Genomic DNA, 57,671 nt, shown 5'->3' with positions numbered 1-57,671 from the left:
TTTTTGGAAATGGCTTCCTCTACAATATAATTACATAGATGATAGAGCATTTCAGAAATGGTGACAACCTCATCATAAGACAGTTCCGGCAAGGAGCTGTATTCCGGCTCGAGATTCTTGAACTTCCGATTCGCATCCGCATTAGCTGGTCGGGTAACAATTTGTTCGAGCTCCATCGGATTGTCACGCAGCTTGACTTGTCCGGCCATCACTGCTCCCATGTATTGATTATTCACGATAATCGGAATAGCAATATCGACAATATTGAAGTGGCACAAATAGATATACGGCTTATTCAGCCGAACAGCCTCCAGACCGCCGCGTGCATCGCACTTCTGGCAGTATTGCGACAACGATTCATCCTGTCTAATGGCCTTGCAGAAGCTTTGGCAATGACTGTGCGCTGTAACCGGGACGCCCTTATAGTCAGTCGTAATCACGGCCATCTTCGTCACTAAGGATAGCGAGTCTTGCAGCTGCTGCCATTTTTCCATATCGATGATGCTCTCTAAGCTAAAACGGGAACTCACGATGACTCATTCTCCTTTTGTTCGCGTGGCTAAATTATAGCATAATTTTCGGGTTGGATGACAAGATAATACCATTCGGCGTACAAATGATAAGAAAATCCGATAAGATAGCGCTTTATTTCGCAATAATAGTTCAATGATCTAGTTCATTGACGGTTCTATAATAAACATATAAATAGCACAGAGGAGGCATTTAATCATGAGAAAAGCGTTTATCAGCCCAGCCAAATATGTACAAGGTGAAGATGAACTTTATAACCTGGGTTATTTCATTCGAACATTCGGAGATTCTGCTCTTCTGATCGCTCATCCAGATGATGTGCAGCGTGTAAAGCATAAGCTTGAACATACAATGAATAAATACAAAGTTACGTTAGTTGAGAGCGGTTTCACTGGAGAGTGCTCGCGTCAAGAAGTAAAACGACTACAACAGCTTGCGATTGAACATAATTGCTCATGTACAATTGGACTTGGCGGTGGCAAAGCGATTGATACGGCCAAATGTGTGGCAGAAGGGGAAGCGCTCATTATCGTTCCAACTATTGCAGCAACTGATGCGCCAACTAGCCATTCCGCGGTGATGTACACGCCTGAAGGGGAATTTGACGATTATGCTTATTTCAAGCAAAGTCCTAGTGTGGTCATGATTGATACGACTGTCATTGCGAATGCGCCAACGCGCTTCCTCGTAGCAGGCATGGGAGATGCGCTCTCCACTTACTTCGAAGCACGTGCAACAGCAAGCTCTTATTCGAATGTAAATGCAGGACTGCCTTGTGGTGCAATGGGAGGAGTAGCACCTGCCAGAGGTACGAAAGCTGCACTCGCACTTGCGAAGTTGTGCTACGAAACCTTGCTTGAAGACGGTGCGAAGGCGAAGATGGCTTGTGATGCGAACTTGGTAACGCCTGCACTGGAGAACATTGTGGAAACGAATATTCTGTTGTCTGGATTAGGGTTCGAGAGCGGCGGATTGGCCGCAGCTCATGCCATCCACAATGGATTAACTTCACTTGAAGGCACTCACTCTTATATGCATGGCGAGAAGGTAGCCTTTACAACATTGGTGCAGCTTGTCCTTGAGAATGCAAGCGCAGCAGAAATGAACGAGGTATTGGAATTCTGTGTAAGCATTGGTCTTCCGGTATGCTTGGCTGATCTCGGTGTAACAAGTGTTACGAACGAAGAATTACAGGCAGTTGCACAGAAGGCGTGCATCCCTGAAGAATCTATCCACTCCATGCCGTTCCCAGTCACAGAAGAGATGGTCGTATCGGCGATTCGAGTGGCTGATATGATGGGTCAACAATTCAAAGACCAGAAGGACGTGTAAGGAATGAAAAAAATACTGAATCAACCGGAAACTTTGGTTCGGGAAATGTGCAACGGTATGGTGCTTGCACATCCGGAACTGGAGTTCATCAGCAAATACAAGATTGTCAAGAAAAAAATCGTGAATGAGAACAAGGTTACGTTGATCAGTGGCGGAGGAAGCGGTCATGAACCAGCTCACGCTGGATTTGTTGGACAAGGCATGCTCGATGTAGCTGTATGCGGTGATGTATTTGCATCCCCATCACAAATTCAAATTTATCAAGCATTAAAGGCCTCTGCAAGCAAGAAGGGAACGCTGCTCATAATTAAGAACTACAGTGGCGACATTATGAACTTCAAAAATGCGTCGCATCTAGCCACAGAAGACGGAATTCAGGTCGATTATGTCAAAGTGGACGACGATATAGCTGTAGAGGACAGTCTATACACGGTTGGCCGCAGAGGTGTTGCAGGGACAGTGCTCGTTCATAAGATTGCAGGTGCGGCCGCTGAAGAGGGCTTGGAGCTTGCAGAAGTGAAGGCGATTGCCCAGCACGCGATCGACAACACAAGAAGTATTGGATTCGCGCTTACCTCATGCACAGTTCCAGCGAAAGGAACACCAACGTTCCAGTTGAATGACGATGAGATCGAATATGGCGTAGGAATTCATGGGGAGCCTGGCATTCGCCGAGAGAAGATCGCTTCTGCTAACGAACTGGCGAAGAAAATGGTTGCGGATTTGTTCCGTGACATGAAGATTACAGCAGGCTCGGAGCAGGAGCTAGCCGTGCTGATTAACGGATTTGGCGGATCCCCGCTGCAAGAATTGTACTTGCTGGCGAACGCCGTAGTTCGGGAGATTCATGCACAACAAATTACTCTTGTCAAAGTATTCGTAGGCAACTACATGACAAGTATCGATATGGCTGGCGCGTCGGTGTCGGTTATCCGCTTGGATGAACAGCTTAAGCATTACCTCGAAGCAAGCTGCAATACACCGGCGTTGCAGGTGAGTGGTTCATTTGAACCAATCCATCCTGAGGAGATGTCCGAAGCAGGAACTGCGAGCCAAGAGGTATCTTTCACAGTAGAGACGGACGAGTCCTTCTCGAAGGTCGAACATAATGTGTTCACGGTTAATAACCTGATCTATCTAACAGACAAGATGAGTGAAATCATCATTGAAAATGAGGTTCCATTCTGCGATTTGGATTCACATGCAGGTGATGGCGACTTCGGTATGAGTGTGGCGAAGGGCTTTAAGCAATTGAAAAGAGAATGGCATGACATCATTGCACATCATTCAGACAACTTGGGCAACTTCCTCCATGCTTGCTCATTAGTTATTATGGAGCATTGCGGCGGCGCTTCCGGCCCAATCTGGGGTTCAGCATTCCGTGCAGCCAGCAAGTTCGCGGGCGAACGCGTAGAATTGTCCGTTTCTGAATTTGCACAAATGATGCAAGCCGTTGTTAAAGGCATTCAAGACACGGGCGAGCGCTCCTTCGGAAGAGGAGCTGTAGTTGGGGATAAGACACTTGTCGATGCACTGGCACCATTTGCAGATGCGTGGGTGCAAAGTGCGGCTGAGGGCGATGACGTGAAGACTGCTTCTGTGAAAGCGGCAGAGGCTGCTGTTCAAGGTGCAAAGTATACAGAGACAATTGTAGCTCGTATGGGAAGAGCGGGGACGGTTGGCGAACGGAGTCTTGGCTATCCTGATGCTGGTGCCTATGCGCTTGGTGTGATTTTCACAGCGTTGTCCCAAGTGATCAAGTAAGAAGCGAGCGGATTAGGAATAGATCAATTTCCGACCAAATGGAATACTAGAAAAGTAGAACCGGAGTGCAGTCTAGCATACTCCGGTTCTTTTTGTTTGGAAGATATTATAATTAATTACAATATATTTGAAATGATCTCCTGTATTATCCGTGTTAGGATCGGAAACGTACCACAAAACAAGCCGAAGCTCATCAGAGCGCGGGGGAACCGATTCATTGGGGTGAAGTCGTGTAGCGACAGGGGAGTCCACTTTAACCCGAACCCGACAGCTAACCTCGCAGGCTGCAAAGGGAGAGATGTACAGGATGAAGAAGACATTTAAGAAAGTTGTAATTACAAGTGCGATTGCATTGGCACCGGTTATGGCGGTAAACTCTGCTATGGCAGCACCCGTTAGCCCAGTGCAACAGCCGAATCCGATGATGAACTCGAATTGTTCAAACCTGGGTATGAATATGGATCTCAATAGTATCTTCCAAGATAACTCGGAATTGAAGCAAATCTTGTCCAAATGGATGGAAGCCATTCAAAAAGAAATTGGGAACAAGCCAATCGTTCCGCCTCCAGTTCAAAAACCAGAGGTGGACAAGCCGGTAGTAAATAAACCTGAGGTTGAAAAGCCAGAAGCAAACAAACCTGAAGTTGAGAAACCTGAGGTAGAGAAGCCAGAAATCGAGAAACCTGAAGTTGAAAAGCCTGAGGTTAACAAACCAGAAGTAAACAAACCAGAAGTAAACAAACCAGAAGCTGAAAAACCAGTAACACCTGGTGAAAATAAACCAACTGCGCCACAAGACAACAACAATGCGAACAGTGACTTCGCTAGCCAAGTTATCGATTTGGTGAACCAAGAACGTGCGAATGCTGGTTTGCAGCCATTGAAATCCGATGCACAATTGAACAAAGTTGCGATGATCAAGGCGAAAGATATGAATGATAACAACTACTTTGACCATCAATCTCCAACACTTGGCTCCCCATTCGATCTGATGAGAGCACAAGGTGTCAATTTCAATACTGCTGGCGAGAACATTGCCAAAGGCCAACGTAATCCGCAAGAAGTAATGAACGCATGGATGAACAGCGATGGACACCGTAAGAACATCCTGAACTCCAGCTTCACTTCCATCGGTGTTGCATACTACAATGGCGTGTGGGTACAATCATTCACAGGCTAACGAGTTAAGTATGTAGATATCACATCAAGAACCTGCAGGTAAGTGCAGGTTCTTTTTTTTGTATTTAATCAGGCGCTCTACAAGAGAATAACGAGGAAATTAACAGAAATGAAGCTGATCTTATATGTCTCTGTTAAAGACCGGATTCAGTTTCTTTTCAATGTTATACCAATTGTGCCATTCTGTTGTTGGAACGATGAATTCTCTCATTGCTGCACGCATCCATACAGATCGAGCAAAATTTTTAACATTTATGCGTCTACAGCGATGAATCACTTTGTCTTCATTGGGCAGCTCAACCTGCATAAGCCACGCGCAATAGGACGTGAACGACAACTTATTAAGCTCAAGCATTGACACGACGGCTGTCGCCATGCGTTCATCTTCCTCTGTTCGCAAGATATGATTCGCATGAAGAAGCATGTGCTCAATGGCACTGAGAAGCTTCTTGCATTCCTCTGGGCCAATGTGTGGACTGCGTACACAAGCAGCCATGACATCTGCGATGTGAGCTGGAGCATGAGCCCATCCCTTAACTTCTACATAATCGCGATAATCGTTCTCCTGCATGCAATAATCAACAACTCGCTTCGCAATGTGTTCATATAAAGGCTTGCTTATATAAGGCTGTTGTTCATCACGCTTCAGAAGCAGTGCGAGTAAGAGGGCGGAGAATGTACGTTGGAAGACCGAATCGTTCTCAGCAGTCCCAATTCCTTTGAAAAGCATTTGGTCTGATAACGTCTGATGAAGAAGCTCTGTTAGTTGTCCAGCGGTCAGGATTTTTTGTGTAATAAGCCATTCATACAATATCCCGTATGCAAGATCATCCCTCAATTCAGGATCTGTAGAGCCAAGTAGGCTGACTACTTGTTGTACGGCTTCATATTGTTCGATTTCTGTTGGTAGCTCATATTGATGATCCATAATTGAGCGCAGCTGCTGCTTGTCCATGAAATGAATCCCCCCATTAAAGATGTTTAGGTATTTGTATTCGCTAATGAATAATCATAAAAAGAATGAGATGATCATTTTAACATGATAGGAAAGAAATGTATATGTAGACGAATGGTAGAAACGAACGAAATCATGGTTTCTAGCAATACGGTATAGTTAGCAATTAAGGAGGGAATGAATAAGAAACCCCCTGAACATAATCGTTTAGGGGGGAGAGATAACTTTATACCCAACCGAAGGCTCTAGCGAGCTGAGCCGTGGCGAAGGTGACAGCTATAGCGATTCCGAGCGGAATAACGGCAGACAATACTGTCCATTTTGTACTTTTCGTTTCTTTATAAATGTTGAATAATGTCGTTCCGCAAGGGTAGTGGAGCAAGGAGAACAGCATCATGTTTAATGCAGTCAACCATGTCCATCCATGCTGCAGGAAGATATCCTTGATGTTCTCCATTCCATCTGCATCAACCATTGCCCCAGAGGACAAGTAGCCCATAAGCAAGATGGGAAGGACAACTTCGTTCGCAGGCAAGCCGAGCAGGAATGCCATAACGATGAATCCATCTAGGCCAATGGCTTGGGCGAATGGATCGAAGAATGAAGCCATATGATTCAAGACGCTGTCGCCGCCTACAAATACGTTGCCAAGAATCCAAGTCAGAACGCCGGCTGGTGCCGCAATAACGACAGCACGAGTCAATACGTTAAGGGATTTGTCACGCGATGACAATAAAATCGTCTTCCAGACTTGCGGTCTGCGGTACGGTGGAAGTTCTAGTGTATAATGTGTGGGCACACCGCGCAGTGCTGTTTTGGACATGACCCAAGACACGGTCAAGGTGACAACAATACCAATCATAACCATGCCCATCACGATAGCTGCGGTTACGATCGTCTGCATTCCGCTTGCTACACCTGCTGCCATGAACAGAGATGACAACAGAATCAGGGTCGGCCATCTGCCGTTGCATGGTACGAAATTATTCGTTAATATTGCAAGCATACGTTCTCGTGGAGATTCGATAATCCGTGTGGACAAGATCGCTGCTGCATTGCATCCGAAACCCATCGACATCGTCAAGGCTTGCTTTCCGTGGCCGCCTGATTTTTTGAATAGACGATCCATGTTGAAAGCTACCCGTGGCAAATACCCGAAATTCTCAAGTAACGCGAAAATAGGGAAGAAAATAGCCATAGGCGGCAGCATGACACTAATTACCCATGATGTTCCTCGATATAAGCCGAGTACAAGAATGCCATGCAGCCATGCAGGAGCATTCATCGCTTCAAATGCAGTGTTTAAGTACCCTTCAATCACTTCGAAGAAGGAAAATATCATTTCCGACGGAACATTTGCTCCAGCAATCGTCAACCAAAATACAACACCCAAGATGGCGAGCATGATCGGAAAGCCCCAGATCGGAGAGGTTAGAATCTTGTCTAACCGGTATGTGCTTTTTAATTTCTTCTTGTCTTCATAGACAACGGCTGTACTGCATATATCACGCGTCGTACGATAAATATCCGTTACAATTCCGTCCCGAATTGCTTCTCCGCTTGCAAGAGTGCGTGCTCTGGACAATAAGGAGTCCAATGATTCTGAATTAGTGGCAAGCGGTGTGGCCATACGAAACAACTCCCTTCACGGTATCTGCGACCGGCGAGTTCCATCTGGATCTCATCGAATTGATCAAGCTCTCATCACCGTCAAGCAGACGAAGTGCAATCCATCTTGTTGGAAATGATGTGCCAAGCTTCTCCCGAATGATCGGTTCTAGTGCTGCGATTTTCTCTTCTATATCCTCGTTATATTGCACGAGCAGCGGGGCAGGTACAATCTTGCCGGAAGCTACGCCCCTAATTTTCTCCATCATTTGATCAATCCCAGTACGGTGTCGTGCAGAGATCGCAACTGCAGGAACGCCAAGCTTCTTCTCGATCGCATTAATGTCGATCTTAACACCGAGCCGCTTCGCCTCGTCCATCAAGTTAATGCAGACAACAACGCGGTTGGTCATTTCCATCACTTGCAGTGCCAAGTTCAAATTACGCTCCAGTGATGTCGCGTCCAGTACGACGAGTGTCACATCGGGTTTCTCAAAAATAATATAATCCCGAGCGGCTTCCTCGTCGGCTGAATTGGAATAGAGCGAATACGTACCCGGCAAGTCGACCATTTTATAGGAAGTACCTTCATGATTGAAGTGGCCTTCTGCTGTTAGGACGGTTTTTCCCGCCCAGTTTCCCGTATGCTGCCGCATTCCTGTAAGGGAATTGAACAAGGTACTTTTACCGGTATTTGGATTGCCGGCTAAGGCAACCGTATATTGTTCTGTCATTGATCATCACTCCCAACTAATTCACCATACATGAGTGTGCTTTCTTCCTTGCGAAGCGCTATCGTTGTATTATTGACTCGGAATGCGATCGGATCGCCGAGCGGACTGCGCTGCAGCACTTCGATCACATTGCCTGGAACAAAGCCGAGATCAAGTAATCTTCTCCGTAGTACTCCTTGAACCTCGATTCGATTCAACCGTACATGCTGGCCTGTGCCAGCGCTGTATAGCGTTACGACATTTGAATGCATTACATTCACTCTCCTGATTTCACCATGTCCTAAAAAGTTTGCCCAATGCAAGATTTGCCCCAAAAAAAAGCGGAATTGTTCCATTCGTGCTACTTCATTAGTATAGGTCAACTATGTTTGTTGGGCAACAAAAACTTTCCCCGATGCAAAAATATTTATATTTATCATATGCGCGAAGGGTGGAAACGTTGCCATCTTTTCCGTGAAATTATCATTCTAGTTGGATTGATCATTATCGCGTTCTGAATATCGTGAGTGCGCTTCTCGACAGTGATGATGGTACACGGTTTACGCTTATCCGACCAGCAATTCTAAACCCTGCTATGATTCATAGACATTGTACGCACGATGACACTGATGGGAAACACATTATGTCAATGCATCAATTATGCACGGAGTCAGAACAAGTGAAAGTGGTCATTATACAGGAAATTCCATCTCTTTCGTCGAAGGGTAGGAGTGTGGAACGAGGCGATCTCGTACATGTACGAAAATAGCATGATCGATGTTCAAATCCTTGGTGCAGAAGGGAAGATTGAATCGTGAGTGATAGATTGAATAAGACTAATACGATAATCCATCGATTAGGCATCCAATACCCAATTATTCAAGCAGGGATGGCAGGGGGAGCAACCACACCTGAACTTGTAGCGGCTGTATCGAGCGCTGGAGGGCTCGGGACGCTGGGAGCGGGATACATGCAGCCTGAACAGATGCGAAAAGCAATTCGGGCAATCAAACAGCTTACGAGCAAGCCCTTTGCAGTAAATCTATTCATACCAGAACCAGCCGGGATTGATCAGCATATATCGGATGCAGTGATGGAAGATTTGCAGAATATCGATAGACATCTGAATCAGCAAGGTCAAGAAATCAGCGAGGGTAGAAGCAAAGATAGAAGCAAAGTGACATACTGCTTTGATGAGTCAGCTTATCGGCTAACTTTTCATAACCAGATTCAAGTCATTCTTGAAGAGAACGTTCCGATTCTCAGCTTTACATTCGGAATTCTCGATGAGAACTATATTCGTCAATTGAGAGAAGCTGGCATCCTCTTAATAGGAACAGCAACACATGTTGCCGAGGCGAAACAGCTTGAAGCTGCAGGTATCGATATGATCGTGGCTCAAGGCAGTGAGGCAGGCGGGCATCGCGGAACATTTGCAGGAGACCCCTATTCAGCTCTAATCGGCACATTGGCGTTAGTTCCTCTTATTGCTGATCAGGTATCGGTTCCCGTCATTGCTGCCGGCGGTATAATGGATGGACGCGGGATAGCGGCGGTCATGGCCCTTGGAGCACAAGCAGCACAGTTAGGGAGTGCTTTCCTGCTGTGCAAGGAGAGTGGGGCACATCCCGCTTATCAAGCGGCCATTCGCGCATCTGACGAATGCAGTACGGTCATTACGAGGACAATCTCAGGCAAGCCTGCAAGAGGAATACGGAATGATCTCATTCGCAGGCTAGAGACTTATCACGATTCCATACCTGCTTATCCAATTATGAATGAACTTACGAGAGGCGTTAGACAGTCGGCTGCTCGAACCAATAATCCTCAATATATGTCATTATGGGCAGGGCAAGCAGCACGAATGGGGGAAGTTCAAGGGGCACATGACAAGATGGAGCAGTTGATCAAGCAATGGAGAGATGTAGTGAAGACGTTGCAAATGTAAAATTGAGAGCGACCGATGGTGATACAATGATGATTAAACAATGACGAACAATGACGAACGATGATGAAACGATGTCAAATCAATGATTCAGCAACGACTAGACAACGAATAAATCACGATAAATTGATGACGAAATGTTGATGAATCGTTAATGAAAATGATGGAAGAAAATAATCTGAAAAATTTGCGAAAATGAGCCAGATTAAGCTATGTAGGCGATAGTTTAAGGAATTGGCAAATAGCTGCACAATGTTTCGTTAATGCAAGTTTTGCAAAAAATCATAATTTGCTTCATAATGTCTTAGGAGAGCTCGACGTTCAGCGTTGGGCTTCCAAGCATGAATCGCGGAGGAGCAAGACATATGAGTGCTTACATTGGGGAACGTTATCAATTATGCAAGGTAATTTTGCATTTGGCAGATGGAGTTTTATATGAAGCCATAGATTTGTCACTTAAGAGAGATGTATTTATATATTTGGTAGAGAATAAGGGACTGGATAAGGCTGAGCAATGCAAGAAAGCGTTTGGTCAAATCTCGCATTTTTCAAATAATCGATTCTTCCATATGCTGAATGCAGGGACGTCCGGCAGTGATTTCTTCGTGGTGTTCACCTCCTATAACGGAATGCCGCTGGCGAAGTACATACAGCATCACGCGCTGAGTGCCAACAAGACGCTGTCCTTGTTATATGAAGTTGGTAAGGCGATTCAAGATGCGCTGGAATCGAATATTACGAACTTCTCCGTATCTGTCGACAACTTGTGGATTACGGAGGATCATCAAGTTCTTGTGATGAACTATTGGTCAGAGGCACCGACCGAGCGCTGCGGTACATTGGGACTGTGCTACTTGCTGTATCAGCTGAGCACACTGCATTTGAATGTGCCTCAATACTATGAAATGTATGAGTCGCGCTTGGCCGGTGCATTGAAGGAACTGTCTCCAGGTCAGAAGGAAGCGCTGTTGTCTCTCGTACAGAGTGTCTATTTAGGAGAAATCTCGCAGTTTTCCTTCATGCTGACACTCCGCGAGATTATGGATTCGCCGAACATCCCTGTGAAGACAATTGGGGGCATTTATACGCCGCCCGTTCCGAAAGTGGATCCAGAGCTGCTCATCACTGCTGAGGAAGAGGCGGAGGAAGAAGAAGCCGCACCTTATGAAGCGGATAACGCGGAGAATGTGGGTCGCAAGAAAATGATACTCATTCTTGCATGTGCTGCCGTATTTATTTGCGTATTGGGCGGAGCAGTCATGTTGGCAAACTCCTTGTCGAAGGCAAATGATGCAGCAATATCTACTGATGCTCCAGAGTCTAACGATCAGGTTGCAACAGAGAATCCAGCAACAGAGCCGGGAACGGATTCAGATGCAAGCCAACAGGACTCCGGCTCTTCTACAAACGTAACAGAGCCGCCAGCGACGGATAGCAATAATAATTCATCCAATGACAATTCCTCTCAAGAACGCAAGACGGAGAAGAAATCGGATGATGCGGATCGGAAGTCGACAGAGCGTGACCGTGACCGTAATCGGGATTCCAACTCGAACAATACGAGTGTAACCCCGCCTACAACGCCAGAAAAGAAACCTGACGATCATACAACGGATTCTGGTACGACGAATAACGGTGCTCATGATGGTCAGACAGGGACAACGCCAGACACGACAACGCCACCAGACGGTCAGCAGCCTGATGGCCAGCAGCCGGATCCGAACACGAATACAACGACGGAACCGCCGAATTCTGTTGAGATTGCTGTTCCTAACTTAGTGGGCTTGTCGAAGGAAGAAGCGGAGAAGCAGGTTCTTGCAAGCGGCTTAAAATATGAGTATGTTCTCGAGAACTCGGATGAACAGGAAGCAGGGAAAGTATTTAAGCAAGAGGTTCCTGCTGGTGGAGCTGCGAAGAAGGGTGACAAGATTAAATTCTATGTTAGCCGAGCGAAGAAATAATTAAAGCAATCTAAAGTTGTAATACTGAAGGACTGAAGGTAAGTTACATTTCGTCCAATAATGAAATGCCCCGAGTGCCGTAACCGAATTGTCGGTAGGCGCTCGGGGCATTTTGCATGTTGCTGCTTATTACTAATTAATTACAAGCACAGTTCAATACAGGCTTCCGTGCGGCTTGGGTTTCATCCAATCGCTTCACATCCGTATAATGCGGTGCATTCAGCAGCAGTTCAGGTTGTTCCTTCGCTTCCTGTGCGATCTGGATCATTACATCGATGAAGCGATCCAGCGTCTGCTTGCTCTCTGTTTCCGTAGGCTCGATCATCATACATTCCTCGACATTGAGCGGGAAGTAGATGGTTGGCGGATGGAAGCCGAAGTCAAGAAGGCGTTTGGCAACATCCAGCGTCCGCACACCGTACTGCTTCAACCCTTTGCCTGACATCACAAACTCATGCTTGCACACGCCTGGATATGGAATATCGTAATAAGGCGCCAGACGGTGCATCATGTAGTTGGCATTCAGTACCGCGCATTCAGATACACGGCGCAGCCCTTCTGGACCGTAAGTGCGAATATATACATAGGCGCGCAAGAGGATACCGAAGTTACCGTTATAGGCCTTGACTCGTCCAATGGACAGCGGAGAGCCTTGATCGAATTCATATGAACCATCCTCAAGCTTCATCACCGTAGGGGAAGGGAGGAATGGAATCAGCTTGCTCTTCACGCCAACAGGGCCAGCACCAGGGCCACCGCCGCCATGAGGCGTGCTCATCGTCTTGTGCAAATTCAAATGGACAACATCAAAGCCCATATCCCCAGGACGCGTAATACCCATAATGGCATTGGAGTTAGCGCCATCATAATAGAGCAATCCGCCAGCTTCATGAACAATGCTCGCGATCTCGACAATATGCTCTTCGAACAATCCGAGCGTGCTCGGGTTCGTGAGCATCAATGCTGCCGTATCAGATCCAACAGCGGCTCTGAGTGCTTCCAGATCAACGAATCCTTGTTCGTTAGACGGTATTGTAATCGTATCTAAGCCAGCTACAGTTGCACTAGCGGGGTTCGTACCATGAGAGGAATCAGGAACGATTACTTTCGTCCGCTGCTCGCCGCGGCTCTCATGGTAAGCACGGATCATCATCAACCCCGTCCATTCTCCATGCGCGCCTGCCGCAGGCTGAAGCGTGACCTTATCCATACCAGTTAAGGTAGCGAGATCCTCTTGCAGCGTGTACAGCAGCTCTAGAGCCCCTTGCACCGTGCTTGTAGGTTGATAAGGATGGATTGCTGCGAGACCTGTCAGCCTTGCTGCATCCTCGTTAATTTTCGGATTATATTTCATCGTACAAGAGCCGAGTGGGTAGAAACCATTATCTACGCCGAAGTTGCGGCGTGATAAGGCGGTATAATGTCGAATCACATCAACCTCATACACTTCAGGCAGCTCGGCCTCTTGACTGCGCAGCATCGAAGTTGGGATAAGCTCTTGAATCTCGATTTCTGGAACATCACATTCAGGTAAGGAATAGGCAATACGCCCAGGATGACTCAATTCAAATATTAGTGCTTGTTCCGGTTTCATACGCAGCTCACCTCCAGCAGGTCAATAAATTGTTCGATGTCTGATTTGGATTTTTTCTCCGTGACCGCAATGAGCATATGTCCTTCCAGTTCAGGATAGAAGCGGCCAAGATCCAAGCCGCCAATGAATCCGTTGTCCAGGAGCAGAGACTGCAATCGATCCATGTCAGTATCTTGCGGGAGACGAAGTACGAATTCATTGAAATAAGGCGCTTGGAACGCTAATCCAAGATTGGGCTTGTTGTTGATGTAAGCAGCTGCATAATGAGACTTCTGTATATTGAGCTTCGATACCTCTTGCATTCCCATCTTGCCCATGACGGACATATAGACGGAAGCAGCAAGAGCAAGAAGTGCTTGGTTCGAGCAGATGTTGGATGTCGCCTTCTCGCGACGAATATGCTGTTCTCTCGCTTGGAGTGTAAGAACAAATCCACGCTTGCCATCCAGATCCTTGGTCAAGCCGACAATTCTGCCTGGGATGCGGCGCATATAGGGCTCTGCAACGGCAAAGAAACCGCATGTAGGACCGCCGTAAGATGCTGCAATGCCAAGCGGCTGGGCATCTCCAACACATACGTCGACACCTAGTTTGCCAGGGCTCTCCAACATAGCAAGACTCAGTGGATTCGTACTCATGATGAGCAGGCCTTTATTTGCATGTGCAATCGGTTCAATGGCGCGCACATCTTCAATGCATCCGAAGAAGTTCGGGGACTGAATCAGTACGGCAGCAGTCTCGTCCGTGACAGCACGCTCCAGCTGAGCAAGGTCAGTCACGCCGTCTTGATATCCAATCTCGACTACTTCAACATTAAGTCCTCGAGCCATTGTGCGAACAATCTGTCTCGCTTCTGGATGGACAGTGCTCGAGATGACAAGCTGCTTGCGCTTCGTTGCGCCAACCGCCAGTGCTCCAGCTTCTGCAAGTGCAGTAGCGCCATCATACATGCTGGCATTGGCAACAGCCATACCAGTCAACTCGCATATATAGGATTGAAATTCAAAGATTGCTTGCAATTCACCCTGACTGATTTCAGGTTGATAGGGTGTATAGGCTGTATAGAACTCTGATCTAGAGACTAGATGCTGAATGACTACAGGGATATGATGATCGTATATTCCAGCACCAAGGAAGCTGGTATGGCTCTCACTGTTAGCATTGCGGGAGGCCAATTCCTTCATATGCTTCATCATGGCTGCTTCATCTAATGGTTCAGACATTGGCAGTACTCCATTGTAACGAATGGAGGCTGGGATATCGCGGAATAGCTCGTCAATGGAAGAGATGCCGATCTGCTGCAGCATGTCAGCCTGATCTTGTTCCGTCACTGGAATGTAACGATGCTTCATGATGGATTCGCTCCTTTGGCAGGGGTCGGGATTCGTTTATAAAATGGAGTCGAGACGACGCGGGCTTTCAACTGCTTGCCGCGAATTTCGACAAGAATTTCTGTATCCAATTCAGAGAATGCGGATTCAATCAAGGCCAGCCCTAGATTGCGCTTTAATGTCGGCGACTGTGTTCCTGTTGTAACTTCTCCGATCACGCGCCCATCTGCAAGCACTGGATAATGGGAGCGAGGAATGCCTTTGTCGATCATCTCAATGCCAACCAGCTTTCGTGCCGGTCCATCGGTCTTCTGCTTCGTTAATGCTACACGGCCGATGAAGTCGCCCTTATCCAGCTTGACGAATCGTGCTAGTCCTGCCTCAAGCGGCGAGATATCGGCTGTAATTTCTTGTCCATAGAGGGGGAGACGTGCCTCGAAGCGCAAGGTGTCTCTAGCACCAAGCCCTGCTGGGAGCAAGCCGAACGGTTCGCCCGCGCGAATCAGTTCATTCCATACGTGTGCTGCATCCTCTACGGACAAGTAGAGTTCGAAGCCATCTTCACCGGTATAGCCTGAGCGAGACAGCAATGTTGATACGCCGCAGACTTGTGCATCTGATAGGAAATGGAATGGTGCGAGCGAATCAATAGGTGCTTCAGTTACCGCAGCAAGAATAGCTTGGGCATTCGGCCCTTGAAGGGCAAGCAATGCTGTGCGATTCGATACATTGGTCAAGGTAACGCCATGAATCAGGTGTTTCTGCAGCCATGCGTAGTCTTTATCGATGTTGGAGGCATTAACAACGAGCATGTAACGGTCGCTCTTCATCTGATAAATGAGAATATCATCGACAACTCCTCCATCAGGGTAGCACATCAGCGTATATTGTGCTTTGCCATCCTCGAGCCGCGATACATCATTTGTTGTCATCTGTTGAAGAAATGTCAGGGAGGCAGGGCCGCTTACGATAAATTCACCCATATGGGAGACATCGAATAGACCTGCATGTGTACGAACTGCTTCATGCTCTCGCTGAATGCCGATAAATTGAACAGGGAGCTCCCAGCCGCCGAAGTCAATGCAGCGTGCACCCGGATAAGCAGAGTATTGATCAAATATTGGCGTTCTCTTCAATTGACTCATGAATTCACCTCGATACGCGTATTTGGACTAATTATCGGTATACGAACATAAAAAGGACAGCCGAAAGAAAAGTGGATGCATCGCATCCTCTCATTCTCTCGCTCTGTCCTTTGTACCTGAGAGTGTCGCCGATTGTCGCAAACAAATTGTTTGTTTCCGTGTCTACCATCGACTTTCCCCTTGGGTGACTGTATTCGTTTTCATGAATAGCAGTGCTCTCCAGAGGTGCGTCCGGTAAAAGTCCTTTTGCCTGAGAGATTCACCCATTCAGGCTTACTCCTTCGGCGCTGCTATGTCTCAGCAGTCTCTCCCTTTACCATCATTCGCCATTTTCAGCTGTCATCTCTACATTAGTTGAGCTTTCCACACTTTGTCAATTGATATTTTCTTCACAACTGATTTCATAGCTTGTCATATTGACAATCATGCATATCTTGCAATAATCTAATGGTGTTATAATTACCCAGTTTAATCGTAATTCGCGAACGAGGAAGGTCGGGAGAGTTTGACAATTGCGATTGTCAACACCGAAGGAGCAAGTTGCCAGCCGCCGATTGGCAATGAATCTCTCAGGTTCCATAACCGCCATTCTGACGCAGCTCTGGAGAGTGCATTTTCTATGCCGCCAAAGGGGTAAGTTCAACCGCAGTTGTGGCTGTGGAGGAACGGGAACTCTCAGGTACCGAGGACAGAGAACAAGGCGACAAGGCCGCTTCCTGTCCATTTTTACGATCTCGATTGGATAGACGGCCTGATGAATGACATTATGAATGAAATGGGGCGTTGACATGAGTGAAGTGAAGAATGGATTGTTGTATAGTGAAGAGCATGAATGGGTAGTTGCCATAGAAGGCAATACGGTACGGGTTGGCATTACAGATCATGCACAATCCCAGCTGGGAGACATCGTATTCATCGAATTTCCGCCAGTAGGAACCAGCTTGTCCGCAGGGGACAGCATGGGATCAATTGAATCGGTGAAGACCGTATCTGAGTTGTACTGTCCGGTATCCGGAACAATTACGAAGGTCAATGATGGATTGGAAGCGTCGCCAGAGCTTGTGAACAGCAGCCCCTACGAAGATGGATGGATTGCAGAAGTTGAAGTAGAAGGCAGCGTTGAGGAAGCTGTGAAGCACTTGCTGAATGCAGAGCAGTACACGAAGCTGATAGATGAATAGTTGAAGGAACAATAGGTTGAGAATCTAAGAACCTGCTGTACCGGTATCATGCTGGTGCAGCAGGTTTTTTCATTTGCTTTCTGACAAATTTCGATAGGATTCACCGCCGAAAAGGAGTACAATATAAGCATCGACAACTAGATGTTGCAATGCTAATAAGAATGCTAGGTGAATGGAATGACAATCGCTTTTTTTGATTCTGGAATCGGTGGAATAACCGTGTTGGCTGAGGCTATGAAGCATATGCCGCATGAACAATATTTATTTTATGCAGATACGCTGCATGTCCCTTATGGGACGAAATCTCAATCCGAAGTAATGCGCCATGTAGATTCAGCTGTGGAAGACATCATGCAGCACAATGTTAAGGCGCTTGTTATTGCGTGCAATACAGCGACAAGCATCGCAGCGTCTGAACTAAGACGGAAGTACGACATTCCGATCATCGGGATGGAGCCAGCAGTCAAGCCTGCCGTGGAAATGAACCGCGACAATGGCAAGCGTGTGCTTGTATTCGCGACAGCTTTAACCTTAAGTCAGAACAAATACCATACATTAATCAGTCGAATTGACGAGGAACATATTGTGGATTCGATTCCCTTGCCGGAATTGGTAGAATATTGCGAGCAGTTAAACTTTGATAAGGGAGTGATAGGAGACTACTTCGTGCATAAGCTTGCTGGATTGGATTTGAATCAGTATGGAACAATTGTGTTAGGATGTACACATTATCCCTATTACAAGCACATATTGAGAGACATCATCCCTGCTCATATCCAGCTTATAGACGGCAGCCATGGCACCGTGCAGCGTCTAGCACAAGTAATGCAGGAAAACCAGCTTAAGCAGTCATCGGATACGTCAGTTCGCCCTTCAATTCAATTTATGTGTTCAAGTCATGAGCAGCAATACATAGACAAGTTACAGACTGCACTCTATACCTATCAGACCATCGGGGGAATGGATACGAATGAACAATCAATTGTTCGAGCTGACGGGGAGCAGTGCTAAGCTGATCCCGATGCTTCCTGAACATAAGGAAGATTTATATGAAGCAGCATCTCATCCTGATATTTGGCACTACTTGCCGCGCACCATCCGCAGTCTTACGGATGCAGAACGAGTGATTCATGATGCTGTTCTGAACCGCGAGAAGGGGACTGAGTATCCATTCGTTGTCATTGATCAGCTTACAGAGCGAATTATTGGCGCAACGAGAATAATGAATATGTCTGCCTTGCATCGATATGCCGAGATTGGCGGCACATGGTATCATCCTTCTGTATGGCGTACTCGCATCAATACAGAGTGCAAGTATTTGCTGCTGCAATATTGCTTTGAACAGCTGCATACGATTCGTGTTCAGCTGACGGCAGATGTGCGCAATGAGCGCTCGAATCGCGCCATTCAGCGGTTAGGAGCCGTATACGAAGGGAAATTGCGCCGACATCGGGTGATGGAGGACGGGTATATTCGCGACTCGAATGTGTACAGCATAGTTGATGAGGAATGGCCACAGGTGAAGGAGAGGCTCGAGCAATATTTGCACCAGGTGTATGTGTAGTTATACCGCTATTCAATCGTTCAATTCACAGTTATGTATCAATAATACAAAGAGAGGATGTGCCCACCAAGTAGATGGGGCTAACATCCTCTCTTTCTTATATGATGATTAAGCCGCTCGCTTATAGGACAAAAGTAAAGATAATGATGGATGTTACAATACACGGCAGCCCAATTAAAAACATCGTACCGCTAAATTTAATATTTCTTCGTTGGTCTTCTTCTGGAATATGGCCCATATTAAATTTAAGCTTCGTATCATCCTTGAATAGACCCGAGAAAAGGGAACCGACTACCCACAACCCTAAACCTAAATAGCAATTGATGTTGAATAAGGAGTGGAGATCTCCATTTTGCCAAATGTACACATACAATACTGAAAGTACAATGAAAACGAGCCCAATTGCAAGACGTCGTAAGATCATATCATACCTCCTCGAATTCCACTATTACCCATCATACACCAAATTCAATCTATGTGAAAGTTAGATCAAATTAAATTCGAATAAAATCAATCAAAAAAAACGAGTAATGAATTTATGATGGCGAACAAGGAGACTTATGAAGCCAGCATCCTTACGAAGTTACTTGTACACCCTGAGATGTACACAGAATACGGAATGTATCGCTATCCTTCTTCAAAACAACGGCGTTAAATCCTGATGTTTCATTTGTATCGGTATGACGAAGTGATAACCAACCACGATCAAGCAAGAATATCCGATCCAGGCTGCCGGAATCTGTTGCAATGGATGCTTGCAGCTGATAGGCACTGGAATACACAGTTAGATGCTCTTCAATATTCGTTGTTTGAATTTCGACTCCTATCAATGTATATGAACTAGGCCAGACACGCGATTGCTCGTACTCGATTAACCACGGCATGTGTGGTCCAATGTAGGCCGTCTGAAAAGAGATGCTGGTTCCGTCTTCTAATGGAGCGAGTTGATGGTTAGGTCCTATGTAAGGTATTCCTAGACTTCTTGCAGGTTCAATAAATGAAGGCAACCCTCCTGTTACTTCTAATGCGACTCCGAAAATCCCTGCACGCTGAGAGGCAAATGCAGCGAATGCTGAGCCTAATGGCGTCTTCTGTGCTTCTTCTAAATCCTCTAAGGCGATGAGTTCAATAAATCCCTCTCTTAAATAGGCAACCTGCCCAATTGTTCCTGGGAACGGAATGACTTGCTTCGTAAATATAATGCCAGTAGTCTCTTGAATAAGATGGACTGCTTGAGACAAATTAGGTACTGCCAGTGTAACATGATCCAAAAACAGCATAGGAAATCCCTCGTTTCTTCTCAAATTACAATATTAATTGTCTGTTATATGTTGCTTCCAATGAGTAACTAGTTTTTCTAGTCGCAGCTCTGCTTCTCGTAATAATTGAATCTGTTCTCTTATCTCCTGAAGTCGTTCTTCATAAAATGCTGCAGCGCATTCAGCTTGATGATTGCTATTATTGCTGTTATTGCTGTTATTGCTGTTACGCCCTGGCAACCCTTCACAGTTCTGAATCAGGCGCGCTATCTCATCAGTGCTAACTCCAAGCTTCAAGAATAACTGGATCAGCTGAACGCGCTGGACATCGATGTCTTCGTATATGCGATACCCATTCTCTGAACGAGCGGGGGACAGCAGATGCTTCTGCTCGTAATAACGCAGGGAACGAAGACTGACTCCTGTAAGCTTAGATAATTCAAGAATATGCATTGTTGGTACCAACTCCTTCATAATGCGGCCACAAACATAGTGTAAAGGATGACATGATGTGAAGGTCAATACGTAATAATCAATATTTCTATGAGCGAGCAGGAAATGTAAGAGTAGGAACCAGTGAGGTGGCTATTTCATTATCAGATTTGAAAAGTGTATGGTGTGTTGATTTCAAAAGGAAAGAAGAGGGCAGCTAACCACAATAGGATGTTGGTTAGCTGCCCTCTTTATTACGGCTTCGTTATCGACGAATGTGATAGTTGCAGGATCTGATGGTGTATGTTCTGTTCGGACAGACCGCCATGATAACAGATAACTGTGTCAATCGGATATTTGGTCAGCTTGTCGAGAGAGTGAATTGCACTGTCCATGTCCAGTGTTGCATGCGGGACGGGGCCCTGCAGCATTCCATCGACGCTTATCATCGCGTCGCCGGCTATCAAGATACGGCTGCGTTCCAAATAGACGCTGACATGCCCTGCTGTATGGCCAGGCGTGTGGATAATGTGGATTCCGCCGCAGTAAGGAAGAACTTCATTATCCGTAATTAATCGGGTTACGTTCGCTGATGGATGCATATCGCACATGGCCAGAACCTTAGGACGATGTTCATCTGGCAGCAGCGGCAGAAGCTTCGCCATAGCTTCATGGCTTGTCTTAATGAGTGGATATTTGCCTTCTATGTAGGGGGCGTCTTCGTGGTGCGCTATCACTTCGAGATTGCCGTTCTTGGATGATACCACATCAGGCAGACTCCCGATATGATCGAGGTCTTGATGGGTAAGCAGGACAGCATGCAATCGATCTAGCGGCACGCCTGCTTCTTGCATCGCCTGCTGGATTCGAATCCAATCCCCTGGCATCCCAGTGTCGATTAGTATTGCATCCTCTTCATCCCATATTAGAGTAGGATGAAGTGCTACTGGTCCTCCGATGCCTTCAGATTCCAACTCTAACATCATGATTCCTGGTGCAACGATCATTGTATATCCCTCCATCGTGAGTAAGGCTTGCCATTACGTCTTAGCATAGTATGTTTTATCACGGATGGAATTTAATATCAATAGATAAATATTTAATCATAACACATAAATAATTATTTGTCAATATGCACATCGAATCATTATGTACATTGAATCATCTTGAATTTACGATATTGAACGATCAAATTCGTATTCAACAGAAGAGAAGCGGTATCCATCCGGATGCCGCTTCTTCAGTCATCTATATCGCTGCGTCAACGATGATTAAGGCAGCATACGGCCTCTCGTGCTGACATAGAGAGAATACCATTCTTCACGTGTCAATGTAATGGAAGTTGCATCCTTGCAAGCGCGGATTCGCTCTGGATTAACAGTACCAATTACGGGCTGAATATGTGCTGGATGTCTCATTAACCATGCAAGTACAATCGCTTCGCAAGTTGTGTTGTATTGAGAAGCTAGCTTCTGAACAAGCTTAGCGGTAGATTGAACCGATTCGGGTTCATTGTCAAGATTTCGTCCAGAGTACAAGCCTTGCGCCAGCGGTCCCCAAGATTGAATTTGAATGCCGTTCATGCGGCAGTACTCTAGCGTTCCATCTGGGAAGGTATCGTCGGCAGCTGCTGCTTGATTCACGTGCACGCCTGCATCCAGCCAGCCATAGCGGGCTAAGCTCATTTCCAACTGATTCGCAACGAACGGTTCATTGAAGCATGATTGCAGAAGTCGAATCTGACCTGCACTCATATTGGATACGCCGAAATGACGCACTTTGCCGGATTCCTTCAATTGATTGAATGCTTCAGCGACTTCTTCCGGTTCCATCAGAGGATCAGGACGGTGCAGCAGCAAAATGTCCAAATATTCGGTACCGAGACGACTAAGAATGCCGTCGACACTCTCTAAGATATGAGACTTGGAGAAATCATATCTTCCCGGAATATCACCATCAGCGAAACGAATGCCGCATTTGGATTGGATAATAATCTTCTCGCGTAATTCTGGTTGCGCTTTCAGCACGTCGCCAAATACTTGCTCCGCTTTGCCGCGGGAGTAAATATTCGCATGGTCGAACATGTTGATGCCAATCTCAAGCGCCGCTTCAATAGCAGCTTCCGCACGCTTCACATGTTCATTTGTATACGGCTCATTATCCCAGCTTCCGCCCATTCCCATGCAGCCAAGCACGATGCGGCTTGCCGGAATTCCACGTTCATTCAATGGTAACGTTGTCACAAGCAATCACTCCAATGTAGTAGTCAATATTAATAGTAATCGTGTTGCTTCCTAGAGCTCGTCCAAATCATATCTGGATGATGCATTACTAGTTTACTACAGCAGAGTGCTAGATTCCACTATCACATCGACTAAGAACCGCATCGGTTGTAAAATAACCTGAATGTGGTTCTTCTCAATTGGAAGGGTTTGTGCCAAGATAAGAAAGGGGAGTTGAGCACATGTTCCAAGATTTTAAGCTGATCCCAGGGAGACCAGCTTATTTGCAAGTTAGAGATTATTTGCGACTGCTCATTAATCGCGGATGGCTTACAGCTGATCAGAAGCTTCCCTCGACAAGGGAGCTTGGCAATGTATGGGGTGTAAGCCGCAACACCGTTATTGCAGCTTATCAAGAACTTGCTGATGAAGGGCTCATCTATTCAATCCCTGGGCAGGGCAGCTATGCTTCACCTGCTGAACGAGCCGATACAATTGTAGCAAATATGGACTGGAACAAGAGAATGAGCGAGAAGGCGCAAACTGCTGAGCGCATGGATGTGATGAAACACGGTGTACGCGGCGAGCGCGGAATGATCTCGTTTATGAGTATTGCGCCAGATGAATCATTATTTCCACTTCAATATGTTAAGCAGGCATTGGTAGACCGTATTGCAGTCGAAGGCGAGATTATGCTGAATTACGGATATGCTCAGGGATATCAGCCGCTAATTGAAGAGTTGAAGCGATATATGGAATCTAAGGGCATTGATATGAAGGGCAAGGATATGCTCATTACGAACGGCTTCACGGAAGGACTCGATATTGTCCTATCTGCTATGGATAAGCGTCATGGGCGTGTCATTTGTGAGAATCCTACCCATCATAGTGCCATCAAATTGTTCAAGATGCATGGCCTCAAGATCGAAGGCATTGCGATGGAGCACGATGGGATGAACATGGAACAGGTAACGAATGCATTAGAGGAACGTTCCTATGATCTGGCATACTTAATCCCATCCTATCAGAATCCTACTGGAGTCGTGATGTCTCCTAGCAAGCGGATGACTGCAATACGCTTATTTGCCAAGCACGGCATACCCGTAATCGAAGACGGCTTTAGTGAGGAACTGCGCTATTCAGGTGCGCATGTCGCACCACTTATTGCCTGCGCTGGCGGGGCTAATCATGTTATCTATATTGGGAGTTTCTCTAAAATTCTGTTTCCAGGGATGAGAATCGGCTGGATTATTGCAGATGAGCAGCTCATTTCATATCTCGTTAGTATGAAGAGGGCTCGAACGATCCATACCTCAACATTGGATCAAGCGGTACTCTATCAATACTTACACAATGGGCATTTTGAATCTTATTTGAAAAAAGCCAAATCCGTATATAAACGCAAGTACGAATGGGCTGTACAGTGTTGTGAACAACATATTCCACTCCGCAGATTATGGGGCGATGGTGGACTCCACTTATTTATTGAACTGGATCCTTCGGTTAATGTTGAGGATGTACTTATGAAGTGCCGTGAACAGGGCGTTCTATTTACACCTGGAAGCCGATTCTACACAGATGGAGGAGGCGCCAACACATTCCGAATTGGATTTTCACGCGTATCGGAGCCAGACATCGAGCGAGGGACTCGAATCATAGGGAACGTAATAAAGCAAATCATCCAGGGGGGATAACAGATGAAGGTTGGTATCATTATGGGGGGCGTGTCTACAGAACGGGACGTCTCGCTTATGACAGGTCAGGAAATGATGAAACACCTAACTGGCAAGTATGAGGCGGTACCTATTGTATTGAACAGCAAAGCAGAGCTGATTGACAAGGTTACAGGGATTGATATCGCGCTCCTCGCGTTGCATGGGGCGTTTGGAGAAGACGGCACCATTCAAGGAACACTTGATACGCTCGGGATTCCGTATACCGGGGGCGGGATATTGTCAAGCAGTTTATGTATGAATAAGCTGCTGACGAAGAAGCTAGTGAAGTTTGAAGGCTTCGCAACAGCGGATTGGCTTATGCTGCGATCGAATTCCGCTTATGATATCGATCGGATTGAGGCAGACCTAGGTTATCCGCTCGTCATTAAGCCAAACGCAGGCGGATCCAGCATCGGTGTACAGTTGGTGCACAATCGTGATGCGCTTGTCGCGGCCTTAGAGGAAGCGTTCCAATATGATTCGGAAGTGCTGATTGAGCAATATATTCGAGGCGAAGAGATCACATGCTCCATATTAGATGGAGCAATGCTGCCAATTCTATCGATTAAGCCGAAGGGGGAATTTTTCGATTATACCTCCAAGTACGAAGATGGTGGTGCGGACGAGGTAGTTATCGAGCTGCCGGAGCAAGTGATGCAGCAGGTTAGCCGGACTGCTCTTGGCGTATATGAAGCTGCGCAATGCAGTGTATACGCTCGTATTGATATGATTTTACATCAAGGAACTCCGTACGTGATTGAAGTCAATACGCTTCCTGGGTTGACGAAAAACAGCTTATTGCCTAAAAGTGCACAAGCAGCGGGGATATCGTACGGTGATCTGCTTCATCGTATTATCGAAATCTCACTGCAAGAACGGACTTATATAAACGGGAATGCTGCTGTAGTGAATTCCTAATCCACTACGAACAATGTGATGGATAGGTATGGAAATGCATGTTCATGCACATAATAACCTTCGATCCTAGGTTAGGGAAAGGAGGGGCAGTAATGAACAACAAGCAATCTCAAGATGATCAAGTTGCTACAAAAGCAGAGGTTCAATCCACGAAGCTGAATAAGCTTCCTGTTCCTGAGCAGGCCAATAATGTGGAGTTTAGTGCAGAAGCTTTCGAACAAGCGGGAGCGAACCGTTCCGCAGCTAAGGACAACGATACCGTGTAATCGTGTAGGCACCTTGCCTCAGTCTTATCATACAAGACTGGGGCATTTTCCGATTTGACGCGGGCTAAGAAGGATTTTTCTTGCCATTTACTTACAGGTTACAAGGAAACACTTGAAATGTTCGGTTAGTGCTGATAGTGTGTTCTTTAGATAAAATCGATCGCAACTTGGAATAGGAAGGCGATCCGGTTGGCATGGAACGGAGGAACAGAGATGGAAGAGAATAAGAACGATCAATATGATCATCAGAAGGAATTGTTTGAGCAGCTAGGAATTACGCTGGATGCATTCACCATTCATCAGAAGGATTTTCAGATCAAATTCCGTGGATATGATCCCGATGAAGTAGATGCATTCTTGGATGATATTATTAAGGATTACAGCCAATTCTATGCGGTAATCTCTGATCTGTTGGAGAAATACAAGGAATTGAAGCTGCAAGAACGAGCAAATAAGATCTCAATGATGCATCGTGAACGTGAAGAAATCGTAAACACGGAGCCGTCTGTGGATGTCAAATTTATTGAGGAAATCGTTCGTAAAATGGAGCAAAATATTACGGAATTGAAATATCGTATGACCATTGGTCAGGATTCGAACAAAGAAATATAAACAGACTAGGCGATGCACGGCTGCATGTTGTACCGCAAGTCGAATACATAAAGATACCCGCGGAGTCGCGGGTTTTTTGGCATGTTCTAAAGTTCGTGTTCTTATCCGTGTAGCCTCAACGTGCTTCATGGTAAAGCAACAGTGTGCAACAGTATCATGATGGCAGGCTATATGGATTCGATTCAGATAAGTGTTAGCTGCTTTCGGATTTCTGGCAGCTGCTTTTACTTAGAACGAGACCGATCGATACCAACAGCTAATGACATAGTTAATACGCTCCAATCTTTCTTTCATGAGTAAACCTCGTTTTCCTCTTTATATTTTCACTTTCAGCCTGTTGAGTCTCATAGGTGTAGCGAGAGATGTTCAGCAGCATGCCAACCGAAGTCATACATACAATCAGGGAAGAGCCTCCATAGCTGATGAAGGGAAGCGGGATACCTGTAATCGGCAGAAATCCTGTGGCAGCGCCTATGTTCATCACAAGTTGAATGCCTATCATAGAAATAATCCCCGTACCTAGGATTAGTCCGAACGGTTCATTGCAACGCAAGGCTACAAGCAGTCCACGAGCCAGGAAGAGGAAGTAGAGCAAGAGAAAACAGATTGTACCTGATAACCCCCATTCCTCCGCAATGATGGAGAAAATGAAATCTGTGTGTGCCTCTGGCAGGTAAGACATCTTCTGTATGCTCTGCCCAAATCCAGTCCCAGCAATCCCGCCATGGGATACAGCATATAATGATTGAATCAGCTGATAGCCGCTTCCATCAGGATCGTCCCACGGATTCATAAAGGAAGTAATCCGCTTCAACCGATAGCTTTTGAACACGGCTAGGAATATGATAATGGGCGTCAGTCCTAGCAGGATCGAACGAAGATGGGACAGCTTTGCACCACCGACATAGATGAGAACCCCGGTTACAATGATGATAAGCAGGGAAGATCCGAAATCCGGCTGTTTCAATATTAATAAGGCGATGCAGCCAACCACGAATAGGAGTGGAAGTAGCCCGAGCTTGAAGCTGCGAATCTTGTCTCCCTTGCGGGCAATGAGAATAGATGCATATAGCAGCACAAATAGTTTGATGAACTCTGTCGGTTGTATGGTGAAGCCGCCTATCATAAGCCAGCGCCTTGCACCATTTACATCCTTGCCAATGAGCAGGACGAGCAGTAAGGTGGCAATGGAGCCGAAGACAAGTAGGACAGATAGCTTCTTGAGTTTCGGGTAGGGGATGCACATAAACAGCAGCATAAGAACGAATCCAACACAGGCAAATCCGAGCTGGCGATCAACGAAATACCAAGGTTGTTTATAATATTGCAGCGCGGTATATGAGCTTGCGCTAAATGTCATCATGATTCCGAAGCTTACCAATAAGACAGTTAGCAGCAGTAGGAGAAAGTCCGGTCTTGTTCTCCGTATTTTCATACTAGTTCCACATCCAATCTACCTAAGACGCTATGTACTGTGATTGAGAACGTATATTCTAGATCTACAAATTGGAAATTCCTCAATATACGCTAGAGGGGGATTCAATTATGCATTCGAAGCTAAACAACAAATGAGTTGCAGTGAATGAAAGGAACGTCCAAAGTCAGGGAATCGTAAGGATGGCGACGATGTAAATTCCAATATATGGACATATGAACAATCATATCGTAGCTGTTCACGATTGAGCTTGTCAACTACATTTTGGACTGTTTTACGAGGGAGAACGTGATTTCGAAAGTGTATTTCAAATGTAACATTTATCCACTGATATGATGTTATAATCAACAGTGGCGATGTCATATAATGGCATCTCCGCTAGCTCTAGTTGAAGTAATCTTGGGAGGTTGCGGTATGATTCGTACAATCCAAATTGAGAAGTATCGACCTGAATTGGCAGCAGCGATCGCCGACATGTGGAATGATAGTCATGAATCATTCGGCGGCGGAAATTCAAGGATGACGGCACAGCAAGTGCGGCAGAGGGAGGAGAGTGCGGATACTCTAGCCTTATACTTAGCACTAGACGGCGAACGGGTCGTAGGCTATTGCAAAATATGCGAGTATCGGGAAGACACGGGCGCACTGTATGTGCATTTATTAAATGTCCATCCCGACTATCATGGGCAGAAGATTGGCAAGCAGCTCTTACTTCAAGTCATTGATGACACGATTACATTAGGATGGCCAAGATTGGATTTGTACACGTGGCAAAGCAATACGAAGGCGGTTCCTTTATATAAAAAATGCGGGTTCTTCTGGGAGGATCGGGATGAAACGACACATCTCATGAACTTTATCCCAACGGTAGTCCGCACAGAAGCATTGGCATCTCATTTTGAGTATTTTGATTGGTATCAGGATTCCGTGAGAGAAATCACCCTCGTACCAGACGGCATCAAGCAGAATGGGTTCGACTATTATCGGTATGAGTGGGAGAAGTCCGGCAAGAAGCTGAGAGTGGAATTTGAACGAAGAGGACGCGGTATGAGGCTGATTGATACGAATGATTATATATTGACGGCCGAGATCGCGCAGCCGGATCTGATTTGCGGAAGAACCTACTCGATTCACTACCATCTCGTAAATAAGTCAGGGAAACCTCTTCACATCGAACTTCAAGGGAAGAGTGATCGCAATATTCATTTTGATTGGCAGTCATCAATTGATGTGATTGGAGAAGCAACCCTCCAGGCAGAATTCAATGTTCAGCAATTGCAGGAGGAAATCAGCCAGTGGAGAACGACTCCAACTGTATGTACAGAGCTGTTGATCAATGGGAAATCCGCACAGTTCCGAGTCGGTGTTGTTCCGAAACAGCCCGCTGCTGTGGAATTGAGGCTTCCTGATCTCGGCGCCTTCCATAGGAAGCAAGGCGTTGCCTATCTTGACATCGCAAGTCACCTGGCAGAGTCAGCGACGTTCCGCTTCATGCTTCCTTCTCAAGATCAGATCGATTGGGAGCACAGCCAGTTCGAAATTCAGATAGAGCCGCTCTCCTGCAAGTCCATTCCACTCCGGTATCAAGTTCTTCAATTCGGTTATTACCAAACCGAGCTTCTTATACAAGTTGAGACAGGGTCTGGAGAATCATTGTCATTCCTTCCGTTAATCAGTGCGTCATTCCCAGGGATAGGTGCAGCTTACGGGGGGCGTTGCAACTCAGGATGGCAGATTGGACATGGAAAATATGCAGTATCTCTCATGAAGGAGCATAACGACACAACGCTTAGCTGCGTCGGAATGGACAAGCACATGAGTCTCTTATTTCCGAAACTAGGCAAGCCATTTTCGGATGAGTTCTCCAAGGCAGCGCCTAGTCATGTGTCTTTTGCAAGAGAAGAGAACGGAGCCATGGTGAAGGAAGTGCATTACCGCTCCTCAGCTTTCCCGGGCGTCTTATTGAAAGTAATGACTCGGCTTCATGGCGATGGCATCGTTGAACGCTGGTTCGAAGCAACGAATGAAGGGGATAAGCCGCTGCTTGAAGATTTATGGATATCCCAATCCGTTCGACATGATCTCTACCGCGCAATCATTCCTTATGCGGGTCAGTTTGTAGAAATGAATGATTCTATCGGAAGTGAATATGAGTTCTGGGATAGCAACCTAATAACGGAACGTTGGTTATTCAGCCGCGGAGACGAGCTGCCGATCGGGATAAGCTGGGGTAAGAAATACGAATTGAAGTTTCAAGGCTGGTATATGGATTTGGATACGAATATAGGGATGCTTGATGCTTGGAAGACAGTGAAGAGTGAGCCCATATTCATTTCACTGGGAAGCTTTGTGGATTGGAAGGCATTTCGAGCTTGTTCCATGCAGGAGGGATGGGATGAGCATATCGAACTTACCCCTCAGACGCATCTGCAGCCAGTAGATCGGAATCCGTTCGTGAAGGGCGAACCTACCATGATCTTGGAGGATCGGAAACATGGCATATGGAGTGGCAATGTGCAGATGTCATACCGCTATTCGGCAGAGATTGAAGCCCAGTGCTCCATATCGCCTGAAGAGGAGGTGACGCAAGCAAGCGTGACGTTGCGGCCACTTCTTCAATCGATTGATGTTGTTGATGCTCACACATGCTTGGATGTAGAACTAGGGCAGTATCATTCAGCAATCTTCCGTCAGTTATCGAGCCCGATTGATTGCACCGAGACGGTGGAGTCGGAGTATACCGTATACACGGTTGATAACGGAGTTATTCGGATGAAAGCGGCACCTGACTATTATTCTTCTCTGTTCTCGCTCGAAGTTGAAGGGGAAGAATGGTTAATGAGTAATTTCCCAGCTCGGGACGTTAAGTCATGGTGGAATCCATTTGTCGGTGGGCTTTATTCCAGCCTCGATCAGCTTACGATGCTGTCAGCCTTAAAACAAGAACGGTCTGCACAATTTGTTAAGCTGTTTGATCAGCATCGTAATGAATGGCAGGGAATTCGGGTTGATCTTCATATTCGTGAGCATGAAAAGTATAAGGGGATTCGATTGAGCAATTATTATTTACTGTTGCCAGGTGTACCGGTATTATGCCAATTCACAGATGTGCATCAAGCTTCTCAAGCTTATTTGAATGATCGATTGGAGCAAGAAATGTTCATTAATAACGGGGAACCTGAGCAAAATAGCTGGCTCGAAGCGCATTCTTCGAACGGAAAGCCAATCGCTTTCCCTCAAGGTAAGGGAGTTGTCGATGTATATGAAAATTCTGATTATCGATTCGGTTCCAGGGATAAGACAGCCATTATGCACATCGTTACGGATCATACGATTTCTCGCTCGAGCGTGTATGCCAATAAAGAAGTGACACATACAAATGTGATTCACAAGCTGCACATCCCGAACGGTCATACTCAGCGTACTTCTCCCGTTATGCTGATGTTCTCGATGGAAAGAATCGAACCGGAGGCGCTAACCGATCTTCGTGCTATTCGTTTTCCGGAATCTGAGCCGGAGGTGGTCAAGGGGTGAAAATCATTGATGCCCATATGCACCTGTCCCGAATCGAGGAGTTCCAGCGTACGGCAGACGAATTATCCAAGGTAGATTACAGTGTGAAGGGGCTTCTGCAAGAATACGCACAGCATGGTGTTGTCTTCGGTATCGGAATGGGGCTGGCAGAGACGAAAGCAGAGGGATTCCCTGATGCTGAGGCCCATAACCCGATGGTACTTGATCTTGTGGATGTGCTCCCTCCTTCGATTGCTTATTGTATTGGCATTAATCCCTATCAATGCGGTGAAGAGGCATGGGCACGGACAGAGCTCGAACTGCAGAAGCCGCAAGCAGTGGGATTGAAATTATATCTTGGCTATTATCCATTCTATGCATTCGACAGTGTCTATGATCGGGTATATGAGTTGGCTGCCAAGTACGAGGTTCCGGTTGTATTCCACTGTGGAGATACGTATTCAGAACGGGGGCTGCTGAAATACGCCCATCCGTTAACGATTGATGAAGTGGCCGTGAAGCATCGTGATGTGACGATGATGATGGCACACTTCGGTGATCCATGGGTACTGGACGGAGCAGAGGTCGTATATAAGAATCGAAACGTGTATGCAGATCTGTCGGGGCTGCTTGTGGGAGATTCAAGGCGATTTGCGCGTTTGGACGAGGAGTCGCCATTATTTTTTCAGCATTTGCGCCACGCCATCGTGTATTGTGACCGCTATGATAAGCTGCTCTTCGGAACAGATTGGCCACTTGCACCGATTGGAACCTACATTGACTTTATAAAAGCAGTCATTCCGGAACGTCATCATGAGGAAGTATTTTATCATAACGCCTTGCAAGTATTTCCTAAGATCAGACCCCTAGTTGGGTAATGGCACAAAAATACGAATAAAGAGATAGATACCTATACGAGCTGTTGCGGGAGTGCATAGATTATCTTGTAAGGCTTCCGCTCTACCAAGAGTGGAATCACCCATACAAGCAGAGGTAAAGGATGGTCGTCATCATGAGAACGTCTCGACGCAAAGGCTCGAAACCCAAGCACAAGCTGTCCGCCTCGCCTAGAGCAGCCTCACGATCTATCAGCAAGCCGGGCAGAACGAAAGCATCTGCGCCTTACATGAATCAAAATGTAATGGGGCTGACAACCCCAACGGATCCCTCTGCATCCAATGCAGTTGCGAATCAAGAAGCTGCAGGCAACGCAGGCGGTGGTTCTTACACTTCATTGAACAGACAGTATGGAATCGATGATTTGATGAATACGTTCGGCAAAATTCAGAAGATGTTCGGCATGTTCCAGCAAGCACGATCCATGTACAGCACTTTTCAGTCATTAATGGGCCCAATTGCGCTCACAAAAGGAAATCGTGCAAAAGCAGAAGGTCGCCGTCATTCTGGAAAGCCAGTACGCAAGTCACAGCCGTCGATCCAATCTCGTTCATCTCGCAGCAATGCCAGCAAAGGACAACGGGGCGCACGGAAGTAGTGCAGCCCCTGTCTCCTTACAACGTTCCTTAGGCTGCGAAATCACCTTAAGCCGATAAATAGAGTGCTCACCAGCACATCAGCATGATTACGTGATTCCCATTGATGGGTTATATAAAATAGAACAGGGACAAAAGAAGGAGCCAGCCTTCTATTGTCCCTGTTATCAAATATAGTAGCTTATGAGTTAGCTTTGAATTTTTTCAGGCTCCGGATACGTGATGCCGAATGTATTTACAGTAACCTTTTTCATTTTTTGGTCTTTCTCCGGCTTGTCGTTAGCCCCAGTTGGTACATTCACGATCGCTTGCGCGATTTCCATCCCTTTGATCACTTTGCCAAAGGCCGCGTAATCCCCATCCAAGTGTGGTGCGTCTGCTACCATGATGAAGAATTGGGATCCTGCTGAATTCGGATCCTGAGAGCGTGCCATTGATAATACGCCTTCCGTATGCTTCAGGTCATTTTCTACTCCATTGTTCGCAAATTCTCCCTTAATGCCATAACCAGGCCCGCCAATACCGATGCCTTGAGGATCTCCTCCTTGAATCATAAATCCTGGAATAACACGATGGAAGATCGTCCCGTCATAAAATCCTTTGTTCACGAGAGAAATAAAGTTGTTTACGGTGTTAGGAGCCTTGTCAGGGTACAGCTCAATTTCAATGCTGTCTCCGCTTTCCATTTCGATCGTGACAATCGGATTTTTGGAATCGGAAGACTTTTTGCTATCGCTGTTTTCTTTCGGAGCTTCCTTGTTAGTCTCTTGTCCAGGCTTGGTTGTGTCTGCTGCTCCACTCTGTCCAGTACTTGGCTTATTGCCGCAGCCAGCGACGATAAGCAGTACGACTAGCATGAGCGTGAAGAATGTAATGGATTTTGTGCGATTCAAAAATATTTCCTCCTTGTCCTTGCTGCAGCAACGCTGCAGTTGTCTCTCTATCACATTACCACATATGAGCAGCGAAGCATAATCTTGAAATGATCGTATCGCCAAGTTAATGAGAATGCTTGAATCAGTTATCATGGATTCAAGGGGACGAGTACATCCTATAGTTGAGCAATGAATACCTCAATTTGTCAGTGTTGTTCTCGTTCGTTGTGTGCTAATATGGACAATGTGTTCAAGAAGAATACATATGTATACTGTGTGAGGACATATATATTGGTTTGTTTGCGTGCACTGGAGGGGAGTACATTATGAGGAAACTAGGATTATTACCGCGTATTATTATCGCAATCCTGCTCGGCACTGGAGCGGGACTAATTATGCCAGATTGGTTTATAAGAATATTTGCTACGTTTAATCATTTATTCGGGCAATTTTTGAGCTTTCTCATCCCGTTAATCATTCTTGGCTTTATTATTCCAGGCATTGGAGAGTTGGGGAGAGGAGCTGGCAAGCTTCTTGGCATAACGGCATTGATTGTATATGTATCCACGGTATTGTCTGGCATGCTGGCATACGGCGTCGCCAAGACAACATTCCCGTGGCTGCTGTCTGGAGCATCTGGCCTTCGGGCGAGCAATCCAGAAGAGATGCTGTTAACAAGTTACTTCAAATTGGACATGCCCCCGGTATTCGACATTATGACTGCTCTGCTGCTGTCCTTCGTTATCGGCGTCGGCATTACGTTTGTGAAGTCTAATGTCTTGCTTACCGCATCGTTGGAGTTCAAGGAGATTGTAGGCAAGGTAATCAATGCGATATTGATTCCACTATTGCCGTTCCACATTGCGGGTATCTTTATGAACATGACACAAGCAGGCGAGGTTGCATTCATTCTGCAAGTGTTCCTTAAAGTTTTCCTTGTCATATTATTGCTGCATGCTGTGGTCATTGTTGGACAGTATACGATCGCGGGCATATTGAACAAGCGCAACCCAATCTCGATGCTGCGTACGATGCTCCCGGCGTATTTAACAGCGCTAGGGACGCAGTCTTCTTCGGCAACGATACCCGTGACCATGTCTCAAGTGAAGAAGCTTGGTACCGATGAAGAAGTATCAAACTTCGTGGTACCGTTATGTGCAACGATTCATATTACTGGCTCAACGGTTACGATTACTTCCGTAGCAAGTGCGATCATGTACATTAATGGCGCGCCATTATCGGTAAGCACAATGATGCCGTTCATCTTCATGTTAGGCATATCGATGATTGCAGCACCAAGTGTTCCTGGCGGCGGCGTCATGGCGGCAACCGGATTGTTCCAATCCATGCTCGGCTTCGATGAAGCAATGATTAGTCTTGCCATTGCACTGTATATTGCACAGGACAGCTTCGGTACGGCTGCTAATGTAACTGGTGATGGCGCGATTGCCCAAATCATTCATTCGATTAAGAACAAGTGGCAGGGGAAGACAAGGGCGGTAAAAGCATCTGAATAACAGAGATAGGTTGATTATAGGGAAGGGATAGGCGATGCACAGCTTGTCCCTTCTTTTTATATATATTACATGTGGTAAAATGTAGAAGGGTAGTAAGGCTGCGTTCTATGAAATTCATTCACCAGGAGAGGTACATTAAGGAGGTTGTCATCGTCTTGAAATGGAATAACTCGCTGCCAATGATGAAAATGATCATATCCATGTGCATCTTTGGCTCTATCGGATTTTTCTCCGAGCATACTGGATTACCGTCAATGGAGCTTGTCTTCATACGATGCATTTGCGCAACATTATTTCTGGGAATTTGCTGGGCGGCTTCAGGCCAATACCGGCGTGAACAGTGGAGCAAACGGGAATTGCTGCAAACGATAGCTTGCGGTGTATTTCTTGTGGGCAATTGGGTGTTCTTGTTTAAGTCCTTCGAGTGGATGTCGATTACGATTGCGATATCGATATATCATTTGGCTCCGGTAATTGTCGTGCTAGTTGGAAGTATCTTATTCAAGGAAAAATTAACGGTCTGGTCTATTTTATCTGTGGGGATATGCTTCGTCGGTACCGTTCTTGTTATCGGTATCGAAGGAGGCGCAAGCATGGATGAGCTGTTCACATCAGGGGTAGTGTGGGCATTCATGGCAGCCGTGTTTTATGCAATGACCACATTGTTAGGCAAGGGTGTTGTCCAACTAAGTGGGTATGCGATTACGATTGTGCAGACTAGCCTTGGGATCGTGCTGCTGCTGCCGTTCGTTGATATGTCGTCTTATGGTGCATTAACATGGAGCAATTGGTTCGCAATCGTGGCGACTGGGTTCATTCATACCGGATTTGTATATTTATTGTTTTTTGACAGTTTGCGAGAGCTGCCTACACGAGTCATTTCAGTACTCGTATTTCTCGATCCCGCCGTGGCAATTTTACTGGATACGTGGATCACTGGATTTCGGCCGACAGGGATGCAGATAGGGGGAATCGTTCTCATCTTTGCAGGTATGGCATGTGCAATGATAAAACCTAAAGCCAAAGCGAGGCTTAGCTATGATGGAACGCAGCATTGAATACATGACCATATCCATTTTGCAGCGATCATGCAGTGATCACCGCAGGAAAGAAGTATATAGAACGATCATGGATGAATGACGGTTCCTTTATGAATGAATCCATATAAACAGCTTGTCAGATGTTAAAAATGCTTGGACAGAAGGACAAGATGAACGAATCTACGAAGACGGTAGCGAGTGCATTGTTCGCCATACCGGGCGGGTGTGCTCAAGGGCACTATATCGCAGACGCATTATTTGAATCTAATAGGTGAAGAAGTAGGAGATAGAAGAACAACCCCGGCTGCAACAGCCGGGGTTGTTGGCGTAAATTAGAAACCGAAACCGCAGCCAAAGGAACGGGTAATAATGACGAGTAAAATGAAGAGAACGAGAATTACGCCGATGCTAGTAAAACCTCCACCACAAAAGCCTCCAACTGAACCACATACTTCGGACATGTTCATTGGCTCCTTTCGTCATGCATTTATCTTACGTTATAAGTGTATGTAGGTCAGAAGCATGGTGACTAGACGAATGGAGGGAAGAGAACGCCTAATTTGGGGCGAGTGGCTATGCTGTTTGACAAGGTGCTCGTGATGCAACATAATAGCTCTATTGTGCCTATTCTTCGTGAAGTCAATAGGCGAAGAACGATAGATTTGGGGGAAATGCTGTGATGCAATTATGATGAGTTGGCTTTACTTAATCGGTGCGATTACATTGGAGATTATCGGAACCATCTCAATGAAGATGTCGAACGGTTTCACAAGACCGGTTCCTTCCATTCTCATGATTGTTTGTTATTTGCTTGCGTTTACGAGCTTGAATTTCTCACTGAAGCAGATTAATGTTAGTGTCGCTTATGCGATATGGTCGGGTGTTGGTACTGCAGCCATTGCCGTTATCGGATATTATTTCTTCTCTGAGTCAATGTCTTGGATTAAGGTTGTATCGATCTTGCTTATTATTCTCGGCGTAATTGGTTTGAATTTGCAAGGAGGCAGTCACGAAAGCCGTCCAGCCGAGGTGACGCCGCAGTCCATTGATACAGTTGCTTCTCCGGTGACTGCAGAGGACGCATCAACCACTATCTAAGGGAATATATTTAGCGGAACCAGACAATTGTTCTGCACAAGGTCAGGAGGAAACACCTTCTGCCTGTATAACTTCCTTAAGGAGCTTGATAGCAAGGGTGAAGGAATTCAACATGTCTGATCCCATTATATCTATAATCTTTCAATCTCATGAATTGAACGGCAGCCCTCGGCGAGTTACCTCGTCTGAGGGCTTTTTTTGTAGATGGCAACAGAAGTATGGGGAGCACAGGGATTGGCAATGGAGTTTGACATTCTGGAGTCGAGTAGAGTACTATGGGTTTTGACTGTATAGTCATAAATAAAACTTTCGGGTTCTTAGGAGAGGTGGAGAACATTGTCAACAAAAAAGCAAGGTTCAGGTTCGCTTGTTATCCTCATGGTCAACATGTTCATTGCTATGGTTGGAATGGGGCTGATCATTCCGATTATGCCGAAATATGTGACGGCGTTTGGGGCTACGGGTCAAGCAATGGGGTATTTGGTGGCGGCATTTGGATTAACGCAATTTCTGTGCTCGCCGATTGCAGGCGAGTTGTCAGACAAATATGGCAGGAAGCTGCTAATCGTAACGGGAATTGGATTATTTACCGTTTCACAGCTACTGTTCGGTATGGCTGAACACATGTGGATGTTGTATGTATCACGACTGCTAGGCGGAATGTCAGCAGCGTTAATGACACCTCCGATGATGGCCTATGTAGCGGACATTACGACGGAAGAGAAACGGGGGAAGGGGCTCGGCATGCTGATGGCTTCCATGACGCTCGGCGTTGTCATAGGGCCTGGTATCGGAGGCATGTTGGCGGAGTACGGAATACGAGTTCCTTTTTACGCAGCAGCAGCACTTGCTGGATTGTCCACGGTAGTCTCTTTGTTGTTCCTGCCTGAATCTCTGTCTGTCGAGGAACGGATGGCAGCGAGAAGCAACACGAAGAAGAAGGATAATTTGCTCCGACAGATGGCCGCTTCTGCGAAGGCGCCGTATTTCATGCTGCTTGTGCTGGTGTTCGCATTAACGTTCGGATTGCAGAATTTTGAAGCGATATTTGGTTTGTATGTTGATGTGAAATATGGATTTACGCCGAAGGATATTTCCTTAATGATTACACTAGGTGCGATAATCGGAGTCATCTGTCAAGCTGTCCTAATTGAGCGCCTGTTGCGAACATTCGGTGAGAAGAAGATTCTGCTCACGATGTTTGGATTATCTGCCATCAGTATGATTTTGCTATTGTTCGTTTCGAATTATTTTCTTATTTTCTTTGTTACGATGTTGTTCTTCGTGGCAACATCCATCGTACGGCCTGCTATCAATACGCTATTGTCGAAGATGGCAGGGAATGAGCAAGGGTTCGTTGCGGGAATGAACAATGCTTATATGAGTCTTGGAAATATTATTGGGCCAGCGATTGCAGGAATTCTGTTTGATATTCATGTTCAGATCCCCTATGCATTCGGCGCCATTGTGTTGCTTGCAAGTGCGGGCATGCTTGTTGGCTGGAAGCGGGATGCAACTTATTCCACTGCAGCAGAACGCGGAGAAATGGTTCGATAACAAGTGTATCATGGCTCAATAAGAGTAGGTGATAAGCTTATCTTCATATGTCCAATCCCCTGTGGTTGCAGGTAATGGCCACTTTTTGTTATGATATTGAGAACTCAGTAGTCATATTAAGAACTTATTAGGAATGAAGTGTGGAGGACAGCAATGGAAGAACATATGCCAGAGAAGAAGAAGCAGATTCTATTGTCGGCTATGAAATTGTTTGCATCCAAGGGATACGTACAGACGACGATGCAGGAAGTCGCTTCCTTCTGTAAAATGTCAAAAGGAAGTGTGTATCAATATTATAGTTCCAAGGATGAGCTGCTGCTGAACATCTTCATGTATCAATCCAAATTATTGAAGGATCGCTTGCTGATGGTGGAGCGCGAGAAACAGCCCAATCCTCGTGAAAGGTTAGTAAGCAAAATCGGGGTTTATATTCACATCTGGAACGAACATCCTGAATTTATCAAGATGCAGATGCGGGATAATACGGAGCATACCACAAGCAAAGAGCTTCGTGAACACATGCAGCAAATGAGTAAGTTTAATGTAGAGACGCTGATGGAATCCTTACAAGATATATATGGGGAGCAATTCAGCCCTTATATGCTTGACAGCGCAACATTGCTCAGCAGTCTGATTTTTACCTATATGTATATGAAGCTATTCGACAATGTTCCCATCGAGATGGACAGCATCAGCAGGTTCATTGTTACAATCATGGATTATGTAGCCGAGGGGATGTTGAAGTATGGACCGGAGCCGCTACTGAATGGAAGCATGTTCGGCTTCGGGGATGAGGAGCATCTGAAGCCAAAGCAATTGCATCCGCTTGTGCTTGTGAAGCAGCTGCGTGAGGCTGTAGAGAGCATGGACATTGATTCGACAGAGAAGGAAAGCTGGAATAAGCAAGATGTTCTGGATTCTATTCAAGTGCTAGAAGAAGAACTGCTGCAAGTACGTCCCCGTAAGGTGATTTTGCTTGGAATGCTGTTAAATTTGAAAGAGATTGCACCTCGGACTTCCTTGTATGAGCGCCTATGCAAATCTATTGAAGCATTGTCCGGAAGTACACCAAGTACTCTTCGCCAATAAGCGGGGAGTGTTTTTTTTGCACACTCGAATGTATGCATGAAAATGTCACAATATCGTAGCTTAATAGGGGCGAAGATGGTAAAAATAGACTTGCAATTACGATACAATAAGAGTAAAAACGATGTGGTATCGTAATGTGGAGGTCGGTATGAAGAAGATACTTGTAAGTAGTGTAATCACTATAATTATGATCGTTCTAGTCGCTTGTGGCGGCAAGCCGAAGCCGAATGATTACGACTGGAAGGTTACTGCATTTGAGGCGGTTGATCAAGACGGACAGCCTTTTCGTACCGAGCAAATGAAAGGGAAGATATGGCTCGTTAACTTTGCGTTTACAAGCTGCACTACGGTATGTCCACCTATGACCTTCAACCTGACAGAAATTCAACAGAAGCTAAAAGAAAAGGGAATTGAAGACGTACATATACTATCATTCAGTGTCGACCCTTCTATTGATACGCCGGCAAAGATTAAGGAGTTCCTTGGTAAATATAAGGCTGATACAACTCATTGGCGCTTTGTCACGGGTTACAGTCAGGCGGCGATTGAAAAATACAGTCTTGAGATGTTCAAATCACAAGTGCAGAAGGTGGAAGGCGATGATCAAGTGGTTCATACAACCTCAGTCTTCCTCGTTGATCAAGAGGGAACCGTGTTCACTCGCTACAATGGATTAGAGCCGCCAGCGGATAAGATTGTTGAGGATGTTAAATCACTGCTAAAGTGATCCTGATGAGGTAGAGTGCACGCTGTGGTCAGCTTGATCATGTATTGAAATCCCATTAGAAATGAATGCGCATGGAACAATCGCAATTAATAGGCTTATTTATTCGTGAAACGTAATGATAACGGCACAGGAGCTACTGCTCTTGTGCTGTTTTTGTTGAAGGAGGTAGCAGTCAAGAGTCAGTCAAGAAGACGAAGGGGAATGGGTTCGCAAAGAACGAAGCGGGAACATTGTGAGTGTGCAACCAAATTGTGGTATCATTTCGATAGTAAATCATTGTGATATCTTGAGTCGAATAGGGGGAGTTTTCATGGAGGATATTTCGTTTCGACCAGCTATACCGATATTGCGAATATTCGATGAGCATAAAGCACGTGAATTTTACGTAGATTTCTTAGGGTTCCGTATGGAGTGGGAGCATCGTTACGGAGATAATTTCCCATTGTACATGCAGGTTACCCGCGGCAATTGCATACTTCATTTATCAGAGCATCATGGGGATTGCTGTCCTGGCTCGGCAGTACGAATTGAAGTTAGCCATATACGGCAGCTGCACGCTGAGATGTGCGGCAAGCAATATAAATACGCGAAACCTGGACTTGATCCGGATGAACATGAAGTGTGTGTCACTGATCCATTTGGCAACCGAATCAATTTTTATGAACAGGTGAGTTCTTAGAGATACGCGTTGTGCGGATCGGTCCATTTACAGATAGAAGGCGAGGTGCCTGAATGTGACAAGACGCATCCTTTTTACTGGTGGAGGAACGACAGGACATGTGGCTGTGAACCTTGCTCTCATCCCTAAGTTTATCAACAGAGGATGGGAAGTACGATACATTGGTTCCCGACATGGAATCGAGGCAGAACTGATTGCTGGCTTAGATGGGGTAGAATACTGCAAGATTGCAACGGGCAAGCTGCGCCGATATTGGGACTGGAACAATGTGAAGGATCCATTCCGTGTATTGAAGGGGACATGGCAGGCGTATCAATATATCCGTACATATCGGCCTGAGGTGGTCTTCTCTAAGGGGGGATTTGTATCTGTCCCCGTTGTTATTGGTGCTTGGCTGAATCGTGTACCGGTTATCATTCATGAATCAGACCTTACTCCGGGATTGGCGAATCAGATGGCCTTGCCCTTTGCCACGAAGGTATGTGTTACGTTTCCGGAGACGATAGAACATGTGAAGCAGCGAAAGTCTATCTATGTGGGAGCAGTTGTTCGTTCTGAGCTGCTGCTGGGCAGTAGATCCAGAGGGTTGAATGCATGCGGCTTTACGCGTACGAAGCCAGTACTCCTCTTCATGGGCGGAAGTCAAGGCTCTAAACGATTGAATGAGCGAATTCGGAGCAGCCTGCCGAAGTTACTGGAACAATATCAGATTATACATATATGTGGAAAAGGGAATATCGATTCTTCCATTACGTATCGCGGCTATCGACAATACGAATATATGAAGGAAGAGCTTGGCGATGCGCTTGCAGCTGCTGAATTGGTCATTTCAAGAGCAGGTTCCAATGCAATATTTGAGTATTTAAAGCTGCAGATTCCTATGCTGTTGATCCCATTATCTATGAAGGCGAGCAGAGGAGATCAAATACAGAATGCCAGCTCTTTTCAATCCGCCGGTTATTGCCATGTACTGCTTGAAGAAGAAATGGAAGGAACCGCATTTATGGACGCCATTCATAGCGCTTATGCCAATAAAGAAGTGATGCGGGAGAAGATGAAGCATTATCGTCAAGACGATGCGATCGATCAGCTGTTAGACGTAATCGACTCTGTGGCCGAGCGGTAGCCAGGAGTAGGGGATAAATCTATATGGATTACATTGGTTTTCATTATTGTTTCATACCCTTTCATTTTGGTTAAAAAAAGAATAGAAGGACATGATCAAATATGATTATCTAACATAGCATGAACGTGGCTCGCTCACAGAAAGGGGCAACAAATGGCTAAACTTGTACTGATTCGACATGGACAAAGCGTATGGAATTTGGAAAATAGATTTACAGGTTGGACGGACGTCGATCTGTCTGAACAAGGTCTCGTTGAAGCGAGACAGGCGGGTGAGATATTGCGCCAGCATGGATTCGTCTTTGACACTGCGTATACTTCTGTGCTGAAGCGGGCCATACGAACCCTATGGATCGCACTGCATGAGATGGATCAGATGTGGATTCCTATCCACCATACATGGAAGCTGAATGAACGTCACTATGGGGCACTGCAAGGATTGAATAAGGCAGAGACAGCAGAGAAGTATGGGGAAGAGCAGGTTCATCTGTGGCGGCGGTCAGTGGATGTACGTCCACCTGCATTGGAGCCGACCGATTCACGCTATGAAGCAGCAGATCGGAAATATGCTTCCTTGCAGCCGGGTCAATTCCCGCTAACAGAGAACTTGGAAGATACGGAGAAGCGAGTGCTTGCTTATTGGCATGAGACCATTGCTCCGGCAATTCAAGCAGGGGAGCGGGTCATCATTGCTGCTCATGGCAATACACTGCGGGCGCTTGTGAAGTATTTGGACAACATCCCTGCCGACGGCATTGCAGATTTGAACATACCAACAGGGACACCGCTTGTGTACGAGCTTGATGAGAAGCTGACACCAACACATCGATATTACTTAGGGCCAGATGGGAAAATCCCAGCAGGCATTATCCCTGAGCACATATAAGCAACGTAAAAGAGGAGAGCGCCAATTGGTGGCCCTCTCTTTATTTGATTGTGTTGATTGAGCCTCGGATGTTGATATTCCGCTGTACCAAGTGTAAAGTAGAGACACAATATCAGTTCCTATATTACATAAGGACAACACCGAAGGGAGTTACATACATGGAACAACGTATGTTAGTGTTTGTTGGATCGTATGCTGAAGCAGATTCTTCTGGACTTTATGTATACTCGATGGATGAGAATACTGGTCAATTGACGAAGCTGGATGAAGCAGCAGGGTTGAAAAATCCAACGTTCATCAATGTCGATGTTGATCAGCAGAAGCTCTATTCCATTGGAGAATGTGTCATTGAAGATGGTTCGAAGACGGCGGAGGTAGTTAGCTTCGCAATAGATACAGCTTCAGGCAAGCTGACGCAATTGAACCGCGCCTTCTCACTTGATGCTCCGACATGCCATATTCAACGAGACTCTCAGAGCCGTTACCTGATTGTTGCCAGCTATCATGGCGGCCGCATTGGATTGGTAGAGCTCCTAGAAGATGGACAAGTAGGAAGCCAGCTTGATGTACAGCAGCATCACGGCCATGGCCCGCATCCGAATCAGAACCAGCCGCATCCGCATTCTGCATTTTTCAGTCCAGATGAGAAGTATATCTACGTGTCTGACTTGGGGATTGACCGGGTGAAGTGCTATTCCATAGATAAGGAGCGCCACGTGCTTGTTCCGCACGGTGAATATGAGGTTCCAGCAGGATCTGGGCCGCGTCATTTGACATTCCACCCGAATGGTCAATTCGTCTACGTCATCAATGAATTGAATTCAACGGTGAGTGTGTTCTCGTACGACGCGAGCAATGGTGAGCTCCATGCGATTGAGACGGTATCGACACTTCCTGTGGACTTCGATGGCGAGAGCTACTGTGCAGAGATCGCCATTTCAGAAGATGGAAAGTACTTGTATGGATCCAATCGTGGACACGACAGTATCGTTGTATACGAAGTACAGCCTGACACTGGCAAGTTGACGACTGTACAATTTGTTTCAACTGAGGGAGGTCATCCCCGTCATTTTGCATTGACACCTGGAGGAGCGTATTTGCTGGCTGCTAATCGGGACTCGAACAATATTGTCGTATTCCGTGTAGATAAGTCGACAGGTATGATTACCTCTACTGGACATTCCGTTGATGTGTCCAAGCCGGTATGTGTGAAGCCGGTGTACTACGTCAAGAAGTAATTTCTCTCCAGCGTTCAGATAGGGCAGTAAGGATAGAAGAAGCCGATATTCGCATCTGCGAGTATCGGCTTTTTGTCGTAAACGGTTGAATGATACGATTGAATGGAATGTAGTTGATTAGGATACCGAACGAGTCGTGTTCGCGTCCATTGCTGCGGCCGGAGTGGAGTGGTTCTCCCGTCGTTCACTCATGAGGAATATCCATACCCCAGCAATGAGAAGCACACAGGCAATAAATTGGGTAGTCGTTAATGATTCTCCCAATAGAAGCCACGCGAGAACGGTAGCACCTACAGGCTCGCCGAGCACACTCATCGAAATCGATGTGGCACTGATGTACTTCAACAACCAGTTGAACAGCATATGTCCAAGCACGGTTGGGATGACAGCCATTAATGCGAATAAGAGCCATTCTCTAGCTTCATATCGAATAAAGGAGTAGCCTGCGGAAAGGTTGTAAACAGCCAACGCCAGACCAGCTACGAGAAAAACGGTAAAGTTATATACATAAGACGAGACGCGCTGTCGCAAATCCTGACCTAGCAGCATGTGTATGACGACCGAAATCGTACCCAGGATAGATAAAATATCTCCATATAACGCTTTCCCGGAAATGGCCATATCACCCCAGCCAATGAGCAGCATGCCGCATAGAGCAATCCCGATACCGATTAATGAATTGCTCGTCGATCGTTGTTTGAAAATCCAGAATGAACCGGCCATCACAAGAATAGGTTCCAAGGCAAGCAGAACGGTCGAGCTGGCTACCGTCGTATAGCGCAGCGACTCCATCCAGAGGAGAAAGTGCAAACCGAGGAAGAAGCCTGACAGGCACAGCCGCAACCAATCATTGCGCTGAACAGAGTTCCATTCGGATCGATATGTCCACGCCCAGGGCAGAAGCACGATATTCGTTATCAAGAGACGATACATGCCAATGACAGCGGCGGGGGCAGTTGACCATTTCACAAAAATGGCAGAGAAAGAGATTGCGATCATACCTACGATGAGCAGGGCATACAGTTGCGATGGTTTTCTTGAAGACATGAGCAGAAGACACCTCGGTATATGAATGAAATGGTAATCACAATGTGCTAGTATACACCAACTGCTCCCATCTTGAAATAAAAATCATGATTATCAACTTAAAAAGGCTGTGGACGAATAACCGTCCCCAGCCCTGAATAGCACATCATCAGCTTGTGATGAGCAAGTGAAGATAACTTCTATTTGGATTTCTGCACGTTGAGTTGATCGAGGCTTGCAAATTCATATCCTTGTTGACGTGCGCCATCAATAATGGCACCTAGAGCCCCGGCATTATCCTTCGATATGGAGTGTAGCAGAATGACCGCACCAGGATGAAGTTGCTTTACAACCTTATCATATGCATAGCTCGTTCCCCGTTGGGCATTAACATCCCAATCCAAGTAAGCCACGGACCAGAATACATTCGTGTACCCCATATTCTTCGTGATGGCCAGAGTCCGGTCATTAAAGATACCACGTGGTGGTCGCAGAAAAGGCATATCCTGCTTGCCCGTGACAGCTGATACAGCCTGTTTGACCTTATCCAGCTCGGTTCGAATCTGTTCATCCGATATGGTAGTCATATCTGGATGACTCCACGAGTGATTGCCGATCAGATGTCCCTCATTAATCATTCGCTTCAACAGATCTGGCTGTGTATTTACATAATGTCCAGTAACGAAAAAGATGGCTGGAACCTTCTTCGCCTTCAACGTATCCAGAATTTGAGCTGTGTATCCATTTTCATATCCATTATCGAAGGTTAAGTAAATCATTTTTTTGTTTGTATCACCGAGAAAAATAGCTCCGTGCTTCTCAATCGTCGGTTTGAAGCCTTCCTCGTCAATCGAAGGAAGCTTGCCGTTTACACTCTTCTTGAATCCAAAGTGAAATGCGGGACCCTGTCCGGCGTATGCGGCTGGCTGAATGCTTGCGGCAAGCAAGCAGAGGAGAGCAGTGGCAATCAGAATGCGTTTCATATGCAAATATACTCCTTGATGTAGGTTAGAATCGGTCAATCATGGCTTACTATTCCATATTTGCAGTAAACTTATACGCACTGATACCCATGCATTCCTAATGCGAATACGAGCAATCCTTATTTGTTGTGAGCCTGCTTCATCTTCTCCAACTCTTCCGACACGACGAAGGCAAGATCTTCGTTGTTGTACATAGACAGCACGGCGAACAGAGTGTCGTCAGGAATCGGTCCGGCCTCCTCCTTCGGAACCGTAAGATCAATTGCCTGCTGCAATCGATAGTTGTCGCCCTGCTTCGGGTATGCGCGATGATAGAGCTCGGCTGGATCAAGATCATGGTTCACACACCATTGTGCAAAGATAAGAATCATCATTTGCTCATCACGTTCATAATTGTCGATAATTTGTTGTTCTACTTCACTACGCGTCATTGCAAAAACTCCCTTACAAAGATTCATACAGCTTATTATAACGAAGATGAATTGTGATTCACAATCCTATTGCTCAATTGAGAGGGAGAGACGCTGCAACTGATCGTACCGTCATGCCAATTGGAGATGGATGTTCATACTTACTTCGCTTAGCTTAGAAAGCGTCGGATATATACGGATGAAGTCGGGGAACGAACTGCTCTAGAATTTCAATACTGTTGATGGAACCCGCAATAAATCCGTTATCGAACAATTCGCATGGTCGCTGATAACCTAGCAGCATGGTTGTGAGTGCTCTAATGTTCATGGACAGGGTGTTGGTCGTGTTGACAGCGGTAAGAACCTGATTCCTATCTTGAGAGTGAATAGCAGCTTGCCCGTTGTCAAAATGAATGACAACATTGTTCCACGGAGCCTGGTCGTCACTTATGTATATAGAGAGGGGAAGGTGTACAGGTACAGGTGCAAACGTATATTGCTGTAGAAATAAAGTGATATCTACAATTCGTGCCATGACAAATGGTTGTATGGTACGCACAATTCGTGGAAGGTTCAAGGCAAAAAACAGGCGCTCATTCTCACAAAGACGCATATTTACTTGCTCTAGCATAGAATCATGCTGACAAATATAATTCCATAGCCCCTGTCTAGAATCCCTTGTAACGCACATGAATTCATGTACATGCATAGCATTGTTTTTTATCTCATACAACATATACCCTTGAGGATGCGAATGCTCGTCATAATACACCGCCGCGGCGCGATTATGATAGTGATCAAGCCACCATTCGTGATCGCGAACGATCATACCTGAATGCTGCGATGACCATGCGTCATATACCGTTTCAATATCTATAGAATGCGTATCCTTGGTATAGCGGCGAACAACGCCTGTCGGTTCAGGGTTAAATGGAATAAGATCATGACGGGTAAATTGGCAGGTCATGCGGTCACTGAAGACTTCCCAGCCTGCTTTGCGATAGAAGGGGATGGAGAAAGGATAGAGCATGGATATAGAAGTTCCCGCGGCCTGCATCACACGTAGTGAGTGGTGCAGCAATTGCTTGGCATATCCTTTGCGTCGAAATTCAGGATAGGTGGCAACCCCACCGATTCCCCCCATTTTCAGCTTATTCTGACCAATATAGATGTGAAAAGGAAGGATATGAAGCTTCGCAGCGAGCTTGCCTTCATCGTATACACCAAAAATCTCATGTTTCCCCATCTTATGCAAATATTCATCATAGTCTCCGGAATCAACGCTGTACTGGAAAGCATACTCGGATAGCGATATGGCTTCAGAAAACTGTTTCTTGTTCAAACGAACAATTGACATGAACAATCCTCCTCAATATATGATTGTGCAGCTATATATGATCTATTGTAGATGAAATAGACAGAGATGCAATGATTGAGTGAAGAAGGTTTGGTTGAAAACTTGGGAGTGGTAATATATGCAAATGGTGAAAACTTTCATGAAAATGCGAAATGTCATATTGCTCAATCTGAAAATCTAGATATAATGAAGTCAGGGCATGTCAAGGACATAACAACATGCTACTATGTGGATTGAATATGGATCTTCAGGGCAGGGTGAAATTCCTGACCGGCGGTATGGGTGCAGCTGCGCCCGAGCCCGCGACTCGCTGTTCGCTTACTCGGTTACTTGTAACATGTAAGCATAGAACGGATGAACAGCGACTGACTTGGTGAGAAGCCAAGGCCGACGGTATAGTCCGGATGGAAGAAGATCTCGCACACGTTGTTTGGTACAACTGCATACAACAACAGGTCTAATGCGAATTTTTCTCTTCTGCATGTCTAGATCCTATATTCAACAACCTTGGAGGTTATTGAATATGGAACATCGTATCCAGGCCGACACACGCATGAGCGGCTCCGCAAGAGGAGTATGGTTCGTCGCGATGGGAGCGGCACTGTGGGGGATTGGCCCACTGTTCCGGGTATGGGTCATGGAGTCTATGACTTCCACCCAAATTGTATTGATTGAGCATCTGATGCTCGCCTTGTACGCGATACCGGTATTATGGATGCACCGGAAAGAGCTGCGCAACTGCACATGGAAGCATGTACTGGCATTGCTGTTCCTGTCATGGGGCGGCTCAGTAATAGCCACCATTATGTTTACAGAAGCATTTGCACATGGTGATGCGAATGGAGTACTGCTATTGCAGAAGCTTCAACCAGTCTTTGCTATCATTTTAGCGCGGCTGTTGTTGAAGGAGACACTTCCGCGTCGCTTCTCACTGCTGCTTATTCTTGCTATTATCGGTACGTATTTATTGACTTTTGGATGGTCATTGCCAATTGGGCATTACAATGAAGTCATTGGCTTCAGCAGTCTATTGGCACTTGGAGCAGCATTCCTATGGGGCGGTTCCACAGTTATGGGACGGTTGCTTCTCGACAAAATGGAATATGAGACGGTCACATCGCTGCGATTTGTGATGGCACTCCCTCTGCTCATTGTGCTGACATCATGGGAGTCGCCAAGCTGGAATTTCGCCGCATCAGAATGGGGAACGCTGTCGTTCTACATCTTCTTGCAGGCCCTTCTTCCAGGATTGGTTAGTCTCTTGCTGTATTATCGCGGTCTATCCACTACTAAGGCCTCTTATGCGACTCTAGCTGAGTTGTCATTCCCATTGGTAGGGATGATGATGAACTGGTTCGTGTTCCATCAGGCGGTCACTGCAGCGCAAATTTCAGGCTTCGTTCTCATCTGGATTGCGTTGTATATGGTATCAAGACAAAATTAATCGGCGGTGGCAGTGCAATGATTCTTAATGAAGTTGCTGTCAATCGTCTTCCATAAATGATAAGAGACCCTGTCTGCTATGCCTTGAACGCATAGCAGACAGGGTCTCTTATGTTAGTTAGGTTAGAAGAAAGAATTGATAGCGACAAGAATGATGATAGCTCCGCTTAGCACCGTGCTGAATTGTCCTACTGTATAGCGTCCTATGCGAATGTTGGCCATCTTCTGCCCAAGCACGGCACCCAGCCACAATGTGACAAAACTGCCGATCGCTGCGGTTAGGGATATGGCGAGCGGTGATAATCCGATAAGTCCAGCACTTAGGCCATTTGTAAGCGCATTGGCAGACAGTGCAACGCCAAGCACAGCTGCTTCCCATAAGTTAATCGTCCCCGATTTATCCTTATCCGCTTCCTCTGGTCTCTGCAGCATTCGTTCTAGTGAAGAGTTTGAATTAGCTTCATTGCTTGCTTCTACTGCTGTGGTCTCCGTCGAGTTTCCATGGTGAGAGGTCAGTAGAACAATGCGGATGCCGACAATAAGCAGGATGAATGCGGCAAGCAAGGTAGGCAGTATACCAGGAAGAACCTGCGATATCCATTGACCGAACATGAGACCGGCCATACTGAAAATGAAGCAGATGAGCGAAATGAATAGATTCGAAAGCACTCGAATTCGTATTTTCCGTATTCCGTACGATATTCCCACCCCTAAATTATCTATACTCGAAGCGACTGCTAATCCTAAAATCATAATCCATTGCATGATGAATCTCTCCCTTGGTTAATTCCCTTGATTCGAAGTTATAAATGGTTGTTTATCGAATGTCATTTGCCGTCCTGTCAATCGTGAAGCATCTGCAGCACAGTTTCCCTCGGAGGCACGAACACTAGCTGATGCTCACTTCCTGCTGAATAGGGCAGGGGGGGGTTCGAATGACAATCTCCAAGCTGGAATTTGCGTTTGCTCATCTCATCTACATAGAACACATTCCGAAATACTACCGATGTGCCATCCTCTTGATGGACTTTGGAACATTGCAGGCAGTAATACATAGCTGTTCAACTCCTTATTGTGGGTATAATCCGGTGCCGCTTGCAGCACTGTTGAGGTATCATATGTCACGATGTTGAGAGTTGTGAACCGGAATCGCCGAAATGTTGAAAAAAAATCAACAGAAGCTGATTGGCCTGTGATAGGAATCAACCGCATGCTGATGGGAGATGTGTTGAGGTATTGCAATGAATGCTTATCTGTCTACATCTGTGGCCTTCCTCGTTCAAACTTGGTCATACGTTGATGTCAAATTTATGGGGTAGGCTAGGCGAACTTATGCATATACATGTCATAATGAGAGCGAGAATGGGCAGTAGAATGTGCCTGCGACAAGGGGGGATAACCATCGGACAGAACAACCCACTCGGTGACATGTTGAAAAAATCGATGAAGGAGCATTCGCTCTCCATGCGCAAATTGGGGGAGCGGACTGGAATGGATACCGCTACGATTTCTCGAATTATTAACGGCAAGCAACCCGCTAAGATACACCATCTAACTTCATTTTCCAAGCATTTATCAATTCCCGTTGAACAGCTCATGGAGGCGGTTGGCGTCGAGTTCGGCAAATTGAGCACGGTACCAGTGGTACCGATTGGAGATGAATTACAGGAGGATAGCCTTCAATTCATACTCAAGTCCATACAGCTGCTTGATTATCCATTCACGAAGGAGCATGTACGTCTAGAACTGGATAAATACGAGCAATACGCGCAAACCAATGAAGGAGATCGAATGATTCGCGACAATTTCCATGCCAAGGTGAAGGAAGTAAGCGGTTGGGGACCATTTATCGATCAATTGAATGATACGTACACCCAATATTGCAGCGAACAAGGAACAGTAGAAGAACGTGCCGTATTAGGAAGCGCACTGCTGTATTTCATTTTATCGGCAGACATTATTCCAGATTATCTGTTCCCAATTGGATATATTGATGATGTGATGGCAGTGCAGTTGGCGATGGAGAGACTGACGGCCCTTCAGGCTGCAGAGCGCATTGTAGAGAAATAGGGGTGTTCCAGGTCGGATGTTGACCGGAGCACCCCTAGTCTTGTTTCATTCTTGTTCGTTAATATCTACGCAATGAGCTTAATCAAGTTCGAGACGATGTGGCATCCTTATGCTCTTGACATTGCATATGGAAGGGTCGCATCCTCATATTGCTGCTGTTGTGGTTCTTCTGACATCGTGAAGGACAACGAAGCCCCATTCTTCAACTGCTCGTGATTAATATACAGGTTGGATACGTGCTCGCCATTTACTTGTACACCTGCTACATATTTCGTCTCCGAAGAGTTGTTCGGCGCCTCAATGACAATCTGTTTGCCGTTGTCCAGGTTGACAGTCATCTTCTTGAACATTGGTGTCCCTAGTACGTATTGCGGTACCCCTGGTGTAAGAGGGAAGATGCCCATTGCACCGAATACATACCAAGCTGTCAAGCTGCCGTTATCCTCATCGCCAGGCAAGCCGTCAGGCTGAGCACTGAACAGTTCGTCCATCGTCTTGCGCACCCAATATTGAGTCAAGGATGGGTAGCCTAACGCGGTATACACATATGGAATATGGAAGCTTGGCTGATTGCTGATCGCGAACTGACCGAAGTCAATCGCAGCCATTTCCGACATTTCATGAATTTCGAAGCCATAGGACCCTACCTTGAATTCTGGATCTGCTGCGAACAAGGCATCCAGTCGCTCCTTCAACTTCTCGCGTCCGCCAATCAGGTCTGCCAATCCAAGAAGGTCATGCTGCACAGCCCAGCTGCTCTGCCATGCTCCACCTTCCGTATAAGGGCCACCCCATTCTGTAGCGTCGAACGGCTCCAGCCAGCTTCCGTCTTCGAGTTTACCGCGCATGAAACCGATTGTTGGATCATACAGGTGCTTGTAGTTGCGGGCACGTTCCATCAATTGCGCATATTCCGCATCGCGTCCCAGATGCTTCGCAATTTGTGCAATACAGAAGTCACCGTACACATAATCCAGTGTATTGCAGACACTCTCATGGGTATGGATGTCAGCAGGCAAGAAGCCATGCTTCAAGTACTCCTGCATTCCTTTGCGTCCTACACGATGATCATCCGCTACAGTCATCGCATGCTTCAACAAACCTTCGAAGGCAGTGGCAACATCAAAACCAGTAACGCCTTTGGCTACGGAATCTGCGAAGCTGACGTCGATCAACGTACCAGGCATCATGCTGCGCTCACCTGGGGAAGCCCATTTCGGCATCCATCCGCCTTCCTTATAAGCATTCACCCAGCCCTGCATCATTTCATTCATGAAGGACGGATAGAGCAGGTTGTACAGCGGGAACGAAGTACGGTACGTATCCCAGAATCCAATATCTGCGAAGAGAGGGCCATCTTCAATCTTCCCATTGTACGGGCTGAAGTGGATTTGCTTATCATTCGCATCAAATTCATGGATTTGATGTGGGAACAGGGAAGTCCGATACAGACAAGTATAGAACGTATCCAGCTTGTCCTTGTCATCACTCTCGACCTGAATGACGCCTAGCTGCTTCTCCCATACATCTGCAGCCAGCTTCTGTACTTCATCGAAGCTGCGCTCGCCGATTTCGCGATTGAGGTTGATGAAGGCCTGCTCTTCACTGATGAATGAAGTACTTACCTGAACGTGAACAACACGGTTGGCTGGCACGTGCAGTCCTACATATGCACCGAGGCGCTCATCTGTACCAGACAAGCCAACAACCGGCTTGGATTCATGGTTCGTCAATCCGCTTGCATCTGCATCGATTGCGCAGTCGAACTTCACAACGAAGTACATGCGATAATTGTCAGGGGTTCCTCCAGCCTTAGCCGTCGTGTAGCCTGTCAGTGTACCGTTCTTCGGATCAATCTTCATCGAAGATTCACCAGGGAATGGAGACAGGATTAGACGAGACTGCTCAGGACGGTCAAAGGTCAGACGCACGCTTGCGCAGCGCGTCGTTGGCGTCAATTCCAATGTAGCCTGATAGCGCAGCATCCGAACCTTGAAATAGTCAGGACGCACGATCATGTCCTGTCTGCGGAAAGAGGAAGAACGCTCAGGTGCCCAAGCTTTCAATGGTCCGGATTGCGGCATAAATGTCATATGTCCGTAATCTCCAATCCAAGGGCTCGGCTGGTGGGTAAGACGAATGCCTTCAAATCGATTGTGATTCGGGTTGAAGAACCAGCCGCCACCGGCTTCAGTCGTCTGTGGACTCCATGCATTCATAGCAAATGGCATGGAAATAAGCGGCAATGTGTTCCCGTTGGAATAAGGATATATCGAATCCGTACCTTGAAGTGGGTTTACGTGAGATAGCAAGCTCATCGGTGTTCGCTCCTTTGTAGACAGTTGCGCAGGAGGAGCAATGAATACTCCCATCACACAACATATTAAATGTTATATCAAATATGACTTACACAATGTATTATATGACATAATTTTATTTATCTCCTATCATTAATTTAAAAAAACTCTCAACTTTTATGATACAATAATCTTAGCAAACAATCGAAAGATAAGAGGAGGTGAGCGGATGTATCCATACAATTTACAGGGGGATGAGGAGATATATGGAGACTTTCCGTTCACACTGAAGATCCATCATCTTGAAGCACCGGTTCCCGCTCATGTGCATCATTTTATTGAGTTTACATACGTTATAGAGGGTTCAGGCAAGGAGTTGATCAATGGGGTAGAGAAGGAGCTCACTCCAGGAACCTTCACCCTTGTATTCCCGCATCAGGTTCATGAGTTGGATATACGGGAAGGAGAGGAACTGAAGCTGTATGTTGGGGCAATCGGACTTAAGGCCTTCTTTGGGGCTGGAGAATCTCTGCTTGCGCTTCACAGCTTGCTCAAAGGCGCAGAGGGCGACAGCAATACGACATACCATCTGGATCCAAGCACCGCTGAGCGCATTCATCTGCTGCTTCAAGACATGTTTGAGGAAATGCAGGAGCATAAGCCTTGGAGCCGGATGATCTATCTTGCGAAACTTACCGAGCTATTCGTGTGGTTCGACCGATATCGTATCTCCCACCTTCATGAGGGTGCCCATACTGGCGAGGATCATTTGCGAAGGGGAATGTGGGAGGTTGTCTACTATGTATACCAAAATTTCAAAGAAGAGATTACGCTTGAGTCCTTAGCGCAAAAGTATAATTACAGCTCGTCCTATATTAGCACGGCCTTCAAGCAAATGGTCGGAGAGAACTACTACTCCTTCTTAGAGCGGATACGAGTGGCACATGCATGCAACTTGTTAATCAGTACGGATATGAAGATAACGGAAATAGGATTTGAGGCAGGGTTTCGTTCATATCCGACCTTCAATCGGGTATTCCAGAATCGAATGGAGACGAGTCCAACGAAGTACCGACAACAAAATCATATCGCATTACTAAAATCATGATAAAAGGAGCCTCTATCGCGATAAGTACTATTGTACAACCGCTTAGAGGCTCCTCGCCTAGTTAATGATGAAGGCTATGGATAGTTGCATGGGACATCACATCATTGTCATGATACGGAACGGGTTGACCGTCTAAGAGACAGCGCCATTACAGACGCAGCTTAATCGACCGCTTATATAGTGGATAAAACCACTTCACACCACGAGGGGTTAAGGTATCTGCAATGAGATGGGAACCGTAGCCAAGTAAGGATACGAGCGCAATTCCTTCGAGCTCCAAGTGTTGTTCTAATCCCCAGCCAATAGCTCCCCATAAAAGAGCAGCCCAGATGGTGTGGGATAATCCCCGATGATTCAGCCATGGCACCCAGGCAACGAATACGCCCAGGCCGATGAGCCAGCTCCAGCCAAGCAGGATGCCGCCTATGAGCATGCTCCCACCGACACAGCTGACGATGATGTTGCGAATTAACCCTTCCTTCGCTACAAATCCGAGCAGAAGCACTACAATTGTAAGAACGATGGCCTCTTGGCTTAACGAACCATTCGCTCCATATTGATAGATGGCACCTGCAGCACAGCATACGCCAAGCCACATCAATAGTGTATGTACCCGTTTGGCAGCCTTGCCAATTCGTCTGCTTAGTATGCTTGGGCCATCAAGATCCGCGCTCAGCGCAGATAACGCAGCAACTGCGAGGTAGATGGACGCATTCTGAATGGAGAACGGGTAATGCGCCGCAGCTGCGGCTCCGATAGCCACACCGATACTAAGGTGTGTTGAACCTTTCATACAATCTCCTTTCTATACGTGCACACGTCGTTCATCAAGGCAAACATACGTTTGCTAATCTATTATAATTCGATTCATTAAAAAATGAAATATAATGATTTTTCAAATGATAAATTGAACATTTATGGAAACAGTATTACAATCAAAGCGAGCGTTGCTTTTTCTGTCTTATACATGAACCTACTACTCATGAGAGAAGGAAAGGGAATCCAATGATTATGAACCCGACTCGTATCGAAAAAGACTTTTTAGGGGAAAAAGAAGTACCAGCCGAAGCCTACTACGGTATTCAAACACTACGCGCCGTAGAGAACTTTCCAATTTCGGGCACGCGGATGAACAAGGAATTGATTCGTGGCTTGGCTATCGTCAAGAAGGCTGCCGCCCTTGCCAATATGGAGGTGAAGCAGCTTCAAACAGACACTTGCAATGCGATCGTACAAGCCGCTGATGAGATTATTGGCGGTCAATGGCATGATCAATTCATCGTTGACCCGATTCAAGGCGGGGCAGGCACGTCGATGAATATGAATGCGAACGAAGTTATTGCGAACCGAGCGCTTGAATTGCTTGGCAAAGCGAAGGGCGACTATGCAAGCCTAAGCCCGAACAATCATGTCAACCGTTCGCAATCGACGAACGATGCATTTCCTACTGCAATTCATATTTCTGTCTTAACGCTCGTAGATAAGCTGCTCATTGTTATGAAGGAGCTTCACAGCGCATTTTGCAGCAAGGCCAAGCAATTCGATCATGTCATTAAAATGGGGCGCACACATCTTCAGGATGCGGTTCCGATTCGCTTGGGACAGTCCTTCGAAGCATACAGTCGTGTTCTCGCGAGAGATATGCACCGTATTGAGCAATCGAAGCAGCATTTATATGAAGTGAATATGGGCGCAACGGCTGTGGGAACTGGCTTGAATGCAGATCCGCGATACATTCAGCGTGTCGTTGAACTGCTTGCTGAGATTAGTCAATTGCCGCTCGTGCATGCGGAGCATCTTGTTGATGCAACGCAGAATACGGATGCGTATACTGAAGTATCTGCTGCGCTCAAGGTATGTATGATGAATATGTCGAAGATGGCCAATGACCTGCGTTTGCTTGCATCAGGTCCACGAGCTGGCTTTGGTGAAATTCGATTGCCGGCACGCCAGCCAGGTTCATCCATCATGCCGGGCAAGGTGAATCCGGTTATGTGCGAAATTGTCAATCAAGTAGCTTTCCAAGTGATTGGCAACGATCATACGATCTGTCTTGCCTCGGAAGCGGGTCAGCTTGAATTGAACGTCATGGAGCCAGTACTTGTATTCAACCTGCTGCAATCGCTGAGCATGATGCAAAATGTGTTCACTGTATTCCGTACCCATTGCTTAGAAGGAATTGAGGCGAATGAGGAACGCTGCCGTGATTATGTGGAGAACAGTGTAGGGATTATTACAGCACTCAGCCCGCACCTTGGTTATGAAGTGTCAGCCCGTATTGCACGGGAAGCAACGGAGAACGGCAAGTCAGTTCGGGAGCTATGTCTGTTGTATAACGTATTGACAGAGGAAGAGCTGGATACGATTCTGGATGCACATGAAATGACGAAGCCAGGAATTGCTGGTGCTGCCTTGTTCGAGCGGGAATAATTGTATAATAAAGAATGTAAGGGGCTGTCCCATAAGTAGGTTTTTACT

53 protein-coding genes and 5 riboswitches (1 of these 58 running past the window's edge) are annotated in these 57,671 nt (G+C 46.2%); of the genes, 29 read left to right on the top strand and 24 right to left on the bottom strand.

What is annotated here, in order from left to right:
• Window positions 1-530, bottom strand: the 5' portion of a protein-coding gene (locus tag BBG47_RS07485) for a PocR ligand-binding domain-containing protein (RefSeq protein WP_083189138.1). It extends 487 nt beyond the left edge of the window; the window shows 530 of its 1,017 coding nt (coding positions 1-530); it begins with the start codon at window positions 528-530; its stop codon lies beyond the left edge, outside the window.
• Window positions 531-729: 199 nt separating this feature from the next.
• On the opposite strand from BBG47_RS07485, the gene BBG47_RS07480 reads away from it, so the two are divergent.
• From BBG47_RS07480 to BBG47_RS07470, 3 genes are all read left to right on the top strand, one after another.
• On the top strand, window positions 730-1,863 hold the full coding sequence (locus tag BBG47_RS07480) for a glycerol dehydrogenase (RefSeq protein ID WP_065291207.1): 1,134 nt from the start codon (window positions 730-732) through the stop codon (window positions 1,861-1,863).
• A gap of 3 nt (window positions 1,864-1,866) precedes the next feature.
• Entirely contained in the window at window positions 1,867-3,627 is a 1,761-nt protein-coding gene (gene dhaK, locus BBG47_RS07475) for a dihydroxyacetone kinase subunit DhaK (RefSeq protein WP_065291206.1), read from the top strand.
• A 171-nt stretch (window positions 3,628-3,798) separates the two neighbouring features.
• Window positions 3,799-3,928: riboswitch (cyclic di-AMP (ydaO/yuaA leader) on the top strand.
• A 6-nt stretch (window positions 3,929-3,934) separates the two neighbouring features.
• Window positions 3,935-4,807 (top strand): CAP domain-containing protein, encoded by an 873-nt coding sequence (locus tag BBG47_RS07470; RefSeq protein WP_065291205.1) that lies wholly within the window; start codon window positions 3,935-3,937, stop codon window positions 4,805-4,807.
• A gap of 120 nt (window positions 4,808-4,927) precedes the next feature.
• Here BBG47_RS07470 and BBG47_RS07465 read toward each other — a convergent pair whose 3' ends face one another.
• From BBG47_RS07465 to BBG47_RS07450, 4 genes are all read right to left on the bottom strand, one after another.
• Window positions 4,928-5,761, bottom strand: a complete 834-nt coding sequence (locus BBG47_RS07465) for a DUF2785 domain-containing protein (protein WP_065291204.1) — start codon at window positions 5,759-5,761, stop codon at window positions 4,928-4,930.
• 226 nt (window positions 5,762-5,987) lie between these two features.
• Window positions 5,988-7,391, bottom strand: a complete 1,404-nt coding sequence (locus BBG47_RS07460; RefSeq protein ID WP_065291203.1) for a nucleoside recognition domain-containing protein — start codon at window positions 7,389-7,391, stop codon at window positions 5,988-5,990.
• On the bottom strand, window positions 7,369-8,103 hold the full coding sequence (locus tag BBG47_RS07455; RefSeq protein ID WP_065291202.1) for a FeoB small GTPase domain-containing protein: 735 nt from the start codon (window positions 8,101-8,103) through the stop codon (window positions 7,369-7,371). Before BBG47_RS07455 ends, BBG47_RS07460 begins: the two co-directional genes overlap by 23 nt.
• Window positions 8,100-8,354: a FeoA family protein gene (locus BBG47_RS07450; RefSeq protein WP_065291201.1), complete on the bottom strand. Its 255-nt coding sequence runs from the start codon at window positions 8,352-8,354 to the stop codon at window positions 8,100-8,102. Before BBG47_RS07450 ends, BBG47_RS07455 begins: the two co-directional genes overlap by 4 nt.
• A 542-nt stretch (window positions 8,355-8,896) precedes the next feature.
• Between BBG47_RS07450 and BBG47_RS07445 the strand changes: the two genes are divergently transcribed.
• Window positions 8,897-10,030 (top strand): NAD(P)H-dependent flavin oxidoreductase, encoded by a 1,134-nt coding sequence (locus BBG47_RS07445; RefSeq protein WP_251484461.1) that lies wholly within the window; start codon window positions 8,897-8,899, stop codon window positions 10,028-10,030.
• Between the two features lie 362 nt (window positions 10,031-10,392).
• The gene (locus tag BBG47_RS07440) at window positions 10,393-11,988 is read left to right on the top strand and encodes a PASTA domain-containing protein (RefSeq protein ID WP_065291200.1); all 1,596 of its coding nucleotides are present in this window, start codon (window positions 10,393-10,395) and stop codon (window positions 11,986-11,988) included.
• 136 nt (window positions 11,989-12,124) lie between these two features.
• Here the strand turns inward: BBG47_RS07440 and gcvPB are convergent, their stop codons facing one another.
• From gcvPB to gcvT, 3 genes are read right to left on the bottom strand one after another with little or no spacing between them, the layout of a single operon-like run.
• Complete coding sequence (gcvPB, locus tag BBG47_RS07435) at window positions 12,125-13,582, bottom strand: aminomethyl-transferring glycine dehydrogenase subunit GcvPB (protein ID WP_065291199.1); 1,458 nt, start codon at window positions 13,580-13,582, stop codon at window positions 12,125-12,127.
• The gene (gcvPA, locus tag BBG47_RS07430) at window positions 13,579-14,934 is read right to left on the bottom strand and encodes an aminomethyl-transferring glycine dehydrogenase subunit GcvPA (RefSeq protein WP_065291198.1); all 1,356 of its coding nucleotides are present in this window, start codon (window positions 14,932-14,934) and stop codon (window positions 13,579-13,581) included. Before gcvPA ends, gcvPB begins: the two co-directional genes overlap by 4 nt.
• On the bottom strand, window positions 14,931-16,058 hold the full coding sequence (gene gcvT, locus BBG47_RS07425; RefSeq protein ID WP_065291197.1) for a glycine cleavage system aminomethyltransferase GcvT: 1,128 nt from the start codon (window positions 16,056-16,058) through the stop codon (window positions 14,931-14,933). The genes gcvPA and gcvT overlap by 4 nt, the downstream gene beginning before the upstream one ends.
• A gap of 101 nt (window positions 16,059-16,159) precedes the next feature.
• Window positions 16,160-16,283: riboswitch (glycine riboswitch) on the bottom strand.
• A 3-nt stretch (window positions 16,284-16,286) separates the two neighbouring features.
• Window positions 16,287-16,381, bottom strand: a riboswitch (glycine riboswitch).
• A gap of 163 nt (window positions 16,382-16,544) precedes the next feature.
• Window positions 16,545-16,653: riboswitch (glycine riboswitch) on the top strand.
• Between the two features lie 193 nt (window positions 16,654-16,846).
• On the opposite strand from gcvT, the gene gcvH reads away from it, so the two are divergent.
• The 3 genes from gcvH (at window position 16,847) to BBG47_RS07410 (ending at window position 18,803) form a co-directional block, all read left to right on the top strand.
• A complete protein-coding gene (gene gcvH / locus BBG47_RS07420; RefSeq protein WP_021255041.1) occupies window positions 16,847-17,239 on the top strand; it encodes a glycine cleavage system protein GcvH in 393 nt (130 codons plus the stop codon).
• 177 nt (window positions 17,240-17,416) lie between these two features.
• Window positions 17,417-18,250 (top strand): glutamate racemase, encoded by an 834-nt coding sequence (murI, locus tag BBG47_RS07415; protein ID WP_065291196.1) that lies wholly within the window; start codon window positions 17,417-17,419, stop codon window positions 18,248-18,250.
• A complete protein-coding gene (locus BBG47_RS07410; RefSeq protein WP_065291195.1) occupies window positions 18,210-18,803 on the top strand; it encodes a GNAT family N-acetyltransferase in 594 nt (197 codons plus the stop codon). Before murI ends, BBG47_RS07410 begins: the two co-directional genes overlap by 41 nt.
• A gap of 121 nt (window positions 18,804-18,924) precedes the next feature.
• On the opposite strand, the gene BBG47_RS07405 is transcribed toward BBG47_RS07410, so the two are convergent.
• From BBG47_RS07405 to BBG47_RS07385, 5 genes are all read right to left on the bottom strand, one after another.
• Window positions 18,925-19,227 carry a DUF5316 family protein gene (locus BBG47_RS07405; RefSeq protein ID WP_065291194.1) on the bottom strand — a complete coding sequence of 101 codons (303 nt, stop codon included), beginning with the start codon at window positions 19,225-19,227 and terminating at the stop codon, window positions 18,925-18,927.
• Between the two features lie 151 nt (window positions 19,228-19,378).
• Window positions 19,379-20,083 carry a VOC family protein gene (locus BBG47_RS07400; protein WP_065291193.1) on the bottom strand — a complete coding sequence of 235 codons (705 nt, stop codon included), beginning with the start codon at window positions 20,081-20,083 and terminating at the stop codon, window positions 19,379-19,381.
• 33 nt (window positions 20,084-20,116) lie between these two features.
• Window positions 20,117-20,515, bottom strand: coding sequence for a MerR family transcriptional regulator (locus BBG47_RS07395; RefSeq protein WP_065291192.1), 399 nt, complete (start codon window positions 20,513-20,515; stop codon window positions 20,117-20,119).
• A gap of 233 nt (window positions 20,516-20,748) precedes the next feature.
• A complete protein-coding gene (locus BBG47_RS07390) occupies window positions 20,749-21,501 on the bottom strand; it encodes an MBL fold metallo-hydrolase (protein WP_065291191.1) in 753 nt (250 codons plus the stop codon).
• 264 nt (window positions 21,502-21,765) lie between these two features.
• The gene (locus BBG47_RS07385; RefSeq protein ID WP_065291190.1) at window positions 21,766-22,737 is read right to left on the bottom strand and encodes an aldo/keto reductase; all 972 of its coding nucleotides are present in this window, start codon (window positions 22,735-22,737) and stop codon (window positions 21,766-21,768) included.
• A gap of 221 nt (window positions 22,738-22,958) precedes the next feature.
• Here BBG47_RS07385 and pdxR point away from each other — a divergent pair, with 221 nt between their 5' ends.
• The 4 genes from pdxR (at window position 22,959) to BBG47_RS31060 (ending at window position 26,227) form a co-directional block, all read left to right on the top strand.
• Window positions 22,959-24,410 (top strand): MocR-like pyridoxine biosynthesis transcription factor PdxR, encoded by a 1,452-nt coding sequence (gene pdxR, locus BBG47_RS07380; protein WP_065291189.1) that lies wholly within the window; start codon window positions 22,959-22,961, stop codon window positions 24,408-24,410.
• A gap of 3 nt (window positions 24,411-24,413) precedes the next feature.
• Window positions 24,414-25,349 carry a D-alanine--D-alanine ligase gene (locus BBG47_RS07375; protein WP_065291188.1) on the top strand — a complete coding sequence of 312 codons (936 nt, stop codon included), beginning with the start codon at window positions 24,414-24,416 and terminating at the stop codon, window positions 25,347-25,349.
• A 92-nt stretch (window positions 25,350-25,441) separates the two neighbouring features.
• Entirely contained in the window at window positions 25,442-25,615 is a 174-nt protein-coding gene (locus tag BBG47_RS29850) for a hypothetical protein (protein ID WP_175400499.1), read from the top strand.
• Between the two features lie 213 nt (window positions 25,616-25,828).
• The gene (locus BBG47_RS31060) at window positions 25,829-26,227 is read left to right on the top strand and encodes a DivIVA domain-containing protein (RefSeq protein ID WP_065291220.1); all 399 of its coding nucleotides are present in this window, start codon (window positions 25,829-25,831) and stop codon (window positions 26,225-26,227) included.
• Window positions 26,228-26,495: 268 nt separating this feature from the next.
• Here BBG47_RS31060 and ftsW read toward each other — a convergent pair whose 3' ends face one another.
• A complete protein-coding gene (ftsW, locus tag BBG47_RS07365) occupies window positions 26,496-27,662 on the bottom strand; it encodes a putative lipid II flippase FtsW (RefSeq protein ID WP_065291187.1) in 1,167 nt (388 codons plus the stop codon).
• A gap of 414 nt (window positions 27,663-28,076) precedes the next feature.
• Between ftsW and BBG47_RS07360 the strand changes: the two genes are divergently transcribed.
• From BBG47_RS07360 to BBG47_RS07350, 3 genes are all read left to right on the top strand, one after another.
• Window positions 28,077-31,196 (top strand): GNAT family N-acetyltransferase, encoded by a 3,120-nt coding sequence (locus BBG47_RS07360; RefSeq protein WP_065291186.1) that lies wholly within the window; start codon window positions 28,077-28,079, stop codon window positions 31,194-31,196.
• Window positions 31,193-32,053 (top strand): amidohydrolase family protein, encoded by an 861-nt coding sequence (locus BBG47_RS07355; protein ID WP_065291185.1) that lies wholly within the window; start codon window positions 31,193-31,195, stop codon window positions 32,051-32,053. The genes BBG47_RS07360 and BBG47_RS07355 overlap by 4 nt, the downstream gene beginning before the upstream one ends.
• Window positions 32,054-32,187: 134 nt before the next feature.
• Window positions 32,188-32,670 (top strand): hypothetical protein, encoded by a 483-nt coding sequence (locus BBG47_RS07350; RefSeq protein WP_065291184.1) that lies wholly within the window; start codon window positions 32,188-32,190, stop codon window positions 32,668-32,670.
• Window positions 32,671-32,856: 186 nt separating this feature from the next.
• On the opposite strand, the gene BBG47_RS07345 is transcribed toward BBG47_RS07350, so the two are convergent.
• Window positions 32,857-33,561, bottom strand: a complete 705-nt coding sequence (locus BBG47_RS07345) for a peptidylprolyl isomerase (protein ID WP_397376508.1) — start codon at window positions 33,559-33,561, stop codon at window positions 32,857-32,859.
• A 308-nt stretch (window positions 33,562-33,869) separates the two neighbouring features.
• On the opposite strand from BBG47_RS07345, the gene BBG47_RS07340 reads away from it, so the two are divergent.
• Together BBG47_RS07340 and BBG47_RS07335 are read left to right on the top strand one after the other, a co-directional pair.
• On the top strand, window positions 33,870-35,060 hold the full coding sequence (locus BBG47_RS07340; RefSeq protein WP_065291183.1) for a dicarboxylate/amino acid:cation symporter: 1,191 nt from the start codon (window positions 33,870-33,872) through the stop codon (window positions 35,058-35,060).
• 179 nt (window positions 35,061-35,239) lie between these two features.
• On the top strand, window positions 35,240-36,118 hold the full coding sequence (locus BBG47_RS07335; RefSeq protein ID WP_065291218.1) for a DMT family transporter: 879 nt from the start codon (window positions 35,240-35,242) through the stop codon (window positions 36,116-36,118).
• 314 nt (window positions 36,119-36,432) lie between these two features.
• Here BBG47_RS07335 and BBG47_RS30380 read toward each other — a convergent pair whose 3' ends face one another.
• Entirely contained in the window at window positions 36,433-36,561 is a 129-nt protein-coding gene (locus BBG47_RS30380; RefSeq protein ID WP_217492498.1) for a YjcZ family sporulation protein, read from the bottom strand.
• 226 nt (window positions 36,562-36,787) lie between these two features.
• Between BBG47_RS30380 and BBG47_RS07330 the strand changes: the two genes are divergently transcribed.
• The 8 genes from BBG47_RS07330 (at window position 36,788) to BBG47_RS07295 (ending at window position 44,499) form a co-directional block, all read left to right on the top strand.
• Window positions 36,788-37,198: a DMT family transporter gene (locus BBG47_RS07330; RefSeq protein ID WP_083189134.1), complete on the top strand. Its 411-nt coding sequence runs from the start codon at window positions 36,788-36,790 to the stop codon at window positions 37,196-37,198.
• 336 nt (window positions 37,199-37,534) lie between these two features.
• Window positions 37,535-38,755: an MFS transporter gene (locus BBG47_RS07325; RefSeq protein WP_083189133.1), complete on the top strand. Its 1,221-nt coding sequence runs from the start codon at window positions 37,535-37,537 to the stop codon at window positions 38,753-38,755.
• Window positions 38,756-38,908: 153 nt separating this feature from the next.
• Window positions 38,909-39,844 carry a TetR/AcrR family transcriptional regulator gene (locus BBG47_RS07320; RefSeq protein ID WP_065291182.1) on the top strand — a complete coding sequence of 312 codons (936 nt, stop codon included), beginning with the start codon at window positions 38,909-38,911 and terminating at the stop codon, window positions 39,842-39,844.
• A 148-nt stretch (window positions 39,845-39,992) separates the two neighbouring features.
• Window positions 39,993-40,571, top strand: a complete 579-nt coding sequence (locus BBG47_RS07315; RefSeq protein ID WP_065291181.1) for an SCO family protein — start codon at window positions 39,993-39,995, stop codon at window positions 40,569-40,571.
• 310 nt (window positions 40,572-40,881) lie between these two features.
• On the top strand, window positions 40,882-41,250 hold the full coding sequence (locus tag BBG47_RS07310) for a glyoxalase superfamily protein (RefSeq protein ID WP_065291180.1): 369 nt from the start codon (window positions 40,882-40,884) through the stop codon (window positions 41,248-41,250).
• A 55-nt stretch (window positions 41,251-41,305) separates the two neighbouring features.
• A complete protein-coding gene (locus tag BBG47_RS07305; protein ID WP_065291179.1) occupies window positions 41,306-42,376 on the top strand; it encodes an undecaprenyldiphospho-muramoylpentapeptide beta-N-acetylglucosaminyltransferase in 1,071 nt (356 codons plus the stop codon).
• Between the two features lie 153 nt (window positions 42,377-42,529).
• On the top strand, window positions 42,530-43,261 hold the full coding sequence (gene gpmA / locus BBG47_RS07300) for a 2,3-diphosphoglycerate-dependent phosphoglycerate mutase (RefSeq protein ID WP_065291178.1): 732 nt from the start codon (window positions 42,530-42,532) through the stop codon (window positions 43,259-43,261).
• A gap of 158 nt (window positions 43,262-43,419) precedes the next feature.
• On the top strand, window positions 43,420-44,499 hold the full coding sequence (locus BBG47_RS07295) for a lactonase family protein (RefSeq protein ID WP_065291177.1): 1,080 nt from the start codon (window positions 43,420-43,422) through the stop codon (window positions 44,497-44,499).
• Window positions 44,500-44,616: 117 nt separating this feature from the next.
• Here BBG47_RS07295 and BBG47_RS07290 read toward each other — a convergent pair whose 3' ends face one another.
• The 4 genes from BBG47_RS07290 to BBG47_RS07275 all read right to left on the bottom strand — a co-directional run bounded on the left by BBG47_RS07290 (window position 44,617) and on the right by BBG47_RS07275 (window position 48,275).
• Window positions 44,617-45,546 carry a DMT family transporter gene (locus BBG47_RS07290; protein WP_065291176.1) on the bottom strand — a complete coding sequence of 310 codons (930 nt, stop codon included), beginning with the start codon at window positions 45,544-45,546 and terminating at the stop codon, window positions 44,617-44,619.
• A gap of 179 nt (window positions 45,547-45,725) precedes the next feature.
• A complete protein-coding gene (gene pdaA / locus BBG47_RS07285) occupies window positions 45,726-46,508 on the bottom strand; it encodes a delta-lactam-biosynthetic de-N-acetylase (RefSeq protein WP_065291175.1) in 783 nt (260 codons plus the stop codon).
• A gap of 119 nt (window positions 46,509-46,627) precedes the next feature.
• Window positions 46,628-46,939: a hypothetical protein gene (locus BBG47_RS07280; RefSeq protein ID WP_065291174.1), complete on the bottom strand. Its 312-nt coding sequence runs from the start codon at window positions 46,937-46,939 to the stop codon at window positions 46,628-46,630.
• 154 nt (window positions 46,940-47,093) lie between these two features.
• On the bottom strand, window positions 47,094-48,275 hold the full coding sequence (locus tag BBG47_RS07275; protein WP_065291173.1) for a GNAT family N-acetyltransferase: 1,182 nt from the start codon (window positions 48,273-48,275) through the stop codon (window positions 47,094-47,096).
• 239 nt (window positions 48,276-48,514) lie between these two features.
• A riboswitch (FMN riboswitch) is annotated at window positions 48,515-48,695 on the top strand.
• Window positions 48,696-48,798: 103 nt separating this feature from the next.
• On the opposite strand from BBG47_RS07275, the gene BBG47_RS07270 reads away from it, so the two are divergent.
• Window positions 48,799-49,719 carry a DMT family transporter gene (locus BBG47_RS07270; RefSeq protein ID WP_065291172.1) on the top strand — a complete coding sequence of 307 codons (921 nt, stop codon included), beginning with the start codon at window positions 48,799-48,801 and terminating at the stop codon, window positions 49,717-49,719.
• 122 nt (window positions 49,720-49,841) lie between these two features.
• On the opposite strand, the gene ytaF is transcribed toward BBG47_RS07270, so the two are convergent.
• Entirely contained in the window at window positions 49,842-50,483 is a 642-nt protein-coding gene (gene ytaF, locus BBG47_RS07265) for a sporulation membrane protein YtaF (RefSeq protein ID WP_065291171.1), read from the bottom strand.
• Between the two features lie 77 nt (window positions 50,484-50,560).
• A complete protein-coding gene (locus BBG47_RS31195; protein WP_021253678.1) occupies window positions 50,561-50,773 on the bottom strand; it encodes a DUF3973 domain-containing protein in 213 nt (70 codons plus the stop codon).
• 307 nt (window positions 50,774-51,080) lie between these two features.
• Between BBG47_RS31195 and BBG47_RS07255 the strand changes: the two genes are divergently transcribed.
• Window positions 51,081-51,788, top strand: a complete 708-nt coding sequence (locus BBG47_RS07255) for a DUF1232 domain-containing protein (protein ID WP_254659770.1) — start codon at window positions 51,081-51,083, stop codon at window positions 51,786-51,788.
• A 107-nt stretch (window positions 51,789-51,895) separates the two neighbouring features.
• Here the strand turns inward: BBG47_RS07255 and BBG47_RS07250 are convergent, their stop codons facing one another.
• On the bottom strand, window positions 51,896-54,106 hold the full coding sequence (locus BBG47_RS07250) for a GH92 family glycosyl hydrolase (RefSeq protein WP_065291170.1): 2,211 nt from the start codon (window positions 54,104-54,106) through the stop codon (window positions 51,896-51,898).
• Between the two features lie 208 nt (window positions 54,107-54,314).
• On the opposite strand from BBG47_RS07250, the gene BBG47_RS07245 reads away from it, so the two are divergent.
• Window positions 54,315-55,193, top strand: coding sequence for an AraC family transcriptional regulator (locus tag BBG47_RS07245; RefSeq protein WP_065291169.1), 879 nt, complete (start codon window positions 54,315-54,317; stop codon window positions 55,191-55,193).
• A gap of 148 nt (window positions 55,194-55,341) precedes the next feature.
• On the opposite strand, the gene BBG47_RS07240 is transcribed toward BBG47_RS07245, so the two are convergent.
• Entirely contained in the window at window positions 55,342-55,986 is a 645-nt protein-coding gene (locus BBG47_RS07240) for a metal-dependent hydrolase (RefSeq protein WP_065291168.1), read from the bottom strand.
• A 218-nt stretch (window positions 55,987-56,204) separates the two neighbouring features.
• Here BBG47_RS07240 and aspA point away from each other — a divergent pair, with 218 nt between their 5' ends.
• Window positions 56,205-57,623 (top strand): aspartate ammonia-lyase, encoded by a 1,419-nt coding sequence (gene aspA, locus BBG47_RS07235; RefSeq protein ID WP_094183139.1) that lies wholly within the window; start codon window positions 56,205-56,207, stop codon window positions 57,621-57,623.
• The last annotated feature ends 48 nt before the right edge of the window (window positions 57,624-57,671 follow it).

It is taken from the genome of Paenibacillus sp. KS1 (assembly GCF_001680695.1).
Taxonomy (GTDB): Bacteria; Bacillota; Bacilli; order Paenibacillales; family Paenibacillaceae; genus Paenibacillus_B; species Paenibacillus_B suaedae.
Note: the sequence above shows the minus strand (reverse complement) of the source record. Positions and strands in the feature narration are given on the sequence as shown.

Bases quoted from the DNA above. Each gene is read 5' to 3' on its own strand.
- BBG47_RS07480 (WP_065291207.1), top strand. From the start codon at position 730: ATGAGAAAAGCGTTTATCAGCCCAGCCAAATATGTACAAGGTGAAGAT.
- dhaK (WP_065291206.1), top strand. From the start codon at position 1,867: ATGAAAAAAATACTGAATCAACCGGAAACTTTGGTTCGGGAAATGTGC.
- BBG47_RS07470 (WP_065291205.1), top strand. From the start codon at position 3,935: ATGAAGAAGACATTTAAGAAAGTTGTAATTACAAGTGCGATTGCATTG.
- BBG47_RS07465 (WP_065291204.1), bottom strand. From the start codon at position 5,761: ATGGACAAGCAGCAGCTGCGCTCAATTATGGATCATCAATATGAGCTA.
- BBG47_RS07460 (WP_065291203.1), bottom strand. From the start codon at position 7,391: ATGGCCACACCGCTTGCCACTAATTCAGAATCATTGGACTCCTTATTG.
- BBG47_RS07455 (WP_065291202.1), bottom strand. From the start codon at position 8,103: ATGACAGAACAATATACGGTTGCCTTAGCCGGCAATCCAAATACCGGT.
- BBG47_RS07450 (WP_065291201.1), bottom strand. From the start codon at position 8,354: ATGCATTCAAATGTCGTAACGCTATACAGCGCTGGCACAGGCCAGCAT.
- BBG47_RS07440 (WP_065291200.1), top strand. From the start codon at position 10,393: ATGAGTGCTTACATTGGGGAACGTTATCAATTATGCAAGGTAATTTTG.
- gcvPB (WP_065291199.1), bottom strand. From the start codon at position 13,582: ATGAAACCGGAACAAGCACTAATATTTGAATTGAGTCATCCTGGGCGT.
- gcvPA (WP_065291198.1), bottom strand. From the start codon at position 14,934: ATGAAGCATCGTTACATTCCAGTGACGGAACAAGATCAGGCTGACATG.
- gcvT (WP_065291197.1), bottom strand. From the start codon at position 16,058: ATGAGTCAATTGAAGAGAACGCCAATATTTGATCAATACTCTGCTTAT.
- gcvH (WP_021255041.1), top strand. From the start codon at position 16,847: ATGAGTGAAGTGAAGAATGGATTGTTGTATAGTGAAGAGCATGAATGG.
- murI (WP_065291196.1), top strand. From the start codon at position 17,417: ATGACAATCGCTTTTTTTGATTCTGGAATCGGTGGAATAACCGTGTTG.
- BBG47_RS07410 (WP_065291195.1), top strand. From the start codon at position 18,210: ATGAACAATCAATTGTTCGAGCTGACGGGGAGCAGTGCTAAGCTGATC.
- BBG47_RS07405 (WP_065291194.1), bottom strand. From the start codon at position 19,227: ATGATCTTACGACGTCTTGCAATTGGGCTCGTTTTCATTGTACTTTCA.
- BBG47_RS07400 (WP_065291193.1), bottom strand. From the start codon at position 20,083: ATGCTGTTTTTGGATCATGTTACACTGGCAGTACCTAATTTGTCTCAA.
- BBG47_RS07395 (WP_065291192.1), bottom strand. From the start codon at position 20,515: ATGCATATTCTTGAATTATCTAAGCTTACAGGAGTCAGTCTTCGTTCC.
- BBG47_RS07390 (WP_065291191.1), bottom strand. From the start codon at position 21,501: ATGATCGTTGCACCAGGAATCATGATGTTAGAGTTGGAATCTGAAGGC.
- pdxR (WP_065291189.1), top strand. From the start codon at position 22,959: ATGTTCCAAGATTTTAAGCTGATCCCAGGGAGACCAGCTTATTTGCAA.
- BBG47_RS07375 (WP_065291188.1), top strand. From the start codon at position 24,414: ATGAAGGTTGGTATCATTATGGGGGGCGTGTCTACAGAACGGGACGTC.
- BBG47_RS29850 (WP_175400499.1), top strand. From the start codon at position 25,442: ATGAACAACAAGCAATCTCAAGATGATCAAGTTGCTACAAAAGCAGAG.
- BBG47_RS31060 (WP_065291220.1), top strand. From the start codon at position 25,829: ATGGAAGAGAATAAGAACGATCAATATGATCATCAGAAGGAATTGTTT.
- ftsW (WP_065291187.1), bottom strand. From the start codon at position 27,662: ATGAAAATACGGAGAACAAGACCGGACTTTCTCCTACTGCTGCTAACT.
- BBG47_RS07360 (WP_065291186.1), top strand. From the start codon at position 28,077: ATGATTCGTACAATCCAAATTGAGAAGTATCGACCTGAATTGGCAGCA.
- BBG47_RS07350 (WP_065291184.1), top strand. From the start codon at position 32,188: ATGAGAACGTCTCGACGCAAAGGCTCGAAACCCAAGCACAAGCTGTCC.
- BBG47_RS07340 (WP_065291183.1), top strand. From the start codon at position 33,870: ATGAGGAAACTAGGATTATTACCGCGTATTATTATCGCAATCCTGCTC.
- BBG47_RS07335 (WP_065291218.1), top strand. From the start codon at position 35,240: ATGATGAAAATGATCATATCCATGTGCATCTTTGGCTCTATCGGATTT.
- BBG47_RS30380 (WP_217492498.1), bottom strand. From the start codon at position 36,561: ATGTCCGAAGTATGTGGTTCAGTTGGAGGCTTTTGTGGTGGAGGTTTT.
- BBG47_RS07330 (WP_083189134.1), top strand. From the start codon at position 36,788: ATGATGAGTTGGCTTTACTTAATCGGTGCGATTACATTGGAGATTATC.
- BBG47_RS07320 (WP_065291182.1), top strand. From the start codon at position 38,909: ATGGAAGAACATATGCCAGAGAAGAAGAAGCAGATTCTATTGTCGGCT.
- BBG47_RS07315 (WP_065291181.1), top strand. From the start codon at position 39,993: ATGAAGAAGATACTTGTAAGTAGTGTAATCACTATAATTATGATCGTT.
- BBG47_RS07310 (WP_065291180.1), top strand. From the start codon at position 40,882: ATGGAGGATATTTCGTTTCGACCAGCTATACCGATATTGCGAATATTC.
- gpmA (WP_065291178.1), top strand. From the start codon at position 42,530: ATGGCTAAACTTGTACTGATTCGACATGGACAAAGCGTATGGAATTTG.
- BBG47_RS07295 (WP_065291177.1), top strand. From the start codon at position 43,420: ATGGAACAACGTATGTTAGTGTTTGTTGGATCGTATGCTGAAGCAGAT.
- BBG47_RS07290 (WP_065291176.1), bottom strand. From the start codon at position 45,546: ATGTCTTCAAGAAAACCATCGCAACTGTATGCCCTGCTCATCGTAGGT.
- pdaA (WP_065291175.1), bottom strand. From the start codon at position 46,508: ATGAAACGCATTCTGATTGCCACTGCTCTCCTCTGCTTGCTTGCCGCA.
- BBG47_RS07280 (WP_065291174.1), bottom strand. From the start codon at position 46,939: ATGACGCGTAGTGAAGTAGAACAACAAATTATCGACAATTATGAACGT.
- BBG47_RS07275 (WP_065291173.1), bottom strand. From the start codon at position 48,275: ATGTCAATTGTTCGTTTGAACAAGAAACAGTTTTCTGAAGCCATATCG.
- BBG47_RS07270 (WP_065291172.1), top strand. From the start codon at position 48,799: ATGGAACATCGTATCCAGGCCGACACACGCATGAGCGGCTCCGCAAGA.
- ytaF (WP_065291171.1), bottom strand. From the start codon at position 50,483: ATGCAATGGATTATGATTTTAGGATTAGCAGTCGCTTCGAGTATAGAT.
- BBG47_RS31195 (WP_021253678.1), bottom strand. From the start codon at position 50,773: ATGTATTACTGCCTGCAATGTTCCAAAGTCCATCAAGAGGATGGCACA.
- BBG47_RS07255 (WP_254659770.1), top strand. From the start codon at position 51,081: ATGGGCAGTAGAATGTGCCTGCGACAAGGGGGGATAACCATCGGACAG.
- BBG47_RS07250 (WP_065291170.1), bottom strand. From the start codon at position 54,106: ATGAGCTTGCTATCTCACGTAAACCCACTTCAAGGTACGGATTCGATA.
- BBG47_RS07245 (WP_065291169.1), top strand. From the start codon at position 54,315: ATGTATCCATACAATTTACAGGGGGATGAGGAGATATATGGAGACTTT.
- BBG47_RS07240 (WP_065291168.1), bottom strand. From the start codon at position 55,986: ATGAAAGGTTCAACACACCTTAGTATCGGTGTGGCTATCGGAGCCGCA.
- aspA (WP_094183139.1), top strand. From the start codon at position 56,205: ATGAACCCGACTCGTATCGAAAAAGACTTTTTAGGGGAAAAAGAAGTA.